Source organism: Bacillus cereus group sp. MYBK30-2 (assembly GCF_051915945.1).
GTDB classification, from domain to species: domain Bacteria; phylum Bacillota; class Bacilli; order Bacillales; family Bacillaceae_G; genus Bacillus_A; species Bacillus_A paramycoides.
Genome location: NZ_JBQAFR010000007.1, coordinates 1 through 57,671, shown reverse-complemented (window position 1 = coordinate 57,671; position 57,671 = coordinate 1). Strand labels below are relative to the sequence as shown.

Genomic DNA, 57,671 nt, shown 5'->3' with positions numbered 1-57,671 from the left:
CTTCAGCCGGCTGAAAAATAAATCTAACCGTACCGCTATCCCATCTCATATTCCTCAATTGTAAAACAAGTCCCATCACAATTGTCATATGAGCATCGTGACCACACGAATGGTTCGCTTTGAACTCTCCGTCCACCTCTTGCCAGAGTGCATCCATATCAGCACGAACCGCGATAACTGGATGACCGCTTCCGATTTCAGCGATTATGCCTGGACAATCGTCAAATGTTTTATATGAAATTCCTTCTTCTTTTAAAAAGTTAGTAATATAAGCTGTCGTTTCATATTCCTTCCAACTCACTTCAGGGTTTTCATGTAAATGCTGAAAAATTTCCGTTAAACGCTCTTGTAGTTCTAATGTTTTCAACTTCCATTCTCCTTCCTAAATTCGAAGCAGTTTAATCATTTATAAAAAATCCCATTTTGAAGAATATATTGAACATTCACTCAAATGTCAAGAGATTGTCCCTACATTTCTTTTGAAATATAATAAGGTAATTAAGATTATAATTCAGAAAATTCTTTTTATGAATTATTCATCATTAGCTTCAGCCTCTTATTAATATATGTAACTTCAAATCTACAGATACTAAAAAGGACGGGAACTATACAATGAAAATTACAGCTATTCATATTTATGCAATTCGTTTACCGCTTCGCAATCCATTTGTTATTAGTTATGGCTCTTACCCTGATATGCCTTCTATTATCGTCAAAATGGAAACAAATGAAGGCATTGTCGGTTACGGTGAAGGTGTTGCCGATGATCACGTTACAGGTGAATCATGGGAAAGTACTTTCCATGTTTTAAAACATACGCTAGCTCCTGCTCTTATCGGGCAAAATCCAATGAATATCGAAAAAATACACGATATGATGAACAATACGATTTACGGTGTTCCTACAGCGAAAGCTGCAATTGATATCGCTTGTTTTGATGTAATGGGCAAAAAATTAAACCAACCTGTATATCAATTAATTGGCGGACGATACCATGAAGAATTTCCTGTCACTCACGTCTTAAGTATCGCCGATCCTAAAGATATGGCCGAAGAAGCTGCTTCCATGATTAAAAAAGGTTACCAATCTTTCAAAATGAAAGTCGGTACGAATGTACAAGAAGATGTAAAAAGAATTGAAGCTGTCCGTGAGCGTGTAGGAAATGATATCGCTATTCGCGTTGATGTAAACCAAGGATGGAAAAATAGCGCGAACACATTAACAGCACTTCGTTCATTAGGACATTTAAACATCGACTGGATTGAACAACCTGTTATAGCGGATGATATTGACGCAATGGCTCATATTCGTTCTAAAACAGACCTTCCACTTATGATTGATGAAGGATTAAAAAGCTCTCGTGAAATGCGCCAAATTATTAAATTAGAAGCTGCTGATAAAGTGAATATAAAACTAATGAAATGCGGCGGCATATACCCAGCTGTAAAACTTGCTCATCAAGCGGAAATGGCAGACATTGAATGCCAAGTTGGATCTATGGTCGAATCATCCGTTGCCTCTTCCGCAGGATTCCATGTCGCTTTCTCAAAAAAAGTCATTACTAGCGTCGAACTAACAGGACCATTAAAATTTACCAAAGACATTGGGGACTTACATTACGACGTACCATTTATTCGCTTAAACGAAAAGCCAGGATTAGGCATTGAAATAAACGAAACTACATTACAAGAACTAACCGTCTTTCAAGACGTTGTACGCTAAAGGAGGACTAACGCATGACGGTTCTATACGAAGGAACATTAAAACAAAACAGCGAGCCATTTCACGTTACATTATTAGCTCTAGAACATATCGAACAAATCTTATCACTACAAAACGTTGTAATTGAAGCATTAGAAGATAAAGGTCGTTTACAACCACTCTCGCTAGAAGAGTTTCAATACATTCTAGAAGGAAACGGCATGATGATCGGAGCCTTTAGAGAAAAAGAGCTCATCGCATTTCGTGCCCTACTCGCCCCTCCTATTGACGATGAGCATTTAGGACTTGATATCGGCCTATCCGAAAGCGAACTACACCGCGTTATCTATCAAGAAATCTCAAATGTTCACCCGAACTGTCGCGGAAATGGCATGCAAAAAATATTAGCGACAGTCATCATGGACAAATTACAAAAAGAAGACAGCAAATACGATTACGTTTGCTGCACCGTTGCACCTTTTAACATTCCTAGTTTAAAGGATAAGTTTGCGCAAGGAATGGAAATTGCTGCGCTGAAGGAGAAATATGGCGGTAGTATGCGGTATGTTTTTGTGAAAGCGTTGCGTATAGATAAAGAAAGCGATTGGACGGATGTTAAGAGTGTTCCGATGAGTGATGCCAGTGAACAGCAGACGTTAATTTCAAAAGATTATCGTGGATACGCAATGGAGAAAATAGACGAAGATTTTGTTGTGAAGTTTGGGCGTTAATTTATATGCAAAAAGAAGAGGAAGCTGTTCCAAAAGGTCTTTTCAGACAGCTTCTTCTACTTTAAGCAATAATATGCACTACTAAACCGTCATCTTCCAACTCGATAACGCTAACCAGTTTTCCATTTCCTTATAATCAGGCATTATCTTCCCGACAAGTCGCCAAAAAGAACGATCATGGTTTAAATGAACCATATGACACATTTCATGAACAACTACATAGTCAATTACCCGCTGTGGTGCCATTGCTAGCTTCCAATTGAATGTTAGCTGTAGATTCGAATCACAAGTTCCCCACGTACGGCTACTATCTGTAATACGAATAGAACGTGGTTTTGTCTTAAAGTTGCTTTGATGCGCTTTAATACTCTTCTCTACTAAAGTTTTACACTGCTTATAATAAAATCGTTTTAAAGCTTGCTGTATTTTTTCATCCTTCAGCTCTTTCACATAAATATGTAGCTTATTTCCTTCAAACACCGCATTGTCTTGCGTAATACTTGCATCTTGGGAAATCTGTATCGGATACGTATTCCCTAAATACAAAAAGCCCTCTCCTTGATCATAATCCTTTTCCTGTGGTCCAAGCGCTCGCTCTTGCATCTCCTTACGTGTTGTCTGAATCCAATCCCACTTCTCCTCTAACAACTGGACTAAGTATTCAACAGGTGTCCCTTTTGGAGCCTGCACTTCCACATTTCCATACGAATCTACAAAAAGACGCACGGACTTTTTCTTCTTATAAGTTATATGAAAATTAATTGTCTCACCTAAATATGTATGTACCATTTCATCACCTAACGTATTCGTTCATAATTATTTTTACAAATAAAAAAGAGTAGGATACGAACGTCCTACTCTACCTATTATATCATTTACTGCTTTAACGAACTCATTATCCTCTATACTTTACAGCTAATCCTTTAATGAAATTCCTTGCGTATCTATCGCCGCACTCTTTGTAATTTTTATGGCCTTTTTTTCTTAACAGAGCGCCTAACTCTCCTTTTGTTACCGTAACGCCCACGCTATCTAATATATCAAGTACATCCTCACTCGTTAAAGATAGTGCGATTTTCATTTTCTTTAAAAGAAGGTTATTGGCACTCTCCTTGCTCTGTACAGGTGCCGGTTGTCCTGGTTTCGGATCTTGCTTTCCTCTTTTTAAAGTAATAAATCCATTTAAAAATGCCTCTAACATCATCATATCGCATGTTAATACGTATTCATCTTCAATTACATCAGCATCTTCAGGTTCATGCTGAGGAGCTTTCTTTATTTTTGTAAGCATATCAACTACTTCTTCTTTCGTTACTTCCATACCACCAAGTTTAAAGATTTCCACCATATCTATATCTTTTATATCCATAGCATATCTTACTCTTTTTAATATATCGTTGTTGCTCATTGCCATTGTTTTACCTCCTGAAATGTTGAATATAGTAATGCTTTTAGCATGTATAAATTAATGTCGTTAAGTTACTACTTTAACATTTTAGAGGTAGGTTTTGTAGTCTTAGGTGGATTAATGCTTTGGGAGGTATACAAAATCCCAAGAAGCCCTTGAATTGTGGAAAAATTCGTTTTTTAAATTCATCATTTTCACTTTCATTACGCCTATAAATCTGTTCTATATTTGTTAAACCTGAATGTTTGCTTATAAGCACCTTTTTTACCTAAACTGTTTCGGAATTAACATGCTATTTATTATTAATTACTCACTATATAAAAGGTAGGCACTCTATAACATATGTCTACCTTTTATATGAGAATTTATTAATACAATAAATCTCTCTTCCCACCTATAGTTAACCCTTCCAAACTTTAAGATTTTCTTTTCAACATTAAAAACAATAAATCTCTCGCACAAATCATTTTCAAAGTAAATAACCCTTGATTATAAATATCATTTTCATTTATAAATTTCTCTAATTCTCTTTTGCGCTTTGGTATAGCCACTAATTTACCTATTTCTAATTCTTTATCCTGACCAGGTAAATCTTTAATCGATTCTTCAAATAAAGTATTTAATCTAACAGAAGCTGTTATTCCAATTTCAAAGTAATTTTTCTCCAAGAAAACATCAAAAAATCTATAATCAGCTTCAAACTTATCCCAATGACTAGAGGATATCCCCAATTCCTCGTAGACTCCTCGCTCTAGTGCTTTCTTCAAAGATACCTCATACGAATTATAATCAGTTCGGGATATCCCTTCCATAACCGTAGAGTTATATTTATAAGCATTTTCAGAATACGCAGCTCCTTGGGCACGTTTGCTAAAAATAATACTTTCCCCATCTTTAGAATCGCTTATAACAAAGGCATTAATACCCAATGAAGTTGTAAAGAAATTATATTTTTTCAAGCCTTCTTTAATATTTTCTTGGTCTAAATCTAAAATCATATCTCCACGCTCTTTTAATTCACGATAAATTGATCTAACAACCCGATGAGTAAAATAATCAGTATGAAACAACTCCATTTTCACTTCTGGTACTTCCTCATAGCCCTTTCGTTGATCTGTGTTCATATTATAAACTCCAAATTTAGGTCTATTAAACAAGCATCCTTCCCCTTGATTAACAAACTGTCGTGCAACAATATCCTTATGTTTCTCAATAAGAGCATTCAAATCAGAAATTCCAGTCTGTTTTATAACATCTTCAAACATCTTTGATCCGTCAAATGAGCAATCTTCATGTATATCGAACTTTTCATCGTGTTTTAAAACCTGATTTAACAATTTTTTTGGAAATCCAATATATAAACACCTTTTACCAACATTAATCTTTATATCATTATTCCCATAGTAAGGATTCGCACTACTTATCTTTAAAATATTTAAATCCTCTATTCCAGCCAAATTTTTTAATTTTAATTTTACTCTTAATCTTTTATAGTAATGACATATCTTTTTATACATAGCTGGAAGCATTATTCCTAAGACTGCCCCTAAAAATAACGTTATTAAATCCCAATACACACCTAATTGTTCTTTAAGTTCTGGCAAATGATACATTATCCACCTCTATTTATAAAATATTATTTCTTAATATTTTATCATAACAATAAACTTAAAAGTAGCAGAATGGTTTCAATAAATACAACTCGGATTAATTCTAAATTCCCTCTTCAATGTACCTAAAAACGAAAAGGTAAGGCACCAATAACGATGCCTTACCTTTTGATTATATTCTTTAGCTATTTATCTCAAGCCAAGCCACACCTGCAGAGTGTATTTATCAAAACAAAGGGTTGGTCGCTTTATTACACCGTTTCACTATCCCCAATCTCATCAACACTCTCTTCAAACTTATCAAGCAATGCACGCACTTCATCTGTTGATTTCGTGCTCATCAATTGATTTCTTAGTTCAGCAGCTCCAGGGAAGCCTTTTACATAAATTTTGAAAAAGCGATGAAGTCCTGTAATTGAACGTGGTAGTACTTCTGCATATTGATCTTGAAGATCAAGCTGTAGTCTTAAAAGATCAAGGTGCTCTTTACTACTATGCTCTCTTGGCTCTTTTTCAAAAGCAAACGGATTTTTAAAGATACCTCGCCCAATCATAACGCCATCAATACCATATTTTTCAGCAAGTTCCATCCCAGTTTGACGGTCAGGAATGTCTCCATTGATTGTTAGTAGCGTATTTGGTGCGATGCGATCACGTAATTTTTTGATTTCCGGAATTAGCTCCCAGTGCGCATCTACTTGGCTCATTTCTTCTCTTGTACGTAAATGAATAGAAAGGTTCGCAATATCCTGTTTGAAAATATGCGTTAACCACTCCTCCCACTCATTTAACTCCTTAAAGCCCAGTCGTGTTTTTACGCTTACAGGCAGTCCGCCTGCTTTTGCAGCTTGAATAAGTTCTGCCGCAACGTCTGGACGCAGAATAAGGCCACTGCCTTTTCCTCTTGATGCCACATTCGGTACAGGGCAGCCCATATTAATATCGATACCTTTAAATCCTAGCTCTGCCATGCCAATACTCATTTGACGGAAATATTCGGGATTATCCCCCCAAATATGTGCCACCATTGGCTGTTCATCTTCTGTAAAAATTAAACGGCCACGCACACTTTTCATACCCTCTGGATGACAATAGCTATCCGAGTTTGTAAACTCTGTGAAAAATACATCCGGTCGACCGGCTTCACTTACTACGTGACGAAAAACAACATCTGTCACATCTTCCATTGGTGCAAGTACGAAAAATGGTCGTGGTAAATCACGCCAAAAATTATCTATCATTTCAAACTCAAATCCTCTCACTATGAATACAACTTCAAACTCTCGGTCCAAAAATATAAAGCCAAATGATACAATAGCTTGTTCTCAAACATCAGTACATTTTGGCATTTATAATTTGTGAAAATCAGTAATATTTATTTTAACTAAAATCGTTTCTAAATGGTATTTTTATAAAGTGAAACTTTAATCAGTGGGGGGGTTCTTCATCCCCCACTGATTATTAGTTGAACCAATCGGGCTTTTACGGGCAGTGGATCCACCACCTAACTTCTTTGCTTTCGCTGAATTTTGAGGTAGGGGTCTTACTGCCCGTTAATGCGGGATAAACCAAAAAGCAGATGGTATAGATTTTTCTATATCAACTGCTTTTCTATTATACCAACTTAAGCCAAGCCACACACTCCACATGCGTAGTATGCGGGAACATATCAACAGGCTGTACTTCCTGCGTTTTATATCCGCCTTCTTCTAGTACTTTTAAGTCACGTGCTAATGTTGCTGGGTTACATGATACGTATACGACGCGTTTTGGCTTCATGTCGATAATTGTGTTTAGTAAAGCTTCGTCACAGCCTTTACGCGGTGGGTCAACGACCATTGTGTCGGCGATTACGCCTTCTTTATACCATTTTGGAATGACTACTTCTGCTTCTCCTACACCGAATTCAGCATTTGTCATATTGTTTAGTGCTGCGTTACGGTTTGCGTCTTCGATTGCTTCTGGGACGATTTCAACGCCGTACACTTTTTTCGCCTTTTGCGCTAGGAATAAGGAGATTGATCCGATTCCGCAATATGCATCGATTACTGTTTCGTTACCATTTAATTTTGCGTATTCTAACGTTTTATCGTATAGTACTTTCGTTTGTTCTGGGTTTACTTGATAGAATGAACGTGCTGAAATCGCAAATTTAATGTCACCGATAAAGTCATAAATATATTCTGATCCATACAATACTGTTGTTGTATCTCCGAAGATAACGTTTGTACGTTTCGTGTTGACGTTTTGAACGATTGATTTTACTTCTGGGAATTTCGCTGCAATTTCTTCAATGATTGCTTTTTTATTTGGTAATTCCGCTGTACGTGTAATGAAGACAAGCATAATTTCCCCTGTTACTTGTCCGTAACGAGCCATTACGTGGCGAAGTGTTCCTTTGTTACGCTCTTCGTTGTACGCCGAGATACCGTGCTTTTCACAAATACGTTTTACTTCTTGAATTAATGTATCGTTTTCTTCTGCCTGAATTAAGCATGATTCCATATTAATGATGTCATGCGTTCCTTGACGATAGAAGCCAGCTACAAGTCCACCTTCACGTTCTCCAATTGGTACTTGTGCTTTATTACGATATACCCACGGGTTTTTCATGCCAAGTACAGGATGAACAGGAACATCACTTAGTCCTCCGATGCGCTGCATAACGTCACGTACTTGTTTTTCTTTCGCTTTTAACTGTCCTTCATATGTTAAGTGCTGAAGCTGGCAACCGCCGCACTCGTTGTACACGGGACATTCTGCATCTTTACGATATGGACTTTCTTGATGAAGCTTCATTAAACGACCAAATGCGAAGTTTTTCTTCACTTTAATAATTTTAATTTGCGCTTCTTCACCTGGTAATCCGTTTTTAACGAAAATAGGGTATCCTTTCACTTTCGCAACACCGGCACCATCATGTGTTAAATCTTCGAACACTACATCTATAAACTCGTTTTTTTCAACTGGTGGCGTCATTTTTGTACTCATTTTCCGACCTCTCTTTTTCATAACACTGCGTTACATTTTATCATACTTATATGGTCTATTTCTATTGGAAGAAAAAAAGCTATTGACGATAGTTCTCTAGTAATGTTACGCTACTACTAATTTAATACGGACGATGTTACCTCATATATACTTGATAATATGGATCGAGAGTTTCTACCCGGCAACCTTAAATTGCTGGACTATGGGGAAAACTAATGAATATTAGCCTATGTATAAAAAGACTCATATTGATTAGCTTTCTCTCATAGATGAAAGTGAATCCATATGGGTCTTTTTTTATTTTTATTTTTCAAAAAGGTCAGACATCTTACGTATGACATGAAACTCCCATTACTTTATTTTTAGTAATATAACGAGCGTTTTATGTACAAACTTTATACGAACTTCTGAAAGGGGCAACTACATGCAATATGTAATGAGCATTATCGGTATTCTTGCCGTTTTAGGTTTATGCTTTGCTTTGTCAAACGATAAAAGTAAAATCAACTTCCGTGCAATTGCTATTATGATTGGTTTCCAAATTTTAATCGGTTGGTTTATGTTTGGCACAAAGATTGGACAGCAAATTATTATTTTCATTGGTAAAGTTTTCAATAAACTAATCAAACTTGGTACGACAGGTGTCGATTTTCTCTTTAATGGAATTCAAAGAGATTTTGTCTTTTTCTTAAACGTATTATTAATTATCGTATTTTTCTCAGCACTACTTTCTATCTTTAGTTATTTAGGTGTTTTACCATTTATCGTTCGCATTGTCGGCGGGGCGATTTCAAAAATTACTGGTTTACCACGCGTTGAATCATTCCATGCGGTAAACTCTGTATTCTTCGGTTCAAGTGAAGCGTTAATCGTTATTAAAAATGATTTAAAACATTTCAATAAAAACCGTATGTTTATCATTTGTTGTTCAGCAATGAGCTCAGTTTCTGCTTCTGTTACAGCATCATACGTAATGATGCTAGATGCGAAATATGTACTAGCAGCTCTTCCGCTAAACTTATTCTCAAGCTTAATCGTTTGTTCGTTATTAACACCAGTTGATACGAAAAAAGAAGACGAAGTAATTCAAAAATTTGATAGAAACCTATTCGGAGATAGCTTTATCGGCGCTATGATTAATGGTGCGCTTGATGGTTTAAAAGTAGCTGGTATCGTTGCCGCATTAATGATCGCTTTCATCGGTGTTATGGAAGTTATCAACTATGTAATTAGTGCTGCTTCAGGTGCGATGGGATACGCTGTTACTTTACAACAAATCTTCGGTTATATACTTGCTCCATTCGCATTCTTAATGGGTATCCCAACTCACGATATTATCCCAGCTGGTGGTATTATGGGTACGAAGATTGTCTTAAATGAATTCGTAGCAATCCTTGATTTAAAAGGTGCTGCTGCAACATTATCTCCACGTACAGTTGGAATCGTTACCGTATTCTTAATTAGCTTCGCAAGTATTAGCCAAATTGGTGCAATCGTTGGTACAATCCGTGCCCTTTCTGAAAAGCAAGGAAGCGTCGTATCTCAGTTTGGTTGGAAAATGCTATTTGCATCAACACTTGCTTCTATTTTATCTGCGACAATCGCTGGATTGTTTATTTAATAAAAAATCACCTTACTCGTTAAAGTAAGGTGATTTTTTTGATTCTTTATGAAATAGAACGGAATTCAACTACTTCCTCTTTACTAATAAGCTTTCCTTCGTGTATACCTTTTACTGAAATATCAATAATGGATTTATTCTCTCCTTCAAGCTTACCCAAAGAAAATAAATAAATTAAATTTTGTTCTTTTAGCATCCATTGCTTGCCATGCCAGGGCCCCGTTATCTTTTGTTCCAAAGATGTTTTTTCTTCTCCAACATACTGACATTCTCCAAACGAAGTTTTCACTATATTTTTCTCCGTATCAATTACTATATTTCGAAATAGCTCTAGGTTTTTACTTGAAACAATTTCTATTTCATGGTTACTTTTTTGTTTAAATTGAAGTTTCCCATCACTTGTATTAGATAAACGACTATTCTCAACGGCATTCCTAAAAAAATTATATTCTTCTTCTGTAATACCAAAATTAGGATGATACGGCTTCACCTGTTTATCTATATGCCCCGATATGTAGTTTACATACCATTCTTTATCATTTTTCACATGATCACTCATTTTTTTAGTAATAACCTCTACTTTTTTTAAGGTATCACGATCCATCTCAATCGTCATAATATCCGCCGTTACTTCCGCATTCATAAGGTGTGCCGGAATATACTCCTCCACACTATTCGCTTTACTCACTTCACTTTGACAGCCGACTGTAAATAGCATTATGAAAAGAATATATACTAATTTTTTATACTTCATTTCTGTTCTCCACTCCGTACATCATTCTTACTTACATTTATAGCGGTTTTTATTATAGTCCAAAATCTAGATGTTTTAATGAAAACTACCACTATATGCAAAATTGCATATTAATAAGCCTTTCTCTTATTTTAAAATTAACTTAAAACATTTACCAAAATATACAAATTATAAACGTCGAATGTTATAATTTGTAAAAACGCATTGGAGGACCTTATGAAAATTCATGCCCTTGTCGATTTTTTACATTTACTAGTTTTAAGCATGAAAAGTTATTATGTATGGGGAATGCCTATCTATGTCTTCATTATTCCTCTTATTTTTGTAGTCGGTTATATTATTATCACTTCTAATAAGAAACGAAAGAATACATCTATTCAAAGTCACTAATCTATCGCTCTAATAGCTCCTCCTAAAAATCATATTTCCCTCATTTTCTTCAAATGATATGATAAACAAGGGTATATCCCCACCACTCTTATAGCGGTGGGGATTTTAATGTAAATATGCAACATAATACACAATAGAAGGTGATTTTATGAAAAAATACGCAGTAATTGCTTTATGTACGTCTGCCATTCTAACAGGCTGTAACACGAATAATGCTAGCCAAGAACCTCCAAAAGAGAAAAAAGTACAAGAAGTAAAAAAACAAGAAGAGACTGTACAATCACAAGGTAAAATTTCTTATAATCCAATTACGCACGAATCTACAAACACAAATATTCATATTACAGATATAAAAGATACTTTAACCGAAGTACAATATAAAATTTGGCGTACTGCTGATGGAAAAGAAAATACTAAATCTTTTTCTTCTAAAGAAAAGGAGAAACAATTCGCAATTCCTTTTGATATAAAAGAATTTGAAGGAAAACGCGGTGAATATCAAATTGAAGCATCAGGAACAACAGAGGGTGGAAAAACTATTCCGCTCACAAAATCAACTATTACTTTCGAGCAAAAAGTTCCTGTTCTTATGTATCATGCAATTGATGATTATCACGGGCAAGGCATTAAAGACTTATTCGTGTCGCCAGCTAATTTTGAAGTACAAATGAAGTATTTAAAAGAAAACGGTTATACATTATTAACATTTGAACGCTGGGGCGATATAAATAAAGTAAACAAGCCGATTTTCGTTACATTTGATGACGGTATGAAAAATAATATGAATGCATTTCGCATTTTACAAAAACTAAAAGACGATACATTTAAACCAGCGGCAACAGAATATATGATTGTTGATAACGTTGATGTAGAAGGCGCTCTTTCTACATCTGAAATAAAAGAAATGGTCGATTCTGGCATTTTCTCTGTACAATCTCACACAGCAACACACGCAGACTTGCCGAAAATTACAAACTATGAAGAAGAGTTAAAAGGATCAAAAGAAAAGCTAGAGAAAATAACAGGTAAACCTGTTATCGCAATCGCTTATCCATTCGGTCATGTAGATGATAAAGTTGTCGCAGAAACAAAAAAATACTATCAATTTGCAACGACAACGAAGCCTGGACAATTCATTACAAAAGGTGAACCGGATGAGTTGTTAAAAATGAAGCGCGTTCGTATACACCATACAACTACAGTTGAACAATTCGCTTCTTCAATTAAATAAATGTGAGAGCTCAATACATTTTGAGCTCTCTTTTTACGTTATATTTATATATATTTTTTGAATTTTCTTGTATTATATATAGTAAGAAATCTTTCAAACTAAAGGAGATTATACATATGTCATTTGAACAAACGTTAGAGAAATATGCTGCCCTTGCAGTCAATGTTGGTGTTAATATTCAGCCAGGACAAACTTTATCAATTAGTGCACCTCTAGAAGCTGTACAATTTGTACGCCTCGTTACAGAAAAAGCATATAAATCTGGTGCAAAACACGTATATGTTGATTGGAATGATGAGACGTTAACACGCTTAAAGTTCGATCTAGCTCCTGAAGAAGCTTTCTCTGAATTCCCTTCTTGGAAAGCACATGCTCGTGAAGAATTAGCAAAAGAAGGTGCTGCATTTATGTCTATTTATGCAGAAAACCCTGATTTATTAAAAGGCGTAGAACCAACGCGCATCGCAACAGCTCATAAAGTAGCTGGTGAAGCAATGAAAGTATACCGTGATTACGTACAAGCAGATAAAGTAAGCTGGTGTGTAATTTCTGTTCCTACGAAAGAATGGGCTGCGAAAGTATTCCCTGATGTAGCACTAGAGGAACAAGAAGCAAAACTATGGGATGCTATCTTCAAAGCTACTCGTGCTGATTTAGAAAATCCTGTGGAAGCATGGAAAGAACATGACGAAACGCTACATACAAAAGTAGATTACTTAAACGAAAAGCATTATAAAGCCCTTCACTATACAGGTCCTGGAACAGATTTAACGATCGAACTTCCAGAAAAGCATGTATGGGCTGGTGCTGGTAGCTTAAATGAAAAGAACGTACCATTTATGGCTAATATCCCAACTGAAGAAGTGTTTACAATGCCACTTAAAACGGGTGTGAACGGCCAAGTGTCTAGCACAAAACCGTTAGCATTTGCAGGTAACATTATCGATAACTTTACGTTAACATTTGAAAACGGACGTATCGTAGACTATAAAGCTGAAGCTGGCGAGGAAGCTTTAAAACATTTAGTAGAAACAGATGAAGGTTCTCACTTCTTAGGAGAAGTAGCTTTAGTACCTCATGACTCACCAATTTCAAACACAAATATTTTATTCTACAATACACTATTTGACGAAAACGCATCTTGTCACCTTGCAATTGGAAATGCTTATGCATTTAACTTAGATGGCGGGAAAACAATGTCTAAAGAAGAACTTGCTGAAAATGGTGCAAACGCTAGTATTACACACGAAGACTTCATGATTGGTTCAGCTGAGCTTGATATCGACGGTATTACAGCTGATGGAAGACATGAGCCGATCTTCCGTAAAGGTAACTGGGCGTTTTAATATAAGAGGAGGCTGCCCCAATGGGTAGCCTCCTCTTATTATGTCATTTTTTGTCGGTAAATCGATATATTTCAAAAATCGCTGATATAAATTGAGTTACGGTCGATATATTTTAAAAACCGCTGATATATTTGGAGTTGCGGTCGATATATTCGAAAAATCGCCGATATAATTTCATTTATCATCGTACCGTCCCCCAAAAAGTTGTCACAAAGAAAAAAGCTATCTTCTACAAAAGATAGCTTTCATGATGCCGATGACACTTTAAGTCCAATTACCCCTAAAACAATAAAGAGAATACAAAATGCTTGGAATAAGCTAATATGCTCTTTAAAGAAGTACACACTAATGATTGTAATGAGGAGTGTTCCTACACCAGACCAAATTGCATAAGCAATGCTTAAATGAATCTTTTTAACAACGATGGCAAACACGCTGAAACAAATACCATAGAATACGAAAATAAGTACACTTGGAACAAGCTTTGTTAAGCCGTTCGATAATTTCATCGCAATTGTTCCAGCTACTTCAAAAATAATTGTTACGAGTAATAATAGCCAATATACCATACTAGAATCTCCTTCTCTGTTACCTTATCGAGATTCTAGTATACTACTTATAGTCCTAATGAAATATATTTAATTTCTAAATATTCCTCGATACCAAAATGGCCTCCTTCACGGCCGATACCACTTTCTTTAAAGCCACCAAATGGCGCTTGTGCAACTGATGGAAGGCCATCATTTAAACCGATAATACCATACTCTAACGCCTCGCTAATTTGGAATGCTTGGCTAATGTCTTTTGTGAAAATATACGCAGCTAAACCATATGGTGTATTATTCGCTCGCTCGATTACTTCTTCAACTGTTTTAAATTTCGCAACCGGTGCAACTGGTCCAAATGTTTCTTCATTCATGCAAAGCATTGTATCATTCGCCAATCCAATTACAGTTGGTTGAATGAAATATCCATCTAATTCTGCAATTTTGTGGCCACCATATAAAACTTCGCCACCTTTTTGAATTGCATCTTCTATATGTTCTTGCACTTTTAAAATTGCTTTTGCATCAATAAGTGGTCCTACAGTTGTTCCTTCGCCGAATCCATCTCCAACTTTAAGTTGACCTACAGCTTTTTGGAACTTTCCTGCAAATTCTTCGTACACTCCTTCTTGGACAAATACTCGGTTCGTACATATACACGTCTGTCCTGCGTTACGGAATTTCGAACCAATTACCGCTTCTACAGCCTTATCTAAATCAGCATCATTCATAACAATAAACGGCGCGTGACCACCTAACTCAAGCGAAACCTTTTTCATTGTTTGCGCAGCACTAGCCATTAATTCTTTCCCAATTTCAGTTGATCCTGTAAAGGAAACTTTTCGAACGCGATCATCTTCCATCCACGTATCGGCAATTGCTTTTGCACTACCTGTTACAATATTTATTACACCTTTTGGAATATCTGCTTCATGTGCTAATTCAGCTAACTTCAATGCAGTTAATGGTGTTTGACTCGCTGGTTTCACAACTGCTGTACAGCCCGCTGCAAGCGCTGGAGCTACCTTTCTCGTGATCATAGCAGCTGGGAAGTTCCACGGTGTAATAGCCGCCATTACTCCAACTGGTTGTTTCATTACTAGAATGCGTTTATCTGGATGAGAAGCTGGAATCATTTCACCGTATATTCTCTTTCCTTCTTCTGCATACCACTCAACAAAACTATTTGCATAATTCACTTCACCAAGTGCTTCCGCAAATGGTTTCCCTTGTTCTCTCGTCATAATCGCTGCAATCTCTTCTTTATTTTCATCAATAAGTGTAAACCACTTTTTTAACTTTGCTGCACGATCTGCTGCTGTTAATTTTGACCATGATTTGAAGGCTTCATGTGCAGCGTCAACAGCTTGCTTTGCCTCTGTTACTCCGCCTCTAGGTACAGTTGCAAATACTTCTTGTGTTGCTGGATTGCTAATTTCAATTTGTTCTTGTAACGTAATCCACTCGCCATTTATATACATCGCCTTTTTATCTAAGTTTACGAACGTCGCTTTTTTATCCAATGTTTTCTTCCTCCTCTATGAACTTCTTAATCTTCCTAGTGGCAGCAGATTGACTTATTTGCAAAAACTCAGCCACTTTATAACTTGATCCATACGTTTTATACGCTTTAAGAATAATATTTCTCTCTACCTCTTCCAACATTCTATAAAGACTTTGCCCAGATTGTTCAACTGTCGCCTCTTGCATAGATAGTGGCAAATCTTCTACCGTTACAAAATCATCTGCAGTGATAACAATTCTTTCAATTACATTCTCTATTTCCCTATTGTTTCCTTCCCATGGATATCCGACAAACATTTGTAACGTACTAGGAGCTAGCTTCACGTCACGTCCGTACTTTTTATTAAAATGATGTAAATAATGATAGATTAGGGGCAATATATCTTCTGTCCGCTCACGAAGTGGAGGAATTGAAATTGGTATTACATTTAGGCGGTAATACAGGTCCTTCCTAAATGTCCCCTCCTTTACCATTTCGCTTAAGTCCCTATTCGTGGCCGCGACTATACGAACATCTACTTTTTTTAAATCTCTTCCTCCTACAGGCCGAAATGTTTTCTCCTGTAATACTTGTAGAAGTTTTGCCTGAACCTCAAGCGGCATTTCACCAATTTCATCTAAGAAAAGAGTTCCTTTATGTGCTGATTCTAAAAGCCCCTTTTTCCCTTCACGATTTGCACCTGTAAAAGATCCACCTGAATATCCAAAAAGCTCAGATTCAATTAAATTCGTCGGCAATGCCGCACAATTAATTTCATAAAAGCTTTCATTTTTCCGGTGACTCACCTCATGCAAATGGCGTACTAACCGGCTTTTTCCTACTCCAGTCTCACCTAGTACGAGAACCGTACTATCCACCACAGATACTTTTTTGATTGTTTCGACTATTTTTTGCATAGCGATACTTTTAAAAATAAGTCCTTCATGTTCATACGTTTCTCTTAATTCTTTCTTATATGTCTTTAACTGATTATCCATTTCCTCTACCTTCTTACGTAATTGGTAGAGTTCAGTAAGATCTCGGGAATAACTAATAACTCGTCTTAAATCACCTTGTTCATCAAATACAGGCCTTGTACGAACATGTAAATATTCTCCTGATTTCGTTGTTTGAACGAGTTCTACAGGCCGTTTCTTTTCAATTACTTCTAACGTTGCAGATGGATAAAAAATCCCTTCTTTTTGTAGTTCTTGTACATGCTTTCCTACTAATTCCTTAGCAGAGAGCTGGTAATGTCTTTCACACATGCTATTTACGCGTACAACGATTCCCTTGTCATCCGTAACAAAAATTTCGTCAAATGCATATTCAAATACATCTTGTAAATCCATCAACACTCGTTCCTTTTCCGCAACCATCCTAGCCACTCCCTACCTCATATCCATCGATTCACTTTACTACCTTTATTATAAATCGAATTTTCTGCATTTTATATAGAGTAAGCTAGAATGTTTTCAATTTGTTATTTATACAAATCTATTTATATTTTTCAGCATATAATTCGCTGCCTTGAAAAATACAGAACGTGATTGCAACCATACCTTCACTTTGTTTTAGCATGATATGGGACAGAAAAGGAGCTGACTGATTCTATACATGGCCAGACCCCCCTTCTGCCTAAAAAGAAAAGCTTTATACCCTTTTTAAGTTATCTCCATTCTTTATACACGAGCGATATTTGCTTGCTCATAACAAGCTTGCAATGATTCTTCAATTATTGTTAAACCTTCCTCAAGTTGCTCATCTGTAATCACTAGTGGCATTAACACACGGATAACATTTCCATATGTTCCTGCTGATAATAGAAGAAGCCCGCGTTTATTTGCTTCTGCACATAAATTAGACGTCAATGCTTTATCTGGTGCCTTCGTCTTGCGATCTTGAACAAGTTCAAATGCACACATCGCTCCTAAACCTCGTACATTACCGATGCAATTATATTTATTTTTCATCTCTTCAAATCGATTCATTACTACTTTTCCGAGTTCAAGAGCTCTATCATTTAATTTTTCCTTTTCTATTACATCAAGAACAGCTAATGCTGCAGCGCAACCTAATGGACTTCCAGCATATGTTCCTCCTAATTCTCCTGGCGCAGACTCATTCATAATTTCTTTACGCCCAATTACACCACTAATCGGTACGCCGGCGCCTAATGATTTTGATACCGTAATTAAATCTGGAACGACATCATAATGATCAATGGCAAAGTATTTTCCTGTACGACTAAAACCAGTTTGAATTTCATCCGCTACAAATAAGATGCCGTGTTCTGAACAAATGCGGCGAACTTCTTGAACAAACTTCTTACTTGGAACGATAAATCCACCTTCCCCTTGAACTGGCTCCATTACGACAGCTGCGATTGATTCTGGTGCTACTTCTGATATAAAGAAATTCTTAAACTCTTCAATGATAAAATCATCATACTGCTCTTCTGTTAATCCTTCTGGACGGCGGTATTCATATGGGAATGGCGCTTTATATACTTCTGGAGCAAATGGGCCAAATCCAAATTTATATGGTTTTACTTTACTTGTCATCGTCATTGTCATTAATGTACGGCCGTGAAACCCTTTAGAAAATGCGATAATACCAGGTCGTTTCGTATATTTACGAGCGATTTTTACCGCATTTTCGACCGCTTCGGCACCACTGTTTAAAAACAATACTTGTTTATCAAAGCTCCCTGGTGCTAATGCTGCAAGCTTCTCCGCCAATTCAATATACGGCTCATACATCATTACATTGAAACCAGTGTGAATATATTGATCTACTTGTTTATGAAGCGCTTCTTTAACAGCAGGATGACAATGCCCTACATTAATTGTCCCAATTGCTCCCGCGAAATCAATGAACTGATTTCCATCCACATCTGTTACAAGTGCGCCATTTGCAGACTGTACAAATGTTGGAATGCCATTACTTACCCCTTTTGGCACTATATTTTGGCGGCGTTCTAATAAAGATGCTGCTTTCGGTCCTGGAATTTGTTCATTTACTTTAGCAAATTTTTTTGTGTTCATTGCGTACCCCATCCTTTTCTATACAATGTTTTCTCTTTATATTGCAAGATGTGTGCCAACTCACCCTATTTAGTGTTCATCCCATTCTCTTAATATCTTCGCATAAAAAATAAGTCTATAAGGACTCGGTAAGAGTCCTTATAGACTTATTTTTTTATACGTTAGACTTTCCTTGTTCCCAAATAAACTCACCTGAATGAGAAATTAAACCCTCAACAGATTGTAATATTAAATCTGCAAGTGGTTCTAACGTTTGACGATCACCCGTACCAGATAGTACTCCAATTGCGTAGCAATCGCCACCATTTTTCGCTAAATGTAGATCCGTCGGCGTATCCCCAACGACCGCTACTTCACATGTTTCTAAATCGAATCTCTCGCAAAACGATTCTATAATTCTTTTATCTGGCTTCTGTGCCGGAAATGTATCTGCAGCTACCACACAATCAAAAAAAGCTTCCAATTGATACTGCTTTAAAAATAATTCTGTCGGCGCGAAGTCATCAGCTGTAACAACACCTAGAATAAATCCTCTATCCTTTAACGCTTGTAAAACTTTCGGTAAATCTGCCGTCATTCTCATATGTGAACGATGCTCATACATAAGAGCAAACAACTTTTCACTTACCCATTGATGCATCTCTTCTTCTTTAGATGCTGCAATATACTTACAAAGCCCCTTTGCCACATCAAGACTCGTTCCAGCAGCAAGCGCACTACGTGGGTTAACAAATGCTCCCTCTACACCAATCTCTTTTAATAAAATTGGTTGCATTGATTCTGGTAATTGATATACATTTATACATTCAGAAACAAGCTCTTCAGCTACCTTTATCCAAATCGAATGAAAATCCATTAATGTCCCATCTTTATCAAATAGTATTGCTTTTACCTTCTCCATAGCACCCTACCTCTCGTTTCTTCTCTCCTCCAGTGTATCAATAAAGTATGGATATAAAATAAATGAATTGTAAAAATACCATAAAAATCAAACTAACTTCCAATTTACAATTCATCTGTATAAAAACGAAAAAGGATGCCTTTACAGGGCATCCTCTTGATGTTCTGGAACGAATAATTCAAGACAATGATACATATTTTCAAATTCCATCGGTGCGTCTCCGCCATATTCACCATCTAAGTTAATCATTAATTTATCAGGTGAATGAACTTTAATTCGGTTCGCTTGTGTATATAACACTTTCGGATTATTAATATGTTCACCGCGTTGTGCTTGTGTTGCTGCTTTAATTAAATCAGCGATAGAACCTTTTTTCAGCACTAATAAATCAAATAATCCATCGTTAATAGATGCATATGGTGCTACTTTTTCGAATCCACCAACTGAACGAGTATTTGTAATTAAAAACATCGTAATTTCTTCTTGTAGTAACTTCCCATCATACTCGATTTCAACATATGTTGGATGTAATGATGGTAACATTTCGATTCCTTTTAAATAATAAGCAAGTTGACCTAATACTGTCTTTAGCTTGCTTGGTACTTCATATGTTAATTCTGTAATACGGCCACCACCAGCAATATTAATGAAATATGTATCATTTGCTCTCCCAAGATCTAAAGGAACTGTTTTCCCTTCACAAATAATATCCGCTGCCTCTTCAATAGCACGCGGAACACCAATTGCACGTGCAAAGTCATTTGTCGTTCCAACTGGAATAATTCCAAATTTCGGACGATGTTCATGTCCCACTAAACCATTTACCACTTCATTTAGCGTACCGTCACCACCGGCCGCAATAACAACATCAAACTTACGATCCGCAGCTTGCCTCGCCGCCACAGTTGCGTCTCCAGGACCAGTTGTCGCATGACAAGATGCTTCATATCCAGCTTGTTCTAATTTTTGCAATACTTCCGGTAAGCTCTTCTTAAATAGCTCACGTCCAGAAGTAGGATTATAAATAATTCTTGCTCGTTTCATCATTTATTAGCACAGGAAATTCCTTATTCATTAAAAAAGAATACACCGAACCCTTATTCAGTATCCCTATGCCTACCTCCTCTCATCTTCCTATCCTTCTTTTATCCCGCTCAAACAGGCAGTAAGAACCCGATTCGTGTAGCCCATCAAAAGTAACTATTCACTCATGATGGTTTTGCTTTATTTGACCAAGAAATTTATGTCTATCCATTCTCTCACATCAATTTACATATAACGAATAATAATTATCTATTATTTCATGAGATGAAAAAACTCTCTATGTCTAGATTTATCATTATTCCCACCTTTTTGCAACTATCATACCATAGTTGCTATACAAACATTTTTTCACTTTTGACAGTTAATCAAACGTTTATTTAAATTATTTTTTACCATTTAAACAAACGTTTGATTAACTCAGAAAAAACACCCAAATACGGGTGTTTTTTCTGTTTAATCTTTAAGAATCTATACTATTTTAACGTTCAAAAATAAGAATTTCTCTCTTATTTTTAGCGCTTATTAATTTCTTCAAGTAAGATTTTGTTAACAAGCGGTGGATTTGCCTGTCCTTTTGTAGCCTTCATAATTTGACCAACTAAGAAGCCAATTGCACGGTCTTTACCGTTTTTAAAGTCTTCGATAGATTGCTCATTATTATCAAGAATTTCTGTTACAACCTTACGAAGTGTTCCTTCGTCAGAAATTTGAACAAGACCTTTTGCTTTAACGATTTCTTCTGGGTCTCCACCTTTTTCAATTAATTCATTAAATACTTTCTTCGCGATTTTAGAAGAAATTGTACCTTTTTCAATTAATTGAACCATTTTAGATAAACCAGCAGGTGTTAATGCAACGTCTTTTAATTCTTTTTGTTGTTTGTTTAAGTATGCAAGCACTTCACCCATTAACCAGTTTGATGTTAATTTCGCATCAGCACCGTCTACAACTGTTGCTTCAAAGAAATCAGACATCTCTTTCGTTAACGTTAATACGTGTGCATCATAAGCTGGTAAGCCAAGTTCTGCAACGTAGCGAGCTTTACGTGCATCTGGAAGTTCTGGAATAGAAGCACGAACTTCTTCTTTCCACTCATCGTCGATGTAAAGTTCAACTAAGTCTGGCTCTGGGAAGTAACGGTAATCGTCAGATCCTTCTTTCACACGCATTAAGATTGTTTTCTTCGTTGCTTCGTCATAACGACGTGTTTCTTGTTGGATGATACCACCAGATAATAATTCTTTTTCTTGGCGCACTTGCTCATGCTCAAGACCTTTTTGCACGTAAGTGAAAGAGTTTAAGTTTTTCAGTTCTGCTTTTGTACCGAACTTCTCTTGTCCAACTGGACGAAGTGAAATGTTCGCATCACAACGAAGAGAACCTTCTTCCATCTTACAATCAGATACACCTGTATATTGAATGATTGATTTTAACTTCTCTAAGTATGCGTATGCTTCTTCTGGAGTACGCATATCTGGCTCTGATACGATCTCGATTAAAGGCATACCTTGACGGTTGTAGTCTACTAATGAACCTTCACTTGTATGCGTTGATTTACCAGCATCTTCTTCTAAATGAAGACGTGTAATACCGATACGTTTCTTTTTACCGTCTACTTCGATTTCAATCCAACCATTTTCTCCAATTGGCTTATCAAATTGAGAGATTTGGTATGCTTTCGGATTATCTGGGTAGAAATAGTTTTTACGGTCGAACTTCGTGTCCGTTGCGATTTCACAGTTTAATGCCATTGCAGCTTTCATTGCAAAGTTAACTGCTTCTTTATTTAAAGTAGGAAGTACCCCTGGGTATCCTAAGTCAATTACACTTGTTTGTGTATTTGGCTCCGCTCCGAATTCTGTTGGACTCGCAGAGAAAATTTTCGAATTTGTTTTTAACTCAACGTGAACCTCTAAACCAATAATTGTTTCTAAATTCATCTATGCTCGCCTCCTTACAGACTTGCTTTTTTTGTATGATAGTCTGTTGCTTGCTCAAACGCATGTGCAACGCGGTAAATTGTCGCTTCATCGAAGTGTTTACCAATGATTTGTAGACCAAGTGGCATGTTGTTAGCACCGAATCCACATGGAACAGAAATCGCTGGAACACCCGCTAAGTTTACTGGGATTGTTAAAATGTCATTTGCATACATTGTCATTGGATCGTCCACTTTTTCGCCCACTTTAAATGCTGGAGTTGGCGTTGTTGGTCCAATAATAACATCGTAGTTAGCAAATACATTTTCAAAGTCGTTTTTAATTAATGTACGTACTTGTTGTGCTTTTTTGTAATATGCATCATAGTAACCAGAGCTAAGAGCAAATGTACCAAGCATAATACGACGTTTTACTTCATCACCGAAACCTTCGCTACGCGTGTTTTTGTAAAGATCTAATAAATTATTTACATTATCAGAACGAACACCGTAACGTACGCCATCGAAGCGTGAAAGGTTAGCAGATGCTTCAGAAGAAGATAGTAAGTAATACGTTGCTAGAGCGTATTTAGAGTGCGGAAGAGATACTTCTTCCCAAGTTGCGCCCATACCTTCTAATACTTTTAAAGCAGCTAGTACTGACTCACGAGCTTCTTCGCCAACACCTTCGCCTAAGTATTCTTTCGGTACAGCAATGCGTAAACCTTTAACATCGCCTGTTAAACCAGCTAAATAGTTTCCAACTTCAACATTTGCAGAAGTTGCATCCATGCGGTCAATACCTGAAATAGCTTGTAATAAGTATGCATTGTCTTCTACTGTACGTGTAATCGGTCCGATTTGGTCAAGTGAAGATGCGAATGCTACTAATCCGTAACGAGATACGCGTCCGTAAGTTGGTTTTAAACCTACAACGCCGCAATATGCAGCTGGCTGACGGATAGAACCACCCGTATCAGAGCCTAGAGAGAATAATACTTCTCCTGCTGCTACTGCAGCTGCAGAACCACCACTAGATCCACCCGGAACATAGTCTAAGTTCCATGGGTTTTTCGTAGCATAGAAGCCTGAGTTTTCGTTTGAAGAACCCATTGCGAACTCGTCCATATTTAATTTACCAATTGTAATTGTGTCAGCAGCTTTTAGCTTTTGCACAACTGTCGCATCATAAATTGGGTCGAAGTTTGCTAATATTTTACTCGCACAAGTTGTACGAAGTCCGTTAGTTACAATGTTATCCTTTACACCGATTGGCATACCGAATAATAAACCATTATCTTCAGCACCAATCTTTGCATCTAATTCTTTCGCTTTCGCACGTGCATTTTCTTCATCTAATGTAAGAAAAGCTTTTACGTTATCTTCAACATCCGAAATACGTTTGTAAGATTCTTCTACTAAATCCGTAACGGAAATTTCTTTGTTGTTTAACTTCTTATGTAACTCTGATACAGAATGATCAAATAATGACATCGAAATTCCCCTCCTCTATTCTAATACTGCTGGAACACGGATTTGATTATCTTTGTGATCCGGTGCATTTTTTAATACTTCTTCTACTGGTAAACCTTTTTCTGGCACATCTTCACGCATAACATTTTTCATAGTTAATACGTGAGTTGTTGGTTTTACATCTGTTGTATCTAATTCATTTAACTGTTCTGCAAATGTAACAATTGCATCTAGTTGTTTTTGAAATTTTTCTGCTTCTTGATCAGTAATTGCAAGACGTGCTAAATGTGCTACGTGCTTTACATTCTCAACGGAAATTCTTGACACGGCTAGGCCACCTCCATAATATATCGTTCAATCTACAATACTATTGATGATACCAAATTTTCAGTACTTCAAGCAAGTCAACACACGGCACTTACAGCATTTTTACACAAAAAAAGAAAGGCAAATGCCTTTCTTTACAATTTACTCTTTATCTAACGGTTTATTTTTTGGAAATCTTTCATTATCCTCTTCATTATCACGAATCGTTTTTTGCAATACAAAACAAGACATCGTTAAAAATAATGTCCCAAGTAAATAGTACCCTTTTACACTAAGCGTTTCATCTAATGTATATATACCTATTAACATTCCAGAAAGCGCGCAAACAAATGAAGTCCATGCTAAAAACGTGAACGCTTGCGTATTTCTTCTCCTCATCGTTCTCCCCCTCGTTAGCTGTACACCCATTATAGATAAATATATTTATCATTATGGATTTTTATGTAAATTATCTTTTTCTATTTATTAATCTATCACAAAAAGTCTCTATTTTGAATAATATTTTCCGACTAGTCTAAAAAAACAATTAAAATGATTGACATTTATTTCAAATCAACATAATATAAAAACAAATATTACGAATCTCGAAATATACGGGAGTGGAAATAATTGCTGCAATATGAACATTTTTTAGACTTACTGCTAGATAACGCCAAGAAACTTTTCTATCCTGAAGAATGGGTAAGCCTTGATCTAACACTTTCCAAGACAGAAGTATTTTGTTTACTTTGGATGGAGCGAAATACAGATATTACAATGACAAAAATTGCTGACCTTCTTGATATACCGATGAGTACAACGACAGGTGTTGTAAATCGCCTTGTAAAAAAGGGATATATTGAACGTTATCGAGATGAAAAGGATCGACGCATTGTATTAATTCGCTTAACAGAAAACGGCATAATGCTCGTTCAAGAAGTGAAACAGAATGCGGCCCATTACTTTAGCCTAGTGACAGAAGCATTGTCAGAAGAAGAAAAAGCATTCTTACTACAAATCTTCCAAAAGATCATGAATCACATCGCTACGTCACAACAAAAAACAGAAGAAAAGGTTTCTACATCTAAAATGAGAAACATTCCGATTGAATAAAACCCTAGCTGGGTTTTATTCAAATATTTATTTCGACACTCGTAATATTCGACAATCGAAACAAAGGGGATATAATGATGAGAATTATTTTGTATACAGGTAAAGGCGGCGTAGGAAAAACTAGCATTTCAGCAGCAACAGCAATTCAAAGTGCAAAGCAAGGATTAAAAACATTAGTAATGAGCACAGATCCTGCCCATAGTTTAGGAGATTCATTTGGCATAAAACTATCTTCTGAACCACTAGAAATTCGCGAAAACTTGTGGGCACAAGAAATTAATACGATTTATGAAATGGAAAAAGGCTGGGGGAAATTGCAGAAATATATTACACTACTCTTCACTTCCAAAGCAGCTGACGATATTACAACAGAAGAATTAACGATGTTTCCTGGTATGGAAGATTTAATTAGCTTACTTCGAGTACTCGATTATTATAAACAAAACACTTACGACGTCATCATTATTGATTGCGCACCAACAGGAGAAACTTTAGCAATGCTTAGTTTTCCAGATATGCTCGGCTGGTGGATGGAAAAACTATTTCCTATTAAAAGAAAGGTTTTAAAAGTTGTTCGTCCTGTAGCACAACCACTCCTCGGCGTCCCTCTCCCAACAGATGATATTATGGACGAATTAACGAATACGCTTGAACAACTTGGAGAAATGAGAGATATTTTATCAAACCGAGAAGTAACAAGTATTCGCGTTGTTGTAAATCCTGAAAAAATGGTTATTAAAGAAGCTCAGCGCAGTTTTACGTATTTAAACTTATACGATTATAACGTAGATGCTATTATGATTAACCGCGTCATCCCTAACACTGTCACCGATCCTTATTTTCAGGCATGGAAAGATACACAAAAGAAATATAAAACATTAATTCAAAATAGCTTTCAACCACTACCTATTTATGAAGCTCCGATGTTTGAGCAAGAAGTTGTTGGGCTGTCTATGTTAGAACGTGTCGGAGATGCTTTATTTAAAACTGATCCTTGTCCTACTGAAGTGAAATTCAACGGTCGCACGCAATATGTAAAAAAAGATGGTGATGAATATATTTTCGTTCTGTCCATCCCCTTCTCAAACAAAAGTGAGCTTTCATTAAATCAAAAAGGTGATGAACTTATTATCCGTGCTGGTTCTGTTAAGCGAAATATCACTTTGCCAAAAACATTAACACACCTTTCTATTCAAGGAGCAAAGTTTGAAGAAGATGTACTAAACATTCGGTTTGGAGGTGTAGTACATGCATGATGAACTTTTACGGAGAATAATTCGTACAAAACTAAAAGTTGGTATGCGTATATTAGAAGAGCTACCAAATCCGATTCAGCAATCAGTTAAGCAAGCACTAAACATTTTACAGGAGGAGCTCTCTTCTTATACGGGAGAACAACCACATCCTGAAGGTAATTTAAAAAGTATCATCATTGAATAACCCTATCCGTATAGAAGGCCTGTTTTTTATAGGCTTTCTATACCTTTATTGGAGCTGATGTAAGTTGATAAAAACATCTTCAACAAGATATTTCGCCACTAATACAATCTAGCTAATCCCCTTTTTATTTTTCATTCATAACCTTGAAGAGGCTTTTCAAATGCCACAATACCTTGCTAATCAATTTTCGATCCACTTTATAACTAACAAACAATTTTTCATTGCAATTACTATATTAACAACCTTTGTCCTACTCATAGTCATTCTATACCAATTACAAATTATCTCTTCTATTTACTGGATTATTTTTATACAAGGAGCCATTTTCTTTAACTCTGTTCAACATATTATTTTATTTGTTATTTATCGTTCTTATAACCCAGGAGTAATAACAGCATCTATCATTATCCTATTTTCTCTTTTCTTATTTTCATCAAAGAAACTATTAATCCATAAAAAGGGATTAGTAATTACACTCATTTTCAGTTTACTTTCTTACCCAATTATAATTTGGATTACCTTACTATTCGCTAGCTGCTTTCAACAATAAAAAAAGACCAAGAAAATTCCTGGTCTATCACTCTACTTAACAAACATTGGATTCTACGTTATACAAAATTGGAAGGTACAGAATTAGGGTTTTGTTTGTTAAGTAGATTATATGTTGAACGAGCTAACAGCGGAGGGGTTCCTACTGTTAGTCCGTTAAACTCAATGTTATTTTACGATTTTTGCAAGCTCATCAAGTGAAAGATCTACTGAAATTGAACCATTATTTGTTTCTTTCTTAATTGCATCTGTTACTTCTTTTGAATGGTACAATTCGATTACTTTTTTCAGTGTTGGATCATCTTTGTCTTTCGTACGAGCTGCGAAAATATTAATATATGGTTTCGCATTTTCATTCTTTGGATCTTCTAGGAAAATAGGGTCCTTCGCTGGATCTAATCCAGCTTGACCAGCAACACCGTTATTAATAACTGAAGCTGCTACGTCTTTTAATACACGAGGTGTTTGCTGTGCGATAACCGGTGTAATTTTTAACTTCTTCGGATTTTCAGCGATACCACTTGGATCTCCAAATAGACCGAAATCTTTCTTAAGCTTTAATAATCCAGCTGCATCAAGAAGTTTTAATGCGCGTGCTTGGTTCGTTGGATCATTTGGAATAGCAATTTCTGAACCATCTGGGATTTCATTTGCTTTCTTATATTTTTCAGAGTATAAGCCCATCGGTGCAATTTGTGTTGTACCAACAGCTGTAATGTCTAATTTATGCTCCTTTTTAAATTGTTCTAAGAAAGCAATATGCTGGAATGAGTTTAGTTCAATATCTCCATCAGCTAACGCCTTATTTGGCGTTGTGTAATCAGAGAACTCAACCAGTTTAATTTTAATGCCTTCTTTTTCAGCTTTTTTCTTTAAGATTTCCCAAGCGTCTCCATCTGTTCCAGTTACACCGACGCGAACTACTTTCTCTTTCGCTCCTGCACCTGTGTCTCCGCCTGAGCAGCCGCTTAATGCTGAAATTCCTACGATTGCTGATAATGCAAATGCTAAAATTTTCTTCATTTTATTTTCCCCTCTTCCTTTTATGATCTGCGTAAAAAGACTTTCGCAAAGTAGTTTCCTAAATTTTGAGCTAACTGTACAAGAATAATAAGTAAAACGACCGTTACGAACATAACTGATGTATCAAAGCGTTGATAGCCATATGTCATTGCTAAGTCGCCAAGGCCTCCACCACCGACAAGTCCTGCGACTGCAGAAAATTCAATTAAACCAACTGTCATAAACGTAACTCCCAAGATCAATGGCGCTAACGCTTCTGGCACGAGAATTTCAAAAACAATTCTAAGTGGTGAAGCACCCATTGCTTGTGCAGCTTCAATTACTCCTTTCGGAACAGAAACAAGGTTTGTTTCAACCATTCTAGCAATACCAATTGAAGCAACTAACGTCATTGGAAAGATTGCTGCTGCCGTTCCGATTGTAGTTCCAATAACACTTCTTGTTATTGGACTTAAGGCTACTAAAAAGATAATGAACGGAATCGGACGAATTGTATTAATAATGATATTAAGAATAGAAAAGACCCACTTATTTTCTAAAAAATTCCCTTTCCGCGTCACATATAATAGTAAACCTAGAGGTATACCTAGAATTGTAGCAAATATAAGGGTAACAATTACCATTAGAAGGGTATCCCCCGTCGCATCTAAAATGCGAGGCCAAAATATACTCCAATCAACTCGCATGAGCTTCTACCTCCTTCAGCTGCACTTGCAGTCTTAGATGTTGTAGTGCTTTTTGAATCTCTCTTTGTTCACCTTGTAGTTCTACAAGAAGATTTCCAAATAAAACATTTTGGAGTTCAATAATATTTCCGTAAAGAACATTTACATCGACATTATAGTTTTTCGCAATATATGATAGTACAGGCTGCCCTGTCTCTTCCCCAGTAAAAGTCAGGCGATAAATCTGACCTCCATTTTGAATTTTCGCTAGAACACTTTCTGGTAAGTGATCATTAATAACAGAGCGTACAAAATTTTGAGTCGTTCTTGTTTTTGGTTGTGTGAAAACGTCAAACAGTTTTCCTTCTTCAATTACTTTTCCTTTTTCCATAACGGCTACGCGGTGACAAATTTCTTTCACAACGTGCATTTCATGTGTAATAAGTAGAATCGTTAAATTGTATTCTCGATTTACTTTCTTTAATAAATTTAAAATTTCTGTCGTTGTTTCCGGATCTAAAGCTGATGTTGCCTCATCACATATGAGAATATCCGGTGATGTGGCAAGCGCCCTTGCAATCCCAACGCGTTGCTTTTGACCGCCTGATAGCTGCTCTGGATAATAGTTTGCTTTATCTTCTAAACCAACAAATTTTAGTAGTTCATTCACTCTTTCTTTTATCTCATTCTTTGGCAATTTTGCTAACTTTAATGGATAAGCAATGTTCCCAAATACTGTTCTTGAATTAAATAGATTAAAGCTTTGAAAAATCATCCCAATCCTTTGTCTTAGTTTCCGTAACTCTTTCGTCGATAATGATGTAATATCTTTATCATCTATTGAAATCGTTCCTGCAGTTGGTCTTTCTAACATGTTTACTAGACGTAATAACGTACTCTTTCCAGCACCACTAAATCCGATAATGCCAAAAATTTCACCCTTTTCAACTGACAACGTTACATCCTCCACGGCATGAACTGATTGTCCGCCTGATTCATATACTTTACTTACATTGTTAAAAGAAATCATTTTCTTCCCTCCTATATGCTTTAGAAACTTGAAGTAGAGCTTTCGAGGTAAAATAAAAAGTGCTCTCCTTCTTATCATTAATAAAAGATAAGAAGGAGAGCACTAATATGTACTCGTTCACATCTTCTCATCTTCCAAGCCTGTTTTAGGCTTGCTGGAATTAGCACGGTATTAAAAAACCCGTTGCTGAGGTATCGTAGGGCCAGTCCCTCCACCTCTCTGGATAAGAGTGCATCGATTTAGTTGTCATTTAATTAATTCTCATTATAGAACTCAGAATAATGAGAGTCAATACATTTTTTAGAAAAATATTAATTATTTCTCTATTTAAATTTTCAAATCAGAAATCATAATACAATAGCGATTTTTATAGTTATGTAAAATTCTTATCACTCACACTTTTAGAAAGGGAAATCCTCTCTATTCATTGAATAACATAATTTGAATATGAAATCGGAGGAAGATAAATATATGAAAACAGCTCTTTTGCTCGTCGATATTCAAAATGATTATTTTCCAAGTGGAAAGATGGAATTACGTAATCCAGTAGAAGCAAGTGAATATGCTATTCAACTACTACAACATTTTAGAATAAGAAACGAACCTATTTTTCATATCCAACATGTAGCTATAAAAGATGATGCTACTTTTTTCCTACCAAATACAGAAGGTGTCCATATTCATGAAAATGTCCGTCCACTTAGAGAAGAAACCGTTATACTCAAACATTATCCAAATAGCTTCCGAGAAACTGATCTTTTAGAGCAATTACAACGTTTAGATATTGAGCACATCGTAATATGTGGGATGATGACTCATATGTGTATTGATGCTACAGTAAGAGCGGCTTTTGATTTTGGCTTTCATTGTACCGTTATACATGATGCTTGCGCTACAAAGGATCTTTCATTTAAGAACGCTACTATACCGGCTGTTTATATTCACAATACAATTTTGGCGAGTTTAAATGGAGTGTATGCAAATGTAATGAGTACAGAAGAGTTTTTAGCTAACTAAAATTCAAAAAATCATGTCTTCCTCATCAATTAAAGAGAAAGACATGATTTTTATTTTTATTCTCAAACTATTGTAACTTAAAATCTCCCGAACTTGTTTTTACTTGCACTTTATGTTCTCCTGAACCTTTTACTCCAATTAATTTATGCTTTGTTTTCTCTTCATACAATAGACCAGGTACATTCAAATGAGGTTTACCAGAACCTCCCTCAAAATTAATCTTCAAAGATTCAGGAAGTGTATCAAATTTCATATGAACATCACCACTTGAGGTGTTACATTCTACCTCACCTTGCAAACTTTTATCATTATATTCAATATTACCTGATGACGTCGTAAATGCCACTTCATCAGAGTGTAGGCCATCTGCTTTAATTTCACCGCTACTCGTAGTTAAATTTGCTGCCACAATTTCACTTTTATTAGTCTCAATTGCTCCACTAGATGTTTTAGCTGTTAATTTCTCATTTATTTTAGACTGTAATAACGATATATCTCCCGATGATGTTTTTATTTCTGCTGTCTTTATTTCCATATCCTTTGCTAGAACGTCCCCTGATGACGTTTTTATTTTCATATTTTCATACAATTTACTTGGCACTTTAATTTGTAATTTTACATCTGCAGTAGTGCCAACGTTCCAACCAACTGAATTCCCATCTTTAGTAAACTCCACATTTAAACGATTATTTTCTTCCTTTACCATAAATTTATATTTATCTACTAATCCTTTGCTCATATTCCCATCTAGTGACACTTCAATTTCTTTTGAATCGACTGTCACAACTTCAACATCAGCAGCAGACGTTTTCATCGATTTTCCCACCGGCCACCATTTCTTTTTTATGAATTTCAACTTTATGAAAACCTCCTCCAAAAACAGTCATCACGCCAACTCCAATTACCCCAATAACAAGCAATGATAATGCGACTAAAATTACCATCTTCATACGATAACACTTCCTTTTTATCATTTTCATATCGTCTTACAGTTGTTAAAAATTGAATTTCTACAATTACTATCCATATAACTATTATTATTTAGTACTGTATATTAATCAGTACTAATTCATTTTTTCTGAATACTCCAAATAAAATACTACCATTTACCATAATTTGTTACAAGGTGTATGTGCTAAAAAATAAAAAACACCCCTTTCAGTGAGCAAAACCGAAAGGAGTGTTCTCTTGTCTAACCATAGATTTTCTTTCAAATTGTATTATACAGGAAATCCTAAAAATAAATACTAAAAAATATGACTAATAAGTCAATTTTTCTCTTTGTTTTGTTTCTATTTACATGTTTATCCTGCTATTAATAGGGTTTAGCTAGTTCTAAAGAATAAATGGTAATATGCAGTAATTTTTCCCTACTTCAAATTAACTAGTTACCTCTATTATAGAGAGTTTCTCAAAAAAGAGATCTTCACGGGATGTGAAGATCTCTTCTACTATTTCTTATAAAGTTTCAGAAGTAGTTTTTGCTTGCATGTGAAGTGCTAAGTAATCAGGGCCACCAGCTTTAGAGTCTGTACCAGACATGTTAAAGCCACCGAATGGTTGGTAACCTACGATTGCACCAGTACATCCACGGTTGAAGTATAAGTTACCAACGTGGAAGTCTTCACGTGCTTTTTCAATATGGTCACGGTTGTTAGAAACAACTGCTCCTGTTAAACCGTATTCTGTATTGTTTGCAATTGCAAGTGCATGATCAAAGTCTTTTGCTTTACAGAATGCTACTACTGGTCCGAAGATTTCTTCTTTCATTAAGCGAGCATCTTCTGCAACGTCAGCAACGATTGTTGGTTGGATGAACCAGCCTTTAGAATCGTCTCCTTCGCCACCTGCTAGGATTCTACCTTCTTCTTTACCAATTGCAACATAGCTCATTACTTTATCGAATGCAGCTTGGTCATTAACAGGACCCATGTTTGTACCTAATACAGCTGGGTTAGCAACTGTTAATTCTTTTGTTAATTCAACAGCACGATTTAATACATGATCGTATACATCTTCATGGATTACTGCACGAGAACATGCAGAACATTTTTGCCCTGAGAATCCGAATGCTGATGCAACGATAGATTTAGCAGCTAATTCAAGATCTGCTTCTTTATCAACAACGATTGTATCTTTACCGCCCATTTCAGCGATAACACGTTTTAACCAAATTTGTCCTGGGTTTACTTTTGCTGCACGCTCATAAATACGGATACCTACATCGCGTGATCCAGTGAAGCTAACGAAACGTGTACGAGGGTGATCTACTAAGTAGTCACCAACTTCAGAACCATTACCTGGAACGAAGTTTACTACGCCAGCTGGTAAACCTGCTTCTTCTAATACTTCCATAAATTTCGCTGCTACAACAGGAGTTGTACTAGCTGGTTTTAGTAATACTGTGTTACCAGAAACTAAAGCAGCTGTTGTCATACCTGCCATAATTGCGAATGGGAAATTCCAAGGAGAAATGATAACACCTACTCCTAATGGAATGTAAGAGAAACGATTATATTCAATTGGACGGCTTTCTACTGGAATACCGTCTTTTAATTTCAACATTTGACGACCATAATATTCCATAAAGTCGATTGCTTCTGCTGTATCAGCATCTGCCTCGTTCCATGGTTTACCTGCTTCTTTTACAAGAATAGCAGAGAACTCATGTTTTCTACGACGAACAATTGCTGCAGCACGGAATAAAATGTCTGCACGCATTTCTGGTTTTGACTTTCTCCAAGTTTGGAATGTTTCATCCGCTACTTGCATTGCTTTTTCAGCTAATTCACGGCTTGCTTTTGAAACGCGACCAACAAGTTCCTCTTTATTTGCAGGGTTTACAGAAACAATTTTGTCTTCTGTAGTGATTTTTTCTCCCCCGATAATTAATGGATAGTCTTGTCCAAGATAAGATTCTACTTTCTTTAAACCTTCTTCAAACGCTAATTTGTTAGCCTCTACTGAAAAATCTGTAAATGGCTCATGTTTGTATGCTACTACCATTTTTTTAGCCTCCCCTTAGAAAAACGTTTACATTTTACAACATTATTCTACACGATAATTTAGATTTATTCAAATATTCCTAGACTTATATTTTAAAAATTAATAAATTTTTAAAATATAATAAAAAAAAAGATTCATACATACGTATGAATCTACAAAATATGAGTATATTCCAAAACATTTTTCCCAATTAATAAAATAGTAACTAACAAAAATAAAGTCCTTACATATCCAACGCCTTTTCGAACTGCAAACTTCGATCCAAAATAAGCACCTAAAATCATTGATAATCCCATAATTATACCGTATTCAAAATGAATTATATCTAAAAATAAAAAAGTAATTAAAGATACGATATTACTAACGAAGTTCAAAAGTTTTCCAGATGCTGCCGCTTGAATAAAATCCAAACCAATTAATAAAAATGCAAAAATTAAAAAGGATCCTGTTCCTGGACCAAAAAAACCATCATAGAATCCTATAATTAAAATCACAAAGAAAAACATTAATGTTTTTCCTCTTGTCATCTTTTTATAGGTAGATACACTTCCCCAATCTTTTTTTGCAATAATATAAATGGCAATAAAAACCAACATTACAAGCACTAATGGACGCAAAATATCAGGCGGAATAAACTTTACTACTAAAGCACCTGCGACCGCTCCAATAATAGTTAACGGGATTAACTTTCCTACAATCCGAAAATCGACCTTTCCTGATCGAATAAAATAAATTGCACTCGTAAACGTCCCCATCGTTGCAGCTAATTTATTCGTTGCGATTGCCGAAGCTGGTGGTAACCCAACGAACATAAGTGCAGGAAGCGAAATTAGCCCTCCACCTCCAACAACCGAATCAATGAAAGCCGCTAAAAAACCGAATGCAATTAATAAAATAATGACTTGAAAACTTAGTTCTTCCATGACTTTGCCCCTTATCCCTTTATTTATAACATTTTAAATTATAACAAAATTCCTCCCAAAAAAAAGCTGTTCCAGAAAGGAACAGCTCCATCTTTAATCTAAAATTTTCACAAACGGTTCATCTTGCTTCGCTTCACGTATAATAATAGCTTCTGGGCGTTCTACAGATTTAATCGTTACTTGTACTTTCATATAATTCGGGAAGTATTCCGTAACAAGTCCTGCTACATATTGTGTAAAACCAATTACTTCAGCTTTCCCATTAAATTGGACAGGAATTTCAAGTTTCATTTCCTTTAATTCATCATCCTTATACATCCCAGTACCGATAACAGCTGTATAATCACCTTGGAAATACTCGCTTAATTTCGCTTTAAAGTTGGCTACTCTTGCAAGGTCTTCACGTTTATTATCTGTTTTTGCTTGTTCAGACGGGAACAAGTAATATTTCTCATTGATTGGTTTCCAATCCTCAACCGTTTCACTACCTTTTTCTACCTTAGCATAAGAAACAAAATTCCCCGGCACAAGCGAAGACTTTGGACCTTGACGGTAAATTGCAAAGGTAACCGGAATATTTTTTACTTTAGGATCTTTTTGCTGCATTACTTTCAGTATCTCTTGTGCCATTCTTTTCCCTTCAGCCAACATTTTTTGATCTGGGATTTCAGCCTCACGAGGATAACCATGCTCTTCATTATAATACTGGACAGAATTCATCGCTAATCCAACTACAATGCCACTAGGTGCAGCAGCGTTCTCACCTTTTTGTTCATAATAATCATGCTCTAAAATATTTGATATATATATTGGATTTTTTTTATTTTTCACTTCTAGTGACTCTGGGCCTTCACTTAAGGCTGGATTCAGTCCGATATTCGGAAATTTAACTGCATCTTTTTTTAACTTGTCCTCTAGATCTTTTTGTTCAGCATCTGTACGCTTTCTTTTTACAAGCATTTGTATAGTTTGAGCATCTAGAACATTTCCGCCTTTAAAGAAATAATCTTTCGTACTAAACGATTCTTTCGCAATACGCATTAGCCCCGTTTCAAACTCATCTATATCTAGACGACTATTTAAACCTTGTACAACTAAACCACGTGCCTTACCTGGATCAAATGGAACCGTCGTCTTATAATATTCATCCGAAATGGAGTATTTCGGGATAACCGCTTGCTCTTTCGCTTTCCCCGATTTCTCAACTACTTTTTCATCTTTGTTGGTACCCGTGCTACACCCACTTACAAGTAGGCCTAGACTTAATACCACTAACGCTATTTTTTTCATCGTAAGTTTGCACCTCTTACTTATTCAGCTCTTGTAAGAACCTCTCTTCATTCCAAACTTCAACATTATGCTTCTCTGCTTGCGCTAATTTCGAGCCAGCAGCTTCACCAGCAACAACTAAATCCGTACTTTTACTAACACTTCCTGTTACTTTTCCACCTAATGCCTCAATCTTCTTCTTCGCTTCACTGCGTCCCATAACTTCTAGTTTCCCTGTTAAGACGACAGTTTTTCCTGCGAAGTACGACTCAACATTTTGTAAATCAGCACTTTTTATACCTTTGTATGCCATGTTCACGCCATACTCTTTAAATTGTTGTAATAGCTCTAATACGTCTTCATTATCGAAATACGTTACTACGGATTGAGCCATTTTTTCACCAATCTCATTAATTGCTTTTAGTTCTTCTTCTGTTGCTTTCACAAGCTCATCCATCGTTTCGAAATGTTCAGCAAATGTGCGTGCTGCTTTCGCTCCGACGTGGCGAATACCAAGACCAAATAATAATCGCTCTAATGAATTTTCCTTAGAATTCTCAATTGCTTGTACTAAATTGGTTGCTGATTTTTCACCGAAACGCTCCAGCTGTAGTAATTGCTCTTTCGTTAATGAATATAAATCTGCAAACGTACGAATATAATCTGCGTCAAAGAGTTGTGTAATTACACGTTCTCCAAGTCCGTCAATATTCATTGCGTTTCTTGAAACGAAATGGATTAATCCTTCACGAATTTGAGCTGGACAAGTCGGGTTTATACAGCGAAGTGCTACTTCTTCTTCTAAACGGACCAGTTCACTCTCACACGCTGGACAATGCGTTGGCATGTGGTATTCTTCTTCCTCACCAGTACGCTTATCAAAAATAACGTTCACAACTTCAGGAATAATATCTCCGGCCTTCTTCACAACAACGTAGTCACCAATTCGAATGTCTTTTTCACGAATTAAATCTTCGTTATGTAAAGAAGCACGACGGACAATAGTTCCAGCCACTCGCACTGGCTCTAACTCTGCAGTTGGTGTTACAACCCCTGTGCGGCCAACGCTTAATTCAATCCCTGTTAATCTCGTAACAACTTCTTCAGCCGGGAATTTATAAGCAATTGCCCATCTTGGACTTTTTGCTGTAGTTCCTAAGCTTTCTTGAATAGCAACATCATCTACTTTTATAACGATTCCGTCAATCTCATAATCAAGATGCGGGCGTTTTTCTTGCCACTCTTCTACATAGGCTATTACTTCTTCAATTGTTTCGCATGTACGACGATTTGGATTCGTCTTAAACCCAAGCTCACCTAAGAAATTAAGTGATTCACTATGAGAAGGAATTATTTTTTCTTCTACATTAGCAAGACCATATACAAACATAGATAAGTTACGCTTCGCTGCAATTTTCGGATCCAGTTGACGTATCGATCCTGCTGCCGCATTACGCGGGTTTGCAAATACATCTTCACCATTTTGCTCTTTTTCTTCATTTAATTTAACGAATGAACGCTTCGGCATATAAGCCTCGCCTCGCGCTTCTAACGTTACTTCTTCATTTAATCGAAGTGGAATTGCTTTAATCGTTTTTAAGTTTTGGGTAATATCTTCACCAGTTATACCATCACCGCGTGTTGCACCTTGAATAAAGCGTCCTTTTTCATAATGAAGTGAAACAGCAAGTCCGTCAATTTTTAATTCGCATATATATCTTACATTCGCATCATCAATTCCTTGACGTACTCTTCGGTCAAAATCACGCAAATCTCCTTCATTAAACGCGTTTCCTAAGCTTAACATCGGTGATTTATGCGTTACCTTTTCGAATATATCAAGTACAGCTCCCCCAACTCGAATAGAGGGGGAGTCTTCCGCTACAAATTCAGGGTTCTCTTCTTCTAATTTTATAAGCTCCTGCATATTACGGTCATATTCCGCATCAGAAACCGAAGGATTGTCTAATACGTGATATTGATAGTTAAATGTATTTAACAAATCACGCAGTTCTTCTATACGCTTTTTTGTTATCTCTTTTGACATATCCTCATTCCTTTCCTATTGTTTCGTCACAGGTGCAAATTTCGCTAATAAACGTTTAATACCAATTGGACTTGGGAACGCAATATCTAATTCTTTTGCATCTCCCTCACCTTTTACACTTACAACTGTACCGACTCCCCATTTCTGGTGGGAAGCTTTGTCACCTACTGCCCAACCAATTTGCTCGCCACCTGTTGTCTTAACAGCCGGACGTACGAAAGCTGAGCGAGAACGTGTTGTCGTTGCACTTGCCGTTGCGCCTGTCGTTCTTCCTTTTGCACCAAACGAAGTTTCACGCTTCGGTGCTGTTTCATTTAATGATTCCACTAATTCTGTCGGAATTTCTGTAATAAATCGAGATGCTGCGTTCATACTTGTTCTACCAAATAAAGTACGCATTTGAGCATTGGATAAGTATAGCTCTTCTTCTGCACGGGTAATACCTACATAGGCAAGACGACGCTCTTCTTGCATTTCATCTTCTTCCATAAGAGAACGAGTATGCGGGAATATCCCTTCCTCTAAACCAACAATAAAGACAACTGGGAATTCTAATCCTTTCGCTGAGTGCATCGTCATTAAAATAACTTCTTCACCAGCAGTTGGATCTTCATCTACACGATCAATATCCGCAACAAGAGCTAAGTCTGTTAAGAATGCAACAAGGCTCTTATCTTCGCTTTGAGATTCAAATGTTTGCGTAACAGATAAAAACTCGTCTAAGTTTTCTAAACGGCCTTCTGCTTCTAAAGAACGCTCATTTTTCAACATATCGCGATAGCCTGTTTTTTCAATAACTTCTTCTACTAATTCTGTAACAGATAAATACTCTTGCATATTTACCCAGTTGTGTAATAAACTTGCGAATTCTTTTACTGCCTTTGTTATTTTTGCACTTACTCCAACATGCTCAATCTCATCGAATACAGCAGTTAATGAAATTCCATTTTGTACGCCATAATTAATAATTTTATCGATAGAAGTAGCACCAATCCCGCGCTTTGGCATGTTAATAATACGTGCAAAACTAATCTCATCATCTGGATTCCCAATTAGACGCAAATACGCCAAAATGTCTTTAATCTCTTTACGGTCGTAGAACTTAGTACCGCCGACAATTTTGTAAGGGATATTAGATTTCAGGAAAATCTCCTCGACCATACGAGACTGGGCATTCGTACGATATAATACCGCAAAATCAGTATACTTTCGGTTTCCCATTTGAATATCATCACGAATTTTTTTCGCAACAAAATACGCTTCGTCCTTTTCGGTTGCAGCACGATAATACGAGATTTTACTTCCAACTTGATTGTCTGTCCATAATTTTTTCGGTTTACGGTTTGAATTTTTTTCAATAACAGCATTAGCTGCATTCAATATGTTTTGTGATGAACGATAGTTTTGTTCTAACAAAATAACTTGCGCATTCTCATAGTCTTTTTCAAATGACAAAATGTTAGAAATGTCAGCCCCACGCCAGCGGTAAATAGACTGGTCAGAATCACCCACAACGCATAGATTTTTAAAACGTGCTGCTAAATGTTTAACAAGAAGGTACTGCGCTTTATTCGTATCTTGATACTCATCAACGTGAATATATTGGAACTTACGCTGATAAAACTCTAGTACTTCTGGAACACGCTCAAATAGCTGAATTGTTGTCATGATTAAATCATCAAAGTCTAATGAGTTATTTTTCAGAAGACGTTTTTGATATTCTGTATATACATCACTCGTTAATTTTTCATATGGATCAGCGATTGTAATTTTTTTTGCATATTTATCTGCAGATAACAGTTCATTTTTCGCATTACTAATACCGGCTAAAATAGAGCGCGGCTCAAATTTCTTCGGATCAATATTGCGCTCTTTCATAATTTTCTTCACAACAGTTAGCTGATCACCTGCATCTAAAATCGTAAAGTTACGATTAACACCAATCCGGTCTATATCACGTCGCAAAATACGTACGCACATTGAGTGGAATGTAGAAATCCAAATATCTTCTGCTTCTGGTCCAACAAGTGTATCAATACGCTCGCGCATTTCACGAGCAGCCTTATTTGTAAAGGTAATTGCTAATACATTCCATGGCGCCACACCTTTTTCACCAAGTAAATACGCAATACGATGTGTTAACACACGTGTTTTACCACTACCTGCGCCTGCCATTAATAGTAGTGGTCCATTCGTTGTTTGTACTGCTTTTTGTTGCTGTGGGTTTAAACCATTTAATAACCTATCTGTCATACTCATATGTGCCTGCACCTACTCTCCTTTTACTGCCTTCACTGTTTTTAACGCAGCTTTTATATCATCATAAATAACATTTCCAACAACTACTGTATCAGCATACTGTGCCATTTCTTTTGCTTGTTCTGCATTAGAAATACCACCGCCATAATATAACTTAGCTTGTTTCAATTCTGCTTTTACATTTTTAACAAGTTCAATATCTCCATACGTACCGCTATATTCTAAATAGAATATCGGTAAACGTAATAGCTTGTCTGCTAAACGCGCGTATGCAATAACATCATCTTCTGTTAAATCACATTTTACATCTGTAAGCTGGGCTACTTTCGCTTCGGGATTTAAAACACAATACCCTTCCATGAAAATTTCGTCCCAGTCCATAATATCCCCAAATTCTTTCAATGCCTCATGATGAACACCCGTTACCCATTCTACTTTTCGGCTATTTAAAACACTTGGAATGTAATAAAAATCAAAACCTGGTGTGATTGCTTCCACATCAGAAACCTCTAACACACAAGGAACTGCATATCTACGAATGCTAACTAGCATGTGTAATACGTTATCAATTGTAACTCCATCACTTCCGCCGACAATTACCGCATCTGTTCCTGATTCACAAATCATTTCTAAATGTTCATCGCTTAACTCCTTATTTGGATCAAGCTTAAATACATGTTTCCATTTGGAAATATCGTACATGAAAACACCCTTTCTTTTTCTAATCATATCTATATTCCTACTCAAAAGAGCAGTTAATTTTTATCAGGATTTTTGAACTTCCTCTACTACATCTGTTCAAAAAGGAGAGTCAAGTTTCGATCTCCCTTTTATGCATTCTTTCATTATAACAAAAAAAGCTACCTACACACACGCCCAATCCAACATCTTTTTCAACGTCAAATGTTGGATTACATATCAAAAAACTTATACGGAATACTAACAAATGAAATAGTATTTGCTATTTCGAAGTTAATCTAAAAGGAGTGTTTTTCTAATGAAGCAAAACATCGGTACAATTAGTGCTCTAATTCGAATTACACTCGGATTCATCTTACTTGGTTGTAGTACTGCCAAGCTCATACGCAAACCACATTGCACTTGGTCTAAAGTTTTGCTATGGATAGGTGCAATGAAAATTGCAGAGGGAATTGTTCGTTTCTGCCCGATTGCTGAAGTGTGTAAATTTGGGAAATATATGAATATGGGCGCATTTAAAATGCCTAGCATGAATTTTACTGAAAAAGGACATACTAAAAAAGAAGTTAATCAAGCTTCCGGTCATGACAAACCAAAGTCAAATGGAAGTTATGATGCTTCTGACAAAGAGATTGAGTCAGCGATTGAAGAATTAATCCTGGCAAAACCGCTTTGAATCATTTGTCACGATGCAAGATGCTCTCAAAGAGACTTAGCTGCTGCAGTGGGCGGCTAAGTCTTCTTTATTTTACCACAAAACAGAACATACATTCTTGTTTTTCGGAGTTTTATCCCTAAAACATACATAAAAGATATCAATTTATAAAATTTGGAAAATTAAGTATAAACCCCTTGCATATAATGATATAAAAGTGATATCATTTTTATATCAGGAGGCGATTATATGAAAGAAAAACAAGTTTTTTATGTAAATGGTTTTCTCGGTATTATTGGGATTTTGATTTTAGCCGCTATCGGTGTATTTTGCCTTGTGCAAGAAATTTTCATAGTAGCAGCGTTAACTATTATTTTAGCTGCGGTTCTCGCGACAGGTATTGGTATCGTTCAACCGAACCAAGCGAAAGTAATTACGTTTTTCGGTAATTATTTAGGGACAATTCGTCAAAACGGTTTATTTTTAACAATTCCATTCGCATTCCGTCAAACTGTATCTTTACGTGTTGAAAACTTTAACAGTAAGAAGTTAAAAGTCAACGATGTTGAGGGAAATCCAATTGAAATTGCAGCTGTTATTGTATACAAAGTTGTTGATTCTGCAAAAGCAATGTTTGGTGTTGAGCATTACGATCGATTCGTAGAAATTCAAAGCGAAACAGCAATCCGCCACGTTGCAACAAAATATCCTTATGATAATTTCCAAGATGAAACTTGTATCACGTTACGTGGAAATACTGAGGAAATTTCAGAAGAACTAAAACGTGAATTAGAAGCCCGTCTTGAAATTGCTGGTGTAGAAGTATTAGAAACTCGTTTAACGCATTTAGCTTACGCAACAGAAATTGCCCATGCAATGCTACAACGTCAACAAGCAAAAGCAGTATTAGCTGCTAGAAAAGAGATTGTTGAAGGTGCTGTGAAGATGGCGAAAGATTCAATCCATATGTTAGATGAAGAAGGCGTACTTGAATTAGATGACGAGCGTAAAGCAAATATGGTAAACAACTTATTAGTTGCCATCGTTTCAGATAAAGGTGCGCAGCCAGTTATTAATACAGGAAGCCTATACTAAAGGTTGTAAGTAATTATGGCTAAAAAGAAAAGCTTTCCATTACGTATTGATCCTGAATTACACGCAGTCATCGAAAAATGGGCGAATGATGAGTTTCGTAGCGTCAATGCACACATCGAGTATTTACTTCGAGAAATGGCAAAGCAAAAAGGAAAATTAAAAAAAGATAAAGATGTATAAAAATCCCGCTGAGAAATCAGCGGGATTTTTTATACATTAGCTTCTCGTCATCTCATGTCCAATTGCACGATATCCTATATCACTTCGATAAAATAGACCATCACTCTCAATTTTACCGATTTCTTTATATACTTTATCTTTCGCTTCTTGTAAACTATTCGCCTTACAAGCAACAAATAATACGCGACCGCCGTTTGTTACAAAATCCCCATGTTTCATCACCGTACCCGCATGGAAAACAATCACATCCTGCAATGTATCTAATCCTTCAATAATTTCACCTTTTTTATATGCTTCTGGATATCCTTTTGAAGCAAGTACGACACCGATAACTGCTTCCTCTGACCATTCTAATGTTAATTCACTTTCATCTAATACAGCATTACATACATCAACTAAATCGTTTTCTAAGCGAGGTAATACAACTTCTGTTTCAGGATCACCAAAGCGCGCATTAAATTCAATTACCTTTGGACCATCATGCGTTAAAATAAGCCCCGCATATAAAATTCCTGTAAACGAACGATTTTCTTGAATCATCGCTTTAGCAGTTGGATGTAATACTGTTTTAATCGCCTCTTGAACTGCTGATTCCGGAATTTGTGGTACTGGAGAATATGCGCCCATTCCGCCTGTATTAGGACCTTTATCGCCATCAAAAGCTCGTTTATGATCTTGAGCAATTACCATTGGATGCACAGTTGTTCCATTCACGAATGCCATTAATGAAAATTCTTGTCCATCTAAAAACTCTTCAATAACAACCTTCTTGCTTGCTTCGCCGAATTTCACATCTTGTAGCATTTCTTTCACAGCTTGTAATGCGTCTTCAAGCGTCATCGCTACCGTTACACCTTTACCAGCAGCTAATCCATCTGCCTTAATAACGATCGGTGCACCAACTTTTTGAATGTACTTTACTGCTTCCTCATAGTCTGTAAAAGTTTCATATGCCGCAGTTGGAATATCATACTTTTTCATAAGTTCTTTTGTAAAAGCTTTACTACCTTCAATAACAGCAGCCGCTTTATTAGGACCAAATACACGAAGTCCCTCTTCTTTAAAACGATCAACAATTCCGTTCATAAGTGGAATTTCTGGTCCAACGAAAGTTAAGCCTACATTGTTTTCTTTTGCAAATAAGACTAGTGCATCAAAATCGTTTTCATCAATATCAGCTGGTGTTGCAACATCGCGCATACCTTCATTACCTGGCGCTACATATACTTTTTCTACTTTTTCAGATTGTGCAAACTTCCAAGCTAAAGCATGCTCACGTCCACCGCGGCCGATTACTAAAACATTCATATTTCATCCCCCAATAATTAAATAAGTACAAACTAGAAGCTATGCTCCTAGTTTGTTTTCATATCAATAAAAGTTTAAAAAGGAGGATCGAGAGAACCGAGCAGGTCGAGGCGCATTCGCCAGGAGGACACGGAGTGTAGCTTTCCTACATGAGTACCGCACTGGCAATGCAACGACGACATGCGAAGGTTATCTTGACCGGACTTTTTAAACACCCTCTATTAATGTTTGAAATGACGTACGCCAGTGAACACCATAGCAATCCCATACTCATCTGCCATCTTAATAGAATCCTCATCACGGATTGATCCGCCTGGTTGAATGATTGCTGTAATTCCTGCTTTTGCTGCTTCTTCTACTGTATCTGGCATTGGGAAGAAGGCGTCAGATGCAAGTGCGCTACCTTGTGCTTTTTCACTAGCTTGTGTAATTGCAATCTTCGCAGAACCTACACGGTTCATTTGTCCAGCACCGACACCAATTGTCATATCATCTTTCGCTAAAACAATTGCATTTGATTTCACATGTTTTACAACTTTCCAAGCTAGTTTTAAGTCTTTCCATTCTTGTTCTGTCGGTTCACGTTTCGTCGGAATTGAAATTGTATCTTCATCTAGCGCTAACGTATCTTCCTCTTGAACAAGAAGACCACCTTGTACAGAAGTTAGCTTTTTACTTGCAGTCGTTGCTTTTTCAATATTTACAGTTAGTATGCGCAAGTTTTTCTTACTTTGTAACACTTCTAAAGCTTCTTGTGAGAAAGAAGGTGCAATAATAATTTCTAAGAAAATTTCATGTAATTTTTCAGCTGTTGCTTTATCAATTTCACGATTTGCTGCAATAATACCGCCGAAGATTGATACTGGATCCGCTTCATAAGCACGTGTATATGCTTCATGAATATCCGTACCTACTCCAACACCACATGGATTCATATGTTTTACCGCTACCACTGCCGGCTCTGTAAATTCTTTCACGATACTAAGTGCTGCATCCGCATCATTAATATTGTTATAAGATAATTCTTTACCGTGCAATTGTTCTGCATATGCAACAGAAGAAGTTGCTGCAAATGGCGCTTTATAGAATGTTGCTTTTTGATGTGGATTTTCGCCATAACGTAAATCTTGTTTTTTCTCAAATGTCACAGTTAATGTTTCTGGGCTTTCTTCACCCATTTGCTCTGTTAAATAGTTAGAAATTAACGCATCATATGCTGCTGTATGACGGAATACTTTCGCTGCTAATTTACGTTTCGTTTCATCTGTTACTTCACCGTTCTCTTTCAGCTCTGCTAATACAACATCGTAATCTACTGGATCTACAATTACCGATACAAATTTATGATTTTTCGCTGCGGAACGAATCATTGTTGGGCCACCGATATCAATATTTTCAATTGCATCAGCAAATGTTACATCAGGCTTAGCGATTGTTTCTTTGAATGGGTATAAGTTAACAACAACAAAATCAATTGCTTGAATACCTAATTCATTCATTTGCGCTACATGCGTTTCATTATCACGAACTGCTAATAGACCACCATGAATATTTGGATGTAATGTTTTTACACGACCATCCATAATTTCTGGGAAACCAGTTACTTCAGAAATGCCAATTACTTGTAAGCCGTTTTCTTCTAGTAATTTTTTCGTACCACCTGTTGAAATAACTTCAATCCCTTGTTCTAGTAACCCTTTAACAAATTCTACTACTCCTGTTTTATCTGAAACACTTACTAATGCACGCTTTTTCATTTATCCTTCACCCCTGGTTGTATGTTAGTTAACAGTTGGTTCTTTCACAGACTGAACAATTTGATTCACTGTATTTACGTATAATTTATGTTCAACTTGTTGAATTTTCTTTTGTAAGCTTTCTCTCGTATCCCCTTCAGAAACAACTACTGCTTCTTGCGCAATAATTGGACCTGTATCCATACCTGCATCTACATAATGAATTGTTACTCCAGTTACTTTCACACCTGCTTCTAACGCTTGACCGACAGCATCTTTACCCGGAAAACTCGGTAGTAGTGATGGATGAATATTAATAATCTTCCCGCCGTACGCTTCTAGTAAAGTCGGCCCAATTAAACGCATATATCCAGCTAAAATAACATAATCAATTTCATACTCTTCTAGCTTCTTTAATATCTCTTTTTCAAATGCTTCTTTTGACTCATATGCTTTCGCTGAAAAGGCGAAACACGGAATATGATGATAATGTGCCCGCCCAACAACGCGTGCCTCTGGTTTATCACATACTAATAAACTAATATCCGCATCCAATCTTTTTTCCTCTACCGCATTAACGAGAGATTGAAAGTTAGATCCGCTTCCAGAAGCAAAAACTGCTAATCTACTCATAGTGCTGTGCCCCCATTGAAGGTAACGCCAGCCCCTTGTACAGTACGTCCAATAATACGAGCTGTTTCTCCTTGCTCTTCAAGAAGACGAACAACATCTTTTGCATCTTCTTCCTTCACCGCTACTACCATACCAATACCCATGTTAAAAATATTGAACATTTCTTTCTCTTCTAGTTTCCCAACTTCTTGAAGTAAACTGAAGATCGGCTGAATTTCCCAAGCTCCTAGTTCAATTTCCGCACCGATTCCTTCTGGCAACATACGTGGAATATTTTCAATGAACCCGCCACCTGTAATATGCGCCATACCGTATACTTCATGTTTCTTCAATAGTTCTAAAATAGGTTTGACATAAATTTTCGTTGGTTTTAATAATTCTTCACCAAGAGGTAGTTCTAAACGCCCATAAATACGGTCTAAAGATAACTGTCCATCTTCTAGTAACACTTTTCGTACTAATGAATAACCGTTACTATGGATACCGCTAGATGCTAAGCCAATTAATACATGACCAGCTTCAATCTTTTCACCTGTTACAATTTTCTTCTTATCAACAATCCCAACTGTAAAACCAGCTAAATCGTATTCTTCCGTAGAATACATTCCTGGCATTTCAGCTGTTTCTCCACCAATTAATGCACAACCAGCTTGGCGACAGCCCTCTGATATACCTTTGACGATGTTTTCAACTTTACTAGGTTCAGCTTTACCACAAGCAATATAATCAAGGAAGAAAAGCGGCTCTGCCCCTTGGACAACAATATCATTTACACACATTGCTACTGCATCAATACCAATTGTGTCATGTTTATCTGCCATAAAAGCGAGCATCAATTTTGTTCCCACGCCATCTGTTCCAGATACTAATACAGGTTCTTCTAATGCAAATTTTGATAGATCAAACATACCTCCAAAACCGCCTAAACCGCCTAGTACTTCTTTTCTCATTGTTGTTTGTACGTGTTTTTTCATGCGAGATACCGCTTCATATCCAGCTTCAATATCTACTCCTGCTTGCTTATATGCATTCGCCATCGTTATTTACACCTCGTCTTTTAATTTCTCCCCATCCAGGGCGGCCGTTTTAAGAAAGAAGCTAGCTTCTACATCAAAAGAAGTAGAAGCTTTTTTCACTTTCTTATTTCATACTTTCTAAAAGCTCTTGCTCATAATCATAAAGAGCTGTTGGATAGTCTCCATTGAAGTAAGCCATACATAGGCCGCCATATTTCCCTTCATATGGACGTCCAATTGCATCTACTAATCCATCTTCGCTTAAAAATGTTAAAGAATCTGCTCCGATCATTTCACGGATTTCTTCTACTGTATTATTTGCTGCAATTAATTCTTTTCTCGTTTGAATATCAATGCCATAGAAACATGGATACTTCAGAGGTGGTGAAGCGATTCTTACATGAACCTCTGTCGCTCCAGCTTCACGAAGCATACGAACAATTCGTTTACTTGTCGTCCCTCTTACGATAGAGTCATCAATCATAACAACTCGTTTCCCCTCAACCACACCTCTTACTGCGGAAAGCTTCATCTTTACCCCTTGCTCGCGCAGTTCTTGAGAAGGTTGAATAAATGTACGTCCAACGTAACGATTTTTAATTAATCCTAACTCATACGGAATACCTGTCGCCTCAGCATAACCGATTGCTGCTGAAATACTAGAGTCTGGTACACCAGTAACAACATCAGCTTCAATAGGAGCTTCTGCCGCTAAACGTTTCCCCATGTTTTTACGTGCTGCGTGGACATTAATACCAGCGATATTAGAATCTGGGCGTGCAAAGTAAATGTATTCCATACTACAAATTGCATGTTCTACATCGTTTGTGAAACGATCTACGTGAATTCCTTCATCATTAATGATAAGTAATTCACCAGGTTCTACATCACGAATGTATGTTGCACCTACTACATCGAAAGCGCATGTTTCTGATGCTACAACGTAAGCATCACCCATTTTCCCAATTGAAAGGGGACGGAATCCATTTGGATCTAGCGCAACAATCATTTCATTTCCAGTTAGTAAAAGATATGCAAACGCACCTTTCACTTTATTTAGAGCGTCTTTTACACTTTCAATTAAAGAATCTTTTGTACTACGTTTAATTAGATGTAAAAGTACTTCTGTATCTGAACTTGTTTGAAAAATACTTCCCTCTGCCTCTAATTCACGGCGAAGCATCTTTGCATTAATTAAATTTCCGTTATGAGCTAATGCCATACTATGATCAGAAAAACGGAATAATAATGGTTGAACGTTAGCAACTTCACTTCCACCTGCTGTCGCATATCGTACGTGTCCAATTGCTGATTTTCCGTTTAATCCTTCTAGCTCACCTCTTGAAAACACTTCTGATATTAAACCTAACCCCTTGTGACCGATGATTTTTTCCCCGTTATTTACAACAATGCCTGCGCCTTCTTGGCCACGGTGCTGTAAACTGTGCAATCCGTAGTACGAAACTTGTGCTGCATTTTCATGCCCCCAAATTCCGAAAACGCCACATTCTTCATTTAACCCCTTTATTTCAGCAAGCATGGGATTGCCCCTTTCCAAGCCTTTCTCATTTCATCTACATTTGCTGTAAGTAATACTTCATTTTCTTCATTATGAATTGTTACTTCATTTGTATTTGTCACTTCTCCAACTTGAATTGCTTCAACCACTTTCTCGAATGCTTCTTTATTTTCACGTTTTACAGTTATAACGAAGCGAGATTGTGATTCCGCAAATAATACTGCTGTTGCTTCTCCGTTTAATTTCACATTAGCACCTAAACCGTTAGCACCAATTGCACTTTCTGAAATTGCAACTGCTAAACCACCTTCAGCAACATCATGTGCAGATTGAACAAGGCCAGTTTGAATTGCTTCTAGTACTTGTTTTTGGCGTTTTAATTCTACATCTAGATCGATACTTGGTGATTGGCCGAAAATTTTGCCGTGAATCATTTTCTGTAATTCACTTCCACCAAACTCAGCTTTCGTCTCTCCGATGACATAAACTAAATCACCAGCTTGCTTAAACTCTTGTGTTGTTACATGTTTTAAATCGTGTACAAGGCCGACCATCCCAACAGTTGGTGTTGGATATACAGCTTCACCACTACGCTCGTTATACATCGATACATTCCCGCCGATAACTGGTGTTTGTAATGTGCGACAAGCTTCACTCATACCGTCTACTGATTTCTCAATTTGCCAGAAGATTTCCGGTTTTTCTGGGTTACCAAAGTTTAAGCAATCTGTAATTGCAAGTGGCTCCCCGCCAGAACATACGATATTACGTGCTGCCTCTGCTACTGCAATTTTACCGCCCACTTCTGGATCTAAATAAATGTAGCGAGAGTTACAATCCGTCGTCATTGCTAATGCTTTTTCTGTACCGCGCACACGTACAACCGCTGCATCTGAACCTGGTGTAACGATTGTGCTAGTGCGTACTTGATAATCATATTGATCATAAACCCACTCTTTACTTGCAATCGTCGGTTGTTGTAGTAAAGCGAATAACGTTTCTTTATAATCTTCTACTTTTGGTGTTTCCATTTTCATCTGCTGGAACTCAGCAAAGTATGCTGCTTCTTTTGATGGTTTATGATAAATTGGTGCTTCTTCTGCAAGAGCATCCGCTGGTACTTCAGCTACCATTTCATCTTTATGGAATAAGCGAAGCATTTTATCTTCCGTTACTTTCCCCATCGTAACTGCTGCAAGACCATACTTCTCAAATAAATCTACTATTTCTTGCTCTCTACCTTTTTTCACAACAATTAACATACGCTCTTGTGATTCAGATAACATCATTTCATATGGTGTCATTCCTGTTTCACGCTGTGGTACATCATCTAAGTACATTTCAATACCCATACCTGCTTTACTTGCCATTTCTGCAGAAGATGACGTTAAACCAGCAGCTCCCATGTCTTGGATTCCAACAAGTGCATCCGACTGAATAAGTTCTAAGCAAGCTTCAATAAGAAGTTTCTCCATAAATGGATCTCCTACTTGAACTGCCGGACGTTTCGCTTCAGAGCTTTCAGATAGCTCTTCAGATGCGAATGTTGCACCATGAATACCATCACGACCAGTTGATGCTCCTACGTACATTACTGTATTACCAGCACCATGTGCTTGCCCTTTTTTAATATCTTCATGATTAATTAGGCCTACACACATTGCATTTACGAGTGGATTTCCTTCATAACATGGATCAAACTGTACTTCTCCACCAACAGTAGGAATACCGATGCAGTTACCGTATCCTGCGATTCCCGCTACTACTTCTTCGAATAAATATTTCACGCGTGGTGATTGTAATTCACCGAAGCGAAGTGAGTTTAATAAAGCTACTGGACGTGCTCCCATAGAGAATACATCGCGAATAATACCGCCAACACCTGTTGCTGCTCCTTGATATGGTTCAATAGCAGAAGGATGGTTATGACTTTCCATTTTAAATACAACAGCTTGATTATCACCGATATCTACAATTCCAGCACCTTCTCCAGGCCCTTGTAGGACACGCTCACCTGTTGTTGGGAACTTGCGAAGAACTGGCTTTGAATTTTTATAACTACAATGTTCAGACCACATTACAGAGAATAGCCCTGTTTCTGTATAATTCGGCAAACGGCCTAAAATCTTTTCAACCATGGCAAACTCTTCGTCTGTTAGCCCCATTTCCGCATATATACGCTCTTCTTTAATTTGTGTTGGATTTGGTTCAAGCATTAACGACATATGTTTCCCTCCACTGTTTTAAGATAGATTGAAAGACTTTTAACCCTTCAGCACCGCCAAGTAATTCATCTACAGCACGCTCTGGGTGTGGCATCATACCAAGTACATTTCCTTTTTCATTTACAATACCAGCAATATCTGAAACGCTTCCATTCGGATTTTCTACATAACGGAATGCGATTTGATTATTCTCTTCTAATTGTTTAAGAGTCGCTTCATCACAATAGTAATTTCCTTCGCCATGTGCAATTGGAATGTTGATTACTTCATCTTTTCCATATTGTGATGTAAACATCGTTTCATTATTTTCAACACGTAACTGAACAGTACGGCACATAAACTTTAAGTTTTCGTTTCTCATTAATGCTCCTGGTAGTAATCCTGATTCAACAAGAATCTGGAATCCATTACATACACCTAAAATTGGCTTTCCTTGCTCAGCAGCTTTTTGCACTGCTTTCATTGCATTAGCAAAGCGAGAAATAGCACCACAGCGTAAGTAGTCACCGTAAGAGAAGCCACCTGGTAATAGAATCGCATCATACTCATCTAAGTTCTCTGTATCATGCCAAACGTAATCTACTTCTTCGCCAAGCTCATCTTTAATTGCATGGAACATATCAACATCACAGTTCGAACCTGGAAATACTATTACGGCAAATTTCACTGTGCGACAACCTCCTCAACTTCATAACGGAAGTCTTCCATTACAACGTTTGTTAATAGTTTTTCACACATTTCTTTTACCTTTGCGTCAAGGTCAGATACAGATTTATCAATTGTTAGTTCCATGTACTTTCCGATTCGAACGTCTTGTACTTCTGTGAATGAAAGACTATGAAGTGCCCCTTTTACTGCTGTTCCTTGTGGATCTAATACGCTTTCTCTTAACGTTACATATACCTTAACTTTATACATGTGAAATTCCCCCTAAACGTTTTAAAATTTCTTCATAAGCATCTGTTAAATTTCCAAGATCTCGACGAAATACGTCTTTATCAAACTTTTCATTGCTCGTTTCATCCCATAAACGGCAAGTATCTGGTGAAATCTCATCCGCTAAAATAATTTCTCCTTCTTCCGTTACGCCAAACTCTAATTTAAAATCTACTAATCTTACACGACAGCTTGCGAAATGCTCAATCAATACTTGATTGATTTGTAGAGCCATATCTCGTAATACGCTTACTTGCTCTGGCGATGCAACGTTTAATACACGAATATGATCTTCCGTTACAAGCGGATCTCCTAAATCATCATCTTTGAAGTAGAATTCTACGATTGGTTCTGCAAGTACAGTTCCCTCTTCCATTCCTAATCGTTTTGAAAGACTTCCTGCAATTACATTTCTTGTGACAACTTCTAAAGGAATAATACTCACTTTTTTTACAAGTTGTTCTATTTCAGATAACTTCTCAACAAAGTGTGTTTTTATTCCCACTTCTTGTAACTTTCTGAACAATAAAGTTGTAATCTCATTGTTCAAACGACCTTTTCCTGTAATCGTCTCTTTTTTCTCCCCATTGAAAGCAGTCGCACTATCTTTGTACTCTACCCAAACCATATCTGCTGCTTCTGTACGATAAATTCTCTTTGCCTTACCTTCATACAGCAATTCTAGCTTTTGCATTTCGCAAGCCCCCTGTAGTTTGAAAAATGTGAATAATATTTTTATAAAGAATGGCACAGAATGACTCTATTCTGTGCCATATGAAATTTTACGCTTCGTTTAATCCTAGGCGTTCAAAGATTGTATCAACATGTTGCATATGATGCTCATAGTTGAAGCATTCATTAATTTCTTCTTGCGTTAACTTGCTCGTAATACGCTCATCGCCTTCTACAAGCTCTTTAAATTGTACTTGTGTTTCCCAAGCTTCCATCGCTTTAGGCTGTACGATATCATAAGCTTCTTCACGTACCATACCTTTGTCGATTAGTGTAAGCATTACGCGCTGAGAGTAAATTAAGCCGTATGTTCTTGTCATATTGCGTTTCATATTCTCTGGGTATACAGTTAAGTTTTTAACGATATTACCAAAGCGATTTAACATGTAATTTAACGCAATTGTAGCATCTGGTAAAATTACACGTTCTGCAGAAGAGTGAGAGATATCGCGCTCATGCCATAATGGAACATTCTCGTAAGCTGTCATCATATAACCGCGGATAACACGAGCTAAACCAGTCATATTTTCAGATCCAATTGGATTACGTTTATGTGGCATTGCAGAAGAACCTTTTTGACCTTTTGCGAAAGCCTCTTCAACTTCACGTGTTTCACTCTTCTGTAAACCACGAATCTCAACTGCCATCTTTTCGATAGATGTTGCAATTAGTGCAAGTGTTGACATGTAATGAGCATGGCGATCACGTTGCAATGTTTGTGTTGAAATTGGTGCTGCTTCTAATCCTAAGTTTTCACAAACATACTTTTCTACGAATGGATCGATATTTGCGTATGTACCAACCGCACCAGATAATTTACCAACGCGAACTGTATCAGCAGCTTGCTTAAAACGCTCTACGTTACGTTTCATTTCTTCATACCAAAGACCAAGCTTTAAACCAAATGTTGTTGGTTCTGCATGAACACCGTGTGTTCTCCCCATCATGATCGTGTATTTATGCTCTTTTGCTTTGTTAGCTAAAATGCTTACAAAGTTTTCTAAGTCTTTTAATATGATTTCATTCGCTTGTTTTAAGATGTAAGATAACGCTGTATCTACTACGTCTGTAGATGTTAAACCGTAATGAACCCATTTACGTTCCTCGCCTAATGCTGGTGTTTCTGATACAGCACGAGTGAATGCAACTACGTCATGACGTGTCTCTTTTTCAATTTCATAAATACGATCAATATCAAATGATGCATGCTCACGAATTTTTTTAACATCTTCTTTTGGAATATCGCCAAGCTCAGCCCATGCTTCACAAGCTAAAATCTCAACTTCTAACCATGCCTTAAATTTGTTTTCTTCCGTCCAAATTGCACCCATTTCAGGGCGTGTATAACGATTAATCATCTTTTTCCCTCCAACAGTTGTTCTTGATGGTCCCAAATATGCAAACTCTTTGCTTTTTCTAGAGCGACTTCAATATTATCATTTAAAATATTAACATGCCCCATTTTTCGCTGCGCTTTTGCTTCTTCTTTTCCATACAAGTGTAAATAGCACCCGGTTAATCTATTCACTTGTCCTAGGACCCCTTCTATATGTTCGCCTAAAATGTTTACCATGACAACTGGTTTTAACAAATTTGTTTCTCCAAGAGGTAAATTACAGATTGCTCGAATATGTTGACCAAATTGACTCGTTTCACATGCATCCTGTGTATAGTGTCCTGAATTGTGAGGTCTTGGTGCTAATTCATTAATGTAAATCTCACCGTCAGCTGTAGCAAACATCTCTACCGCTAGTGTTCCCACAAGTTCTAGTTCATCCGCAAGCACTTTTGCATAAGCAATTGCTTTTTGAGAAAGTTCCTCTGTAATGCGAGCTGGAACGATAGATTCATGCAAAATGTTATTTACATGAATATTTTCCGCTACCGGAAATACTTTCGTTTCACCACTTACACTACGAATCACAATAACCGATACTTCTTTTTCAAAAGGCACCCATTTTTCTAGAATGCACTCTGCTTCATCCGCAAGCTCTCGTGCCTTCTCAACATCAGCTTCACTTCTTAAAACAACTTGCCCTTTCCCATCATATCCACCTGTCGTCGTTTTTAAGACGGAAGGAAATGATAACTCAGCAATCGCTTCAGTAAGCTGATTTTGATTTTGAACTAATCTATACGTTGCTACTGGTAACCCAGCTTTCTCAATTGCATTCTTTTCTGTAAAACGATTTTGCGTTTTATTTAACAACTGACTACCTTGTGGTAAGTAAGCATGTTTTTCAAGCCATTGTAAACATCTATAATCAATATTCTCAAATTCATATGTGACAACGTCGCTTATCTCTGCTAAATGCTGAATTGCTTTTAAATCGTCATACGGTGCAACAACTTCGACATCAGCAACTTGTGCACATGGTGAATGTTTTGTAGGATCTAAAACAGCAATTTTATATCCCATCTCCTTAGCTGCCAGCGCCATCATTCTTCCAAGCTGGCCGCCTCCAATAATGCCGATTGTTTTTCCAGGTAAAATGATTCTCGTCATACTAGCTCACTACCTTCACGCACAGTTTTCTCAATAGCTTCTCGTCTCAGTTCTAATGCATCATGTATGTCATCATGAAATGATCCAAGTATTTGTGCAGCAAGTAATCCAGCATTTGTTGAACCAGCCTTACCAATTGCAACAGTTGCAACTGGAACCCCTCCTGGCATTTGGACGATGGATAATAATGAATCTAAGCCGTTTAATGCTTTTGATTGAACTGGAACACCGATTACAGGAAGATTTGTCTTCGCTGCAACCATTCCTGGTAAATGCGCTGCTCCACCAGCTCCAGCAATAATAACTTTTAATCCACGTTCACGAGCTGTTTCTGCATATTCAAACATATAATCCGGAGTCCGATGAGCGGATACAACTTTTTTCTCATACGGTATATTTAATTCATCTAAAATGTCACAAGCATATTTCATTGTTTCCCAGTCTGACGTGCTTCCCATTATGACTCCAACTAGTGATTTCATATTAGAATCCCCCCGATTCAAATAAAAAAAGCCTGAAATAGAACAGTTTCTCTTTTACTATGAGAGAAAGCGCTCTACTCAGGCATACGTATCCCTTGTGAATAGAAAAATACCGAGTGACTTTCCCTCATAGTCTAACGAATAACGGTCGTTAGGTAGAGACTTGCAGGCCATATCCCCGCGATTATATGAGGTCTTATATATTATTGTTTCTATGGCTATATTAACAATATTTCATAAACAATGTCAATAAATAATCGAATGTTTTTTTATTACTTATCGTTAACGTTCGTGTTTTAGTTATATTCAAAAGAAGAATTGCAACTATATGCAAGATGGAAAGGGAATTAGAATATATATTTCTAGAGATCTATTTTACGTATAATTGTTTATATAGTACTTCAGTATGTTTTAAATCAAAATATATACACTCTTGTGTTCTATACATCAATAGAACTTATATTGTAGCAATTTAATTTCTAAGGGGGATAACTGTGAAAAAAAGGACTATGCTATTATCCTATTTATTTTTCTCTATCGCAGTAATTGCCGTAATTATTGAATACTTATTTATATCATCCCATTTTTTCTACTCTCATTATTTTAAATATATACTTGTGATAGAAATAATGTGTCCTATCTTAGGCATTATTTTAGGAGCATTCGGAAAACCGGGAGTACAAAAAATCATTGCCATTATTTTAAATAGCCTCTATTTCATTCTTTTTTCGTCTTTAGCGTTATTAAACTTATGGATTTTAACATTTGGTAAATAAAAATAAACACAAAAAAACCTAAGTCGAAACGACTTAGGTTTTTGCTTGGCGACGTCCTACTCTCACAGGGACAAGGTCCCAACTACCATCGGCGCTAGAGAGCTTAACTTCCGTGTTCGGTATGGGAACGGGTGTGACCTCTCTGCCATCATCACCAAACTATGAAGGCATATTCCTTCAAAACTAGATAACATTTGCTACATATTATATGGTTAAGTCCTCGATCTATTAGTATTCGTCAGCTCCACATGTCACCATGCTTCCACCTCGAACCTATCAACCTGATCATCTTTCAGGGATCTTACTAGCTT

The 57,671-nt window shown here is 36.7% G+C and carries 55 protein-coding genes, 2 rRNA genes and 3 riboswitches (1 of these 60 running past the window's edge); of the genes, 15 read left to right on the top strand and 42 right to left on the bottom strand.

Annotated features, from left to right (window positions below; genetic code table 11):
- A protein-coding gene (locus ACTFQM_RS24255; RefSeq protein ID WP_002174649.1) for a M20 peptidase aminoacylase family protein crosses the window boundary here: on the bottom strand, positions 1 to 367 show its beginning. Its footprint begins 749 nt before the window's first position; 367 of the gene's 1,116 nt are visible here — the first part of the coding sequence; it begins with the start codon at positions 365 to 367; its stop codon lies beyond the left edge, outside the window.
- Positions 368 to 612: 245 nt separating this feature from the next.
- Between ACTFQM_RS24255 and ACTFQM_RS24250 the strand changes: the two genes are divergently transcribed.
- Positions 613 to 1,722, top strand: a complete 1,110-nt coding sequence (locus ACTFQM_RS24250; protein WP_440036598.1) for a mandelate racemase/muconate lactonizing enzyme family protein — start codon at positions 613 to 615, stop codon at positions 1,720 to 1,722.
- Between the two features lie 14 nt (positions 1,723 to 1,736).
- Positions 1,737 to 2,432 (top strand): GNAT family N-acetyltransferase, encoded by a 696-nt coding sequence (locus tag ACTFQM_RS24245; RefSeq protein ID WP_440036597.1) that lies wholly within the window; start codon positions 1,737 to 1,739, stop codon positions 2,430 to 2,432.
- A gap of 81 nt (positions 2,433 to 2,513) precedes the next feature.
- On the opposite strand, the gene ACTFQM_RS24240 is transcribed toward ACTFQM_RS24245, so the two are convergent.
- From ACTFQM_RS24240 to rlmD, 5 genes are all read right to left on the bottom strand, one after another.
- On the bottom strand, positions 2,514 to 3,221 hold the full coding sequence (locus ACTFQM_RS24240) for a M48 family metallopeptidase (protein WP_440036596.1): 708 nt from the start codon (positions 3,219 to 3,221) through the stop codon (positions 2,514 to 2,516).
- A 106-nt stretch (positions 3,222 to 3,327) separates the two neighbouring features.
- Positions 3,328 to 3,846 (bottom strand): DUF1456 family protein, encoded by a 519-nt coding sequence (locus ACTFQM_RS24235; protein ID WP_440036595.1) that lies wholly within the window; start codon positions 3,844 to 3,846, stop codon positions 3,328 to 3,330.
- Positions 3,847 to 4,256: 410 nt separating this feature from the next.
- A complete protein-coding gene (locus ACTFQM_RS24230) occupies positions 4,257 to 5,444 on the bottom strand; it encodes a hypothetical protein (protein WP_440036593.1) in 1,188 nt (395 codons plus the stop codon).
- Between the two features lie 257 nt (positions 5,445 to 5,701).
- Positions 5,702 to 6,691: a tRNA dihydrouridine synthase gene (locus ACTFQM_RS24225; protein ID WP_440036591.1), complete on the bottom strand. Its 990-nt coding sequence runs from the start codon at positions 6,689 to 6,691 to the stop codon at positions 5,702 to 5,704.
- A gap of 373 nt (positions 6,692 to 7,064) precedes the next feature.
- Positions 7,065 to 8,441, bottom strand: a complete 1,377-nt coding sequence (gene rlmD / locus ACTFQM_RS24220; protein ID WP_440036589.1) for a 23S rRNA (uracil(1939)-C(5))-methyltransferase RlmD — start codon at positions 8,439 to 8,441, stop codon at positions 7,065 to 7,067.
- Between the two features lie 121 nt (positions 8,442 to 8,562).
- Positions 8,563 to 8,664: riboswitch (purine riboswitch) on the top strand.
- Positions 8,665 to 8,865: 201 nt separating this feature from the next.
- Here rlmD and ACTFQM_RS24215 point away from each other — a divergent pair.
- A complete protein-coding gene (locus tag ACTFQM_RS24215) occupies positions 8,866 to 10,062 on the top strand; it encodes a NupC/NupG family nucleoside CNT transporter (protein WP_440036588.1) in 1,197 nt (398 codons plus the stop codon).
- A 46-nt stretch (positions 10,063 to 10,108) separates the two neighbouring features.
- Here the strand turns inward: ACTFQM_RS24215 and ACTFQM_RS24210 are convergent, their stop codons facing one another.
- Entirely contained in the window at positions 10,109 to 10,816 is a 708-nt protein-coding gene (locus ACTFQM_RS24210; protein ID WP_440036586.1) for a hypothetical protein, read from the bottom strand.
- A gap of 216 nt (positions 10,817 to 11,032) precedes the next feature.
- Between ACTFQM_RS24210 and ACTFQM_RS24205 the strand changes: the two genes are divergently transcribed.
- The 3 genes from ACTFQM_RS24205 (at position 11,033) to ACTFQM_RS24195 (ending at position 13,783) form a co-directional block, all read left to right on the top strand.
- Positions 11,033 to 11,206 (top strand): hypothetical protein, encoded by a 174-nt coding sequence (locus ACTFQM_RS24205; RefSeq protein ID WP_205206378.1) that lies wholly within the window; start codon positions 11,033 to 11,035, stop codon positions 11,204 to 11,206.
- A 148-nt stretch (positions 11,207 to 11,354) separates the two neighbouring features.
- Positions 11,355 to 12,437: a polysaccharide deacetylase family protein gene (locus ACTFQM_RS24200; RefSeq protein WP_440036584.1), complete on the top strand. Its 1,083-nt coding sequence runs from the start codon at positions 11,355 to 11,357 to the stop codon at positions 12,435 to 12,437.
- Positions 12,438 to 12,553: 116 nt separating this feature from the next.
- Positions 12,554 to 13,783 (top strand): aminopeptidase, encoded by a 1,230-nt coding sequence (locus ACTFQM_RS24195; RefSeq protein ID WP_440036582.1) that lies wholly within the window; start codon positions 12,554 to 12,556, stop codon positions 13,781 to 13,783.
- 245 nt (positions 13,784 to 14,028) lie between these two features.
- Here ACTFQM_RS24195 and ACTFQM_RS24190 read toward each other — a convergent pair whose 3' ends face one another.
- The 10 genes from ACTFQM_RS24190 to ACTFQM_RS24145 form a co-directional block, all read right to left on the bottom strand.
- On the bottom strand, positions 14,029 to 14,352 hold the full coding sequence (locus ACTFQM_RS24190) for a DMT family transporter (RefSeq protein WP_000263262.1): 324 nt from the start codon (positions 14,350 to 14,352) through the stop codon (positions 14,029 to 14,031).
- A 47-nt stretch (positions 14,353 to 14,399) separates the two neighbouring features.
- Positions 14,400 to 15,851, bottom strand: a complete 1,452-nt coding sequence (gene gabD, locus ACTFQM_RS24185) for an NADP-dependent succinate-semialdehyde dehydrogenase (RefSeq protein ID WP_440036581.1) — start codon at positions 15,849 to 15,851, stop codon at positions 14,400 to 14,402.
- Positions 15,844 to 17,211, bottom strand: a complete 1,368-nt coding sequence (locus tag ACTFQM_RS24180) for a sigma-54 interaction domain-containing protein (RefSeq protein WP_440036579.1) — start codon at positions 17,209 to 17,211, stop codon at positions 15,844 to 15,846. The genes gabD and ACTFQM_RS24180 overlap by 8 nt, the downstream gene beginning before the upstream one ends.
- Positions 17,212 to 17,514: 303 nt before the next feature.
- On the bottom strand, positions 17,515 to 18,879 hold the full coding sequence (gabT, locus tag ACTFQM_RS24175) for a 4-aminobutyrate--2-oxoglutarate transaminase (protein ID WP_071718278.1): 1,365 nt from the start codon (positions 18,877 to 18,879) through the stop codon (positions 17,515 to 17,517).
- 154 nt (positions 18,880 to 19,033) lie between these two features.
- Positions 19,034 to 19,780 carry an HAD family hydrolase gene (locus tag ACTFQM_RS24170; RefSeq protein WP_440036576.1) on the bottom strand — a complete coding sequence of 249 codons (747 nt, stop codon included), beginning with the start codon at positions 19,778 to 19,780 and terminating at the stop codon, positions 19,034 to 19,036.
- 141 nt (positions 19,781 to 19,921) lie between these two features.
- On the bottom strand, positions 19,922 to 20,827 hold the full coding sequence (locus tag ACTFQM_RS24165) for a diacylglycerol kinase (RefSeq protein WP_002174630.1): 906 nt from the start codon (positions 20,825 to 20,827) through the stop codon (positions 19,922 to 19,924).
- Between the two features lie 509 nt (positions 20,828 to 21,336).
- On the bottom strand, positions 21,337 to 22,764 hold the full coding sequence (gatB, locus tag ACTFQM_RS24160; protein WP_440036575.1) for an Asp-tRNA(Asn)/Glu-tRNA(Gln) amidotransferase subunit GatB: 1,428 nt from the start codon (positions 22,762 to 22,764) through the stop codon (positions 21,337 to 21,339).
- Between the two features lie 14 nt (positions 22,765 to 22,778).
- Positions 22,779 to 24,236 (bottom strand): Asp-tRNA(Asn)/Glu-tRNA(Gln) amidotransferase subunit GatA, encoded by a 1,458-nt coding sequence (gene gatA / locus ACTFQM_RS24155; RefSeq protein ID WP_002174628.1) that lies wholly within the window; start codon positions 24,234 to 24,236, stop codon positions 22,779 to 22,781.
- Between the two features lie 15 nt (positions 24,237 to 24,251).
- A complete protein-coding gene (gene gatC / locus ACTFQM_RS24150) occupies positions 24,252 to 24,542 on the bottom strand; it encodes an Asp-tRNA(Asn)/Glu-tRNA(Gln) amidotransferase subunit GatC (RefSeq protein ID WP_000086999.1) in 291 nt (96 codons plus the stop codon).
- A gap of 141 nt (positions 24,543 to 24,683) precedes the next feature.
- Positions 24,684 to 24,920 carry a YiaA/YiaB family inner membrane protein gene (locus ACTFQM_RS24145; protein WP_001254396.1) on the bottom strand — a complete coding sequence of 79 codons (237 nt, stop codon included), beginning with the start codon at positions 24,918 to 24,920 and terminating at the stop codon, positions 24,684 to 24,686.
- Between the two features lie 231 nt (positions 24,921 to 25,151).
- Here ACTFQM_RS24145 and ACTFQM_RS24140 point away from each other — a divergent pair, with 231 nt between their 5' ends.
- The 4 genes from ACTFQM_RS24140 to ACTFQM_RS24125 all read left to right on the top strand — a co-directional run bounded on the left by ACTFQM_RS24140 (position 25,152) and on the right by ACTFQM_RS24125 (position 27,624).
- Positions 25,152 to 25,634 (top strand): MarR family winged helix-turn-helix transcriptional regulator, encoded by a 483-nt coding sequence (locus ACTFQM_RS24140; protein WP_440036573.1) that lies wholly within the window; start codon positions 25,152 to 25,154, stop codon positions 25,632 to 25,634.
- Between the two features lie 74 nt (positions 25,635 to 25,708).
- A complete protein-coding gene (locus ACTFQM_RS24135) occupies positions 25,709 to 26,890 on the top strand; it encodes an ArsA family ATPase (RefSeq protein ID WP_440036571.1) in 1,182 nt (393 codons plus the stop codon).
- Entirely contained in the window at positions 26,883 to 27,074 is a 192-nt protein-coding gene (locus ACTFQM_RS24130) for a DUF3926 domain-containing protein (protein ID WP_440036570.1), read from the top strand. The genes ACTFQM_RS24135 and ACTFQM_RS24130 overlap by 8 nt, the downstream gene beginning before the upstream one ends.
- A gap of 115 nt (positions 27,075 to 27,189) precedes the next feature.
- On the top strand, positions 27,190 to 27,624 hold the full coding sequence (locus tag ACTFQM_RS24125) for an HXXEE domain-containing protein (protein WP_440036651.1): 435 nt from the start codon (positions 27,190 to 27,192) through the stop codon (positions 27,622 to 27,624).
- 167 nt (positions 27,625 to 27,791) lie between these two features.
- Here the strand turns inward: ACTFQM_RS24125 and ACTFQM_RS24120 are convergent, their stop codons facing one another.
- Genes ACTFQM_RS24120 through ACTFQM_RS24110 form a run of 3 tightly spaced genes read right to left on the bottom strand, consistent with a single transcriptional unit; the run spans position 27,792 to position 30,341 of the window.
- Positions 27,792 to 28,646, bottom strand: a complete 855-nt coding sequence (locus ACTFQM_RS24120) for a MetQ/NlpA family ABC transporter substrate-binding protein (protein WP_440036568.1) — start codon at positions 28,644 to 28,646, stop codon at positions 27,792 to 27,794.
- A 20-nt stretch (positions 28,647 to 28,666) separates the two neighbouring features.
- Entirely contained in the window at positions 28,667 to 29,332 is a 666-nt protein-coding gene (locus tag ACTFQM_RS24115; protein WP_002174622.1) for a methionine ABC transporter permease, read from the bottom strand.
- Positions 29,322 to 30,341 carry a methionine ABC transporter ATP-binding protein gene (locus tag ACTFQM_RS24110; protein WP_440036567.1) on the bottom strand — a complete coding sequence of 340 codons (1,020 nt, stop codon included), beginning with the start codon at positions 30,339 to 30,341 and terminating at the stop codon, positions 29,322 to 29,324. The genes ACTFQM_RS24115 and ACTFQM_RS24110 overlap by 11 nt, the downstream gene beginning before the upstream one ends.
- Positions 30,342 to 30,465: 124 nt before the next feature.
- Positions 30,466 to 30,571: riboswitch (SAM riboswitch) on the bottom strand.
- A gap of 241 nt (positions 30,572 to 30,812) precedes the next feature.
- Between ACTFQM_RS24110 and ACTFQM_RS24105 the strand changes: the two genes are divergently transcribed.
- Complete coding sequence (locus ACTFQM_RS24105; protein WP_025150180.1) at positions 30,813 to 31,358, top strand: cysteine hydrolase family protein; 546 nt, start codon at positions 30,813 to 30,815, stop codon at positions 31,356 to 31,358.
- 67 nt (positions 31,359 to 31,425) lie between these two features.
- On the opposite strand, the gene ACTFQM_RS24100 is transcribed toward ACTFQM_RS24105, so the two are convergent.
- The 8 genes from ACTFQM_RS24100 to ACTFQM_RS24065 form a co-directional block, all read right to left on the bottom strand.
- Positions 31,426 to 32,172 (bottom strand): DUF4097 family beta strand repeat-containing protein, encoded by a 747-nt coding sequence (locus ACTFQM_RS24100; protein ID WP_440036566.1) that lies wholly within the window; start codon positions 32,170 to 32,172, stop codon positions 31,426 to 31,428.
- Positions 32,153 to 32,308, bottom strand: a complete 156-nt coding sequence (locus tag ACTFQM_RS24095; RefSeq protein ID WP_440036565.1) for a hypothetical protein — start codon at positions 32,306 to 32,308, stop codon at positions 32,153 to 32,155. The genes ACTFQM_RS24100 and ACTFQM_RS24095 overlap by 20 nt, the downstream gene beginning before the upstream one ends.
- Positions 32,309 to 32,816: 508 nt before the next feature.
- Positions 32,817 to 34,364: an L-glutamate gamma-semialdehyde dehydrogenase gene (pruA, locus tag ACTFQM_RS24090; RefSeq protein WP_025150178.1), complete on the bottom strand. Its 1,548-nt coding sequence runs from the start codon at positions 34,362 to 34,364 to the stop codon at positions 32,817 to 32,819.
- A gap of 152 nt (positions 34,365 to 34,516) precedes the next feature.
- Positions 34,517 to 35,287 (bottom strand): TSUP family transporter, encoded by a 771-nt coding sequence (locus ACTFQM_RS24085; protein WP_327915861.1) that lies wholly within the window; start codon positions 35,285 to 35,287, stop codon positions 34,517 to 34,519.
- Positions 35,288 to 35,380: 93 nt separating this feature from the next.
- On the bottom strand, positions 35,381 to 36,577 hold the full coding sequence (locus ACTFQM_RS24080) for a CamS family sex pheromone protein (protein ID WP_440036563.1): 1,197 nt from the start codon (positions 36,575 to 36,577) through the stop codon (positions 35,381 to 35,383).
- A gap of 16 nt (positions 36,578 to 36,593) precedes the next feature.
- Positions 36,594 to 38,603 (bottom strand): NAD-dependent DNA ligase LigA, encoded by a 2,010-nt coding sequence (gene ligA / locus ACTFQM_RS24075; RefSeq protein ID WP_440036561.1) that lies wholly within the window; start codon positions 38,601 to 38,603, stop codon positions 36,594 to 36,596.
- A 15-nt stretch (positions 38,604 to 38,618) separates the two neighbouring features.
- Positions 38,619 to 40,862 (bottom strand): DNA helicase PcrA, encoded by a 2,244-nt coding sequence (gene pcrA, locus ACTFQM_RS24070; protein WP_029953054.1) that lies wholly within the window; start codon positions 40,860 to 40,862, stop codon positions 38,619 to 38,621.
- Positions 40,863 to 40,874: 12 nt separating this feature from the next.
- Complete coding sequence (locus tag ACTFQM_RS24065) at positions 40,875 to 41,564, bottom strand: heptaprenylglyceryl phosphate synthase (RefSeq protein ID WP_440036650.1); 690 nt, start codon at positions 41,562 to 41,564, stop codon at positions 40,875 to 40,877.
- Positions 41,565 to 41,859: 295 nt separating this feature from the next.
- On the opposite strand from ACTFQM_RS24065, the gene ACTFQM_RS24060 reads away from it, so the two are divergent.
- From ACTFQM_RS24060 to ACTFQM_RS24050, 3 genes are all read left to right on the top strand, one after another.
- Positions 41,860 to 42,237, top strand: a complete 378-nt coding sequence (locus ACTFQM_RS24060) for a YgaP family membrane protein (RefSeq protein ID WP_440036559.1) — start codon at positions 41,860 to 41,862, stop codon at positions 42,235 to 42,237.
- A gap of 228 nt (positions 42,238 to 42,465) precedes the next feature.
- Entirely contained in the window at positions 42,466 to 43,311 is an 846-nt protein-coding gene (locus ACTFQM_RS24055) for an SPFH domain-containing protein (protein WP_025150171.1), read from the top strand.
- A 15-nt stretch (positions 43,312 to 43,326) separates the two neighbouring features.
- The gene (locus ACTFQM_RS24050; RefSeq protein ID WP_001085173.1) at positions 43,327 to 43,491 is read left to right on the top strand and encodes a toxin-antitoxin system HicB family antitoxin; all 165 of its coding nucleotides are present in this window, start codon (positions 43,327 to 43,329) and stop codon (positions 43,489 to 43,491) included.
- 36 nt (positions 43,492 to 43,527) lie between these two features.
- On the opposite strand, the gene purD is transcribed toward ACTFQM_RS24050, so the two are convergent.
- The 12 genes from purD to purE all read right to left on the bottom strand — a co-directional run bounded on the left by purD (position 43,528) and on the right by purE (position 56,584).
- A complete protein-coding gene (gene purD / locus ACTFQM_RS24045) occupies positions 43,528 to 44,799 on the bottom strand; it encodes a phosphoribosylamine--glycine ligase (protein ID WP_440036558.1) in 1,272 nt (423 codons plus the stop codon).
- Positions 44,800 to 45,020: 221 nt separating this feature from the next.
- Positions 45,021 to 46,556, bottom strand: a complete 1,536-nt coding sequence (gene purH, locus ACTFQM_RS24040; protein ID WP_440036556.1) for a bifunctional phosphoribosylaminoimidazolecarboxamide formyltransferase/IMP cyclohydrolase — start codon at positions 46,554 to 46,556, stop codon at positions 45,021 to 45,023.
- Between the two features lie 24 nt (positions 46,557 to 46,580).
- The gene (gene purN / locus ACTFQM_RS24035) at positions 46,581 to 47,168 is read right to left on the bottom strand and encodes a phosphoribosylglycinamide formyltransferase (protein ID WP_328046104.1); all 588 of its coding nucleotides are present in this window, start codon (positions 47,166 to 47,168) and stop codon (positions 46,581 to 46,583) included.
- The gene (gene purM, locus ACTFQM_RS24030; RefSeq protein WP_440036554.1) at positions 47,165 to 48,205 is read right to left on the bottom strand and encodes a phosphoribosylformylglycinamidine cyclo-ligase; all 1,041 of its coding nucleotides are present in this window, start codon (positions 48,203 to 48,205) and stop codon (positions 47,165 to 47,167) included. The genes purN and purM overlap by 4 nt, the downstream gene beginning before the upstream one ends.
- 103 nt (positions 48,206 to 48,308) lie before the next feature.
- Positions 48,309 to 49,724 (bottom strand): amidophosphoribosyltransferase, encoded by a 1,416-nt coding sequence (gene purF / locus ACTFQM_RS24025; protein WP_002174606.1) that lies wholly within the window; start codon positions 49,722 to 49,724, stop codon positions 48,309 to 48,311.
- A complete protein-coding gene (gene purL, locus ACTFQM_RS24020) occupies positions 49,709 to 51,928 on the bottom strand; it encodes a phosphoribosylformylglycinamidine synthase II (RefSeq protein WP_440036553.1) in 2,220 nt (739 codons plus the stop codon). The genes purF and purL overlap by 16 nt, the downstream gene beginning before the upstream one ends.
- Complete coding sequence (gene purQ, locus ACTFQM_RS24015; RefSeq protein WP_000666787.1) at positions 51,912 to 52,595, bottom strand: phosphoribosylformylglycinamidine synthase subunit PurQ; 684 nt, start codon at positions 52,593 to 52,595, stop codon at positions 51,912 to 51,914. Before purQ ends, purL begins: the two co-directional genes overlap by 17 nt.
- Entirely contained in the window at positions 52,592 to 52,846 is a 255-nt protein-coding gene (purS, locus tag ACTFQM_RS24010) for a phosphoribosylformylglycinamidine synthase subunit PurS (RefSeq protein WP_000278821.1), read from the bottom strand. The genes purQ and purS overlap by 4 nt, the downstream gene beginning before the upstream one ends.
- Positions 52,839 to 53,558 carry a phosphoribosylaminoimidazolesuccinocarboxamide synthase gene (gene purC, locus ACTFQM_RS24005; RefSeq protein ID WP_440036552.1) on the bottom strand — a complete coding sequence of 240 codons (720 nt, stop codon included), beginning with the start codon at positions 53,556 to 53,558 and terminating at the stop codon, positions 52,839 to 52,841. The genes purS and purC overlap by 8 nt, the downstream gene beginning before the upstream one ends.
- A gap of 88 nt (positions 53,559 to 53,646) precedes the next feature.
- A complete protein-coding gene (purB, locus tag ACTFQM_RS24000; protein ID WP_071747187.1) occupies positions 53,647 to 54,954 on the bottom strand; it encodes an adenylosuccinate lyase in 1,308 nt (435 codons plus the stop codon).
- The gene (gene purK / locus ACTFQM_RS23995; protein ID WP_440036550.1) at positions 54,951 to 56,102 is read right to left on the bottom strand and encodes a 5-(carboxyamino)imidazole ribonucleotide synthase; all 1,152 of its coding nucleotides are present in this window, start codon (positions 56,100 to 56,102) and stop codon (positions 54,951 to 54,953) included. The genes purB and purK overlap by 4 nt, the downstream gene beginning before the upstream one ends.
- On the bottom strand, positions 56,099 to 56,584 hold the full coding sequence (purE, locus tag ACTFQM_RS23990; RefSeq protein WP_002010008.1) for a 5-(carboxyamino)imidazole ribonucleotide mutase: 486 nt from the start codon (positions 56,582 to 56,584) through the stop codon (positions 56,099 to 56,101). Before purE ends, purK begins: the two co-directional genes overlap by 4 nt.
- 110 nt (positions 56,585 to 56,694) lie before the next feature.
- Positions 56,695 to 56,796, bottom strand: a riboswitch (purine riboswitch).
- Positions 56,797 to 57,078: 282 nt separating this feature from the next.
- Between purE and ACTFQM_RS23985 the strand changes: the two genes are divergently transcribed.
- Complete coding sequence (locus tag ACTFQM_RS23985) at positions 57,079 to 57,360, top strand: hypothetical protein (RefSeq protein ID WP_048375614.1); 282 nt, start codon at positions 57,079 to 57,081, stop codon at positions 57,358 to 57,360.
- A 43-nt stretch (positions 57,361 to 57,403) separates the two neighbouring features.
- Here the strand turns inward: ACTFQM_RS23985 and rrf are convergent.
- A 5S ribosomal RNA gene (rrf, locus tag ACTFQM_RS23980) occupies positions 57,404 to 57,519 on the bottom strand.
- 49 nt (positions 57,520 to 57,568) lie between these two features.
- A 23S ribosomal RNA gene (locus ACTFQM_RS23975) occupies positions 57,569 to 57,671 on the bottom strand; the annotation flags it as partial.

What these genes read in the sequence shown, in the direction of transcription:
- ACTFQM_RS24100 (WP_440036566.1), bottom strand. Translation starts at nt 32,172, where the DNA reads ATGAAAACGTCTGCTGCTGATGTTGAAGTTGTGACAGTCGATTCAAAA.
- gatB (WP_440036575.1), bottom strand. Translation starts at nt 22,764, where the DNA reads ATGAATTTAGAAACAATTATTGGTTTAGAGGTTCACGTTGAGTTAAAA.
- pcrA (WP_029953054.1), bottom strand. Translation starts at nt 40,862, where the DNA reads ATGAGTATGACAGATAGGTTATTAAATGGTTTAAACCCACAGCAACAA.
- ACTFQM_RS24115 (WP_002174622.1), bottom strand. Translation starts at nt 29,332, where the DNA reads ATGCGAGTTGATTGGAGTATATTTTGGCCTCGCATTTTAGATGCGACG.
- ACTFQM_RS24190 (WP_000263262.1), bottom strand. Translation starts at nt 14,352, where the DNA reads ATGGTATATTGGCTATTATTACTCGTAACAATTATTTTTGAAGTAGCT.
- ACTFQM_RS24170 (WP_440036576.1), bottom strand. Translation starts at nt 19,780, where the DNA reads ATGGAGAAGGTAAAAGCAATACTATTTGATAAAGATGGGACATTAATG.
- purD (WP_440036558.1), bottom strand. Translation starts at nt 44,799, where the DNA reads ATGAATGTTTTAGTAATCGGCCGCGGTGGACGTGAGCATGCTTTAGCT.
- gatA (WP_002174628.1), bottom strand. Translation starts at nt 24,236, where the DNA reads ATGTCATTATTTGATCATTCTGTATCAGAGTTACATAAGAAGTTAAAC.
- purB (WP_071747187.1), bottom strand. Translation starts at nt 54,954, where the DNA reads ATGATTAATCGTTATACACGCCCTGAAATGGGTGCAATTTGGACGGAA.
- purN (WP_328046104.1), bottom strand. Translation starts at nt 47,168, where the DNA reads ATGAGTAGATTAGCAGTTTTTGCTTCTGGAAGCGGATCTAACTTTCAA.
- ACTFQM_RS24210 (WP_440036586.1), bottom strand. Translation starts at nt 10,816, where the DNA reads ATGAAGTATAAAAAATTAGTATATATTCTTTTCATAATGCTATTTACA.
- ACTFQM_RS24085 (WP_327915861.1), bottom strand. Translation starts at nt 35,287, where the DNA reads ATGGAAGAACTAAGTTTTCAAGTCATTATTTTATTAATTGCATTCGGT.
- ACTFQM_RS24135 (WP_440036571.1), top strand. Translation starts at nt 25,709, where the DNA reads ATGATGAGAATTATTTTGTATACAGGTAAAGGCGGCGTAGGAAAAACT.
- rlmD (WP_440036589.1), bottom strand. Translation starts at nt 8,441, where the DNA reads ATGAGTACAAAAATGACGCCACCAGTTGAAAAAAACGAGTTTATAGAT.
- ACTFQM_RS24095 (WP_440036565.1), bottom strand. Translation starts at nt 32,308, where the DNA reads ATGAAGATGGTAATTTTAGTCGCATTATCATTGCTTGTTATTGGGGTA.
- ACTFQM_RS24205 (WP_205206378.1), top strand. Translation starts at nt 11,033, where the DNA reads ATGAAAATTCATGCCCTTGTCGATTTTTTACATTTACTAGTTTTAAGC.
- ACTFQM_RS24055 (WP_025150171.1), top strand. Translation starts at nt 42,466, where the DNA reads ATGAAAGAAAAACAAGTTTTTTATGTAAATGGTTTTCTCGGTATTATT.
- ACTFQM_RS24110 (WP_440036567.1), bottom strand. Translation starts at nt 30,341, where the DNA reads ATGATTTCTTTTAACAATGTAAGTAAAGTATATGAATCAGGCGGACAA.
- purC (WP_440036552.1), bottom strand. Translation starts at nt 53,558, where the DNA reads ATGCAAAAGCTAGAATTGCTGTATGAAGGTAAGGCAAAGAGAATTTAT.
- ACTFQM_RS24050 (WP_001085173.1), top strand. Translation starts at nt 43,327, where the DNA reads ATGGCTAAAAAGAAAAGCTTTCCATTACGTATTGATCCTGAATTACAC.
- ACTFQM_RS24130 (WP_440036570.1), top strand. Translation starts at nt 26,883, where the DNA reads ATGCATGATGAACTTTTACGGAGAATAATTCGTACAAAACTAAAAGTT.
- ACTFQM_RS24180 (WP_440036579.1), bottom strand. Translation starts at nt 17,211, where the DNA reads ATGGTTGCGGAAAAGGAACGAGTGTTGATGGATTTACAAGATGTATTT.
- purE (WP_002010008.1), bottom strand. Translation starts at nt 56,584, where the DNA reads ATGAAATCACTAGTTGGAGTCATAATGGGAAGCACGTCAGACTGGGAA.
- gabT (WP_071718278.1), bottom strand. Translation starts at nt 18,879, where the DNA reads ATGAACACAAAAAAATTTGCTAAAGTAAATGAACAAATTCCAGGACCG.
- ACTFQM_RS24145 (WP_001254396.1), bottom strand. Translation starts at nt 24,920, where the DNA reads ATGAGGAGAAGAAATACGCAAGCGTTCACGTTTTTAGCATGGACTTCA.
- ACTFQM_RS24240 (WP_440036596.1), bottom strand. Translation starts at nt 3,221, where the DNA reads ATGGTACATACATATTTAGGTGAGACAATTAATTTTCATATAACTTAT.
- ACTFQM_RS24245 (WP_440036597.1), top strand. Translation starts at nt 1,737, where the DNA reads ATGACGGTTCTATACGAAGGAACATTAAAACAAAACAGCGAGCCATTT.
- purM (WP_440036554.1), bottom strand. Translation starts at nt 48,205, where the DNA reads ATGGCGAATGCATATAAGCAAGCAGGAGTAGATATTGAAGCTGGATAT.
- ACTFQM_RS24195 (WP_440036582.1), top strand. Translation starts at nt 12,554, where the DNA reads ATGTCATTTGAACAAACGTTAGAGAAATATGCTGCCCTTGCAGTCAAT.
- ACTFQM_RS24105 (WP_025150180.1), top strand. Translation starts at nt 30,813, where the DNA reads ATGAAAACAGCTCTTTTGCTCGTCGATATTCAAAATGATTATTTTCCA.
- purS (WP_000278821.1), bottom strand. Translation starts at nt 52,846, where the DNA reads ATGTATAAAGTTAAGGTATATGTAACGTTAAGAGAAAGCGTATTAGAT.
- ACTFQM_RS24065 (WP_440036650.1), bottom strand. Translation starts at nt 41,564, where the DNA reads ATGTACGATATTTCCAAATGGAAACATGTATTTAAGCTTGATCCAAAT.
- pruA (WP_025150178.1), bottom strand. Translation starts at nt 34,364, where the DNA reads ATGGTAGTAGCATACAAACATGAGCCATTTACAGATTTTTCAGTAGAG.
- ACTFQM_RS24200 (WP_440036584.1), top strand. Translation starts at nt 11,355, where the DNA reads ATGAAAAAATACGCAGTAATTGCTTTATGTACGTCTGCCATTCTAACA.
- ACTFQM_RS24250 (WP_440036598.1), top strand. Translation starts at nt 613, where the DNA reads ATGAAAATTACAGCTATTCATATTTATGCAATTCGTTTACCGCTTCGC.
- ACTFQM_RS24120 (WP_440036568.1), bottom strand. Translation starts at nt 28,646, where the DNA reads ATGAAGAAAATTTTAGCATTTGCATTATCAGCAATCGTAGGAATTTCA.
- ligA (WP_440036561.1), bottom strand. Translation starts at nt 38,603, where the DNA reads ATGTCAAAAGAGATAACAAAAAAGCGTATAGAAGAACTGCGTGATTTG.
- purF (WP_002174606.1), bottom strand. Translation starts at nt 49,724, where the DNA reads ATGCTTGCTGAAATAAAGGGGTTAAATGAAGAATGTGGCGTTTTCGGA.
- ACTFQM_RS24215 (WP_440036588.1), top strand. Translation starts at nt 8,866, where the DNA reads ATGCAATATGTAATGAGCATTATCGGTATTCTTGCCGTTTTAGGTTTA.
- ACTFQM_RS24225 (WP_440036591.1), bottom strand. Translation starts at nt 6,691, where the DNA reads ATGATAGATAATTTTTGGCGTGATTTACCACGACCATTTTTCGTACTT.
- ACTFQM_RS24165 (WP_002174630.1), bottom strand. Translation starts at nt 20,827, where the DNA reads ATGATGAAACGAGCAAGAATTATTTATAATCCTACTTCTGGACGTGAG.
- ACTFQM_RS24060 (WP_440036559.1), top strand. Translation starts at nt 41,860, where the DNA reads ATGAAGCAAAACATCGGTACAATTAGTGCTCTAATTCGAATTACACTC.
- purH (WP_440036556.1), bottom strand. Translation starts at nt 46,556, where the DNA reads ATGAAAAAGCGTGCATTAGTAAGTGTTTCAGATAAAACAGGAGTAGTA.
- ACTFQM_RS24235 (WP_440036595.1), bottom strand. Translation starts at nt 3,846, where the DNA reads ATGGCAATGAGCAACAACGATATATTAAAAAGAGTAAGATATGCTATG.
- ACTFQM_RS24080 (WP_440036563.1), bottom strand. Translation starts at nt 36,577, where the DNA reads ATGAAAAAAATAGCGTTAGTGGTATTAAGTCTAGGCCTACTTGTAAGT.
- purL (WP_440036553.1), bottom strand. Translation starts at nt 51,928, where the DNA reads ATGTCGTTAATGCTTGAACCAAATCCAACACAAATTAAAGAAGAGCGT.
- purK (WP_440036550.1), bottom strand. Translation starts at nt 56,102, where the DNA reads ATGACGAGAATCATTTTACCTGGAAAAACAATCGGCATTATTGGAGGC.